This window comes from Brevibacillus sp. HB1.1 (genome assembly GCF_013332445.1).
Classification (GTDB): domain Bacteria; phylum Bacillota; class Bacilli; order Brevibacillales; family Brevibacillaceae; genus Brevibacillus; species Brevibacillus porteri.
Genome location: NZ_JABMIV010000012.1, coordinates 57,672 through 115,342 on the forward strand (window position 1 = coordinate 57,672; position 57,671 = coordinate 115,342).

The 57,671-nt window shown below is 49.2% G+C and carries 56 protein-coding genes, 1 pseudogene and 1 riboswitch (2 of these 58 cut by a window edge); of the genes and pseudogenes, 36 read left to right on the top strand and 21 right to left on the bottom strand.

Features of this window, described 5'->3' with window-relative positions:
• The 3 genes from HPY27_RS24940 to HPY27_RS24950 form a co-directional block, all read left to right on the top strand.
• Nucleotides 1-2,651, top strand: the 3' portion of a protein-coding gene (locus HPY27_RS24940) for a calcium-translocating P-type ATPase, SERCA-type (protein ID WP_017247194.1). Its footprint begins 154 nt before the window's first position; 2,651 of the gene's 2,805 nt are visible here — the last part of the coding sequence; its start codon lies off the left edge, out of view; the stop codon is at nt 2,649-2,651.
• A gap of 30 nt (nt 2,652-2,681) precedes the next feature.
• The gene (gene yunB / locus HPY27_RS24945; protein WP_017247195.1) at nt 2,682-3,383 is read left to right on the top strand and encodes a sporulation protein YunB; all 702 of its coding nucleotides are present in this window, start codon (nt 2,682-2,684) and stop codon (nt 3,381-3,383) included.
• 126 nt (nt 3,384-3,509) lie between these two features.
• A complete protein-coding gene (locus HPY27_RS24950; protein WP_017247196.1) occupies nt 3,510-4,484 on the top strand; it encodes a copper amine oxidase N-terminal domain-containing protein in 975 nt (324 codons plus the stop codon).
• A 47-nt stretch (nt 4,485-4,531) separates the two neighbouring features.
• Here the strand turns inward: HPY27_RS24950 and HPY27_RS24955 are convergent, their stop codons facing one another.
• Entirely contained in the window at nt 4,532-5,047 is a 516-nt protein-coding gene (locus HPY27_RS24955) for a GNAT family N-acetyltransferase (RefSeq protein ID WP_017247197.1), read from the bottom strand.
• A 161-nt stretch (nt 5,048-5,208) separates the two neighbouring features.
• Here HPY27_RS24955 and HPY27_RS24960 point away from each other — a divergent pair, with 161 nt between their 5' ends.
• The 5 genes from HPY27_RS24960 (at nt 5,209) to HPY27_RS24980 (ending at nt 9,484) form a co-directional block, all read left to right on the top strand.
• Complete coding sequence (locus HPY27_RS24960) at nt 5,209-6,279, top strand: PAS domain-containing sensor histidine kinase (protein WP_026042944.1); 1,071 nt, start codon at nt 5,209-5,211, stop codon at nt 6,277-6,279.
• Entirely contained in the window at nt 6,254-6,910 is a 657-nt protein-coding gene (locus tag HPY27_RS24965; RefSeq protein WP_069851973.1) for a response regulator transcription factor, read from the top strand. The genes HPY27_RS24960 and HPY27_RS24965 overlap by 26 nt, the downstream gene beginning before the upstream one ends.
• A 226-nt stretch (nt 6,911-7,136) precedes the next feature.
• Entirely contained in the window at nt 7,137-7,304 is a 168-nt protein-coding gene (locus tag HPY27_RS24970) for a hypothetical protein (protein ID WP_017247199.1), read from the top strand.
• A 23-nt stretch (nt 7,305-7,327) separates the two neighbouring features.
• Nucleotides 7,328-7,795 carry a cytochrome c oxidase subunit II gene (locus HPY27_RS24975; protein ID WP_017247200.1) on the top strand — a complete coding sequence of 156 codons (468 nt, stop codon included), beginning with the start codon at nt 7,328-7,330 and terminating at the stop codon, nt 7,793-7,795.
• 15 nt (nt 7,796-7,810) lie between these two features.
• Nucleotides 7,811-9,484: a b(o/a)3-type cytochrome-c oxidase subunit 1 gene (locus HPY27_RS24980; protein ID WP_174226250.1), complete on the top strand. Its 1,674-nt coding sequence runs from the start codon at nt 7,811-7,813 to the stop codon at nt 9,482-9,484.
• 222 nt (nt 9,485-9,706) lie between these two features.
• On the opposite strand, the gene HPY27_RS24985 is transcribed toward HPY27_RS24980, so the two are convergent.
• Complete coding sequence (locus HPY27_RS24985) at nt 9,707-10,462, bottom strand: SDR family NAD(P)-dependent oxidoreductase (RefSeq protein ID WP_174226251.1); 756 nt, start codon at nt 10,460-10,462, stop codon at nt 9,707-9,709.
• Between the two features lie 127 nt (nt 10,463-10,589).
• Here HPY27_RS24985 and HPY27_RS24990 point away from each other — a divergent pair, with 127 nt between their 5' ends.
• The gene (locus HPY27_RS24990; RefSeq protein ID WP_017247204.1) at nt 10,590-11,222 is read left to right on the top strand and encodes a nitroreductase family protein; all 633 of its coding nucleotides are present in this window, start codon (nt 10,590-10,592) and stop codon (nt 11,220-11,222) included.
• Nucleotides 11,223-11,334: 112 nt separating this feature from the next.
• On the opposite strand, the gene HPY27_RS24995 is transcribed toward HPY27_RS24990, so the two are convergent.
• Genes HPY27_RS24995 through HPY27_RS25005 form a run of 3 tightly spaced genes read right to left on the bottom strand, consistent with a single transcriptional unit; the run spans nt 11,335 to nt 14,825 of the window.
• A complete protein-coding gene (locus HPY27_RS24995) occupies nt 11,335-12,729 on the bottom strand; it encodes an ATP-binding protein (protein ID WP_026042945.1) in 1,395 nt (464 codons plus the stop codon).
• Nucleotides 12,716-13,423 (bottom strand): response regulator transcription factor, encoded by a 708-nt coding sequence (locus HPY27_RS25000; RefSeq protein WP_017247206.1) that lies wholly within the window; start codon nt 13,421-13,423, stop codon nt 12,716-12,718. Before HPY27_RS25000 ends, HPY27_RS24995 begins: the two co-directional genes overlap by 14 nt.
• 37 nt (nt 13,424-13,460) lie before the next feature.
• Nucleotides 13,461-14,825 carry a VCBS repeat-containing protein gene (locus tag HPY27_RS25005; protein WP_026042946.1) on the bottom strand — a complete coding sequence of 455 codons (1,365 nt, stop codon included), beginning with the start codon at nt 14,823-14,825 and terminating at the stop codon, nt 13,461-13,463.
• 254 nt (nt 14,826-15,079) lie between these two features.
• Here HPY27_RS25005 and HPY27_RS25010 point away from each other — a divergent pair, with 254 nt between their 5' ends.
• The 6 genes from HPY27_RS25010 (at nt 15,080) to HPY27_RS25035 (ending at nt 21,516) form a co-directional block, all read left to right on the top strand.
• Complete coding sequence (locus tag HPY27_RS25010; protein WP_017247208.1) at nt 15,080-16,036, top strand: hypothetical protein; 957 nt, start codon at nt 15,080-15,082, stop codon at nt 16,034-16,036.
• Between the two features lie 248 nt (nt 16,037-16,284).
• Nucleotides 16,285-17,499 carry a GTP-binding protein gene (locus HPY27_RS25015; protein ID WP_174226252.1) on the top strand — a complete coding sequence of 405 codons (1,215 nt, stop codon included), beginning with the start codon at nt 16,285-16,287 and terminating at the stop codon, nt 17,497-17,499.
• Between the two features lie 24 nt (nt 17,500-17,523).
• Entirely contained in the window at nt 17,524-17,673 is a 150-nt protein-coding gene (gene rpmG / locus HPY27_RS25020; RefSeq protein ID WP_007726139.1) for a 50S ribosomal protein L33, read from the top strand.
• Nucleotides 17,674-17,810: 137 nt separating this feature from the next.
• Entirely contained in the window at nt 17,811-18,938 is a 1,128-nt protein-coding gene (locus HPY27_RS25025) for a glycosyltransferase family 4 protein (protein WP_173624122.1), read from the top strand.
• Between the two features lie 2 nt (nt 18,939-18,940).
• Complete coding sequence (locus HPY27_RS25030; protein WP_017247211.1) at nt 18,941-19,939, top strand: phosphotransferase; 999 nt, start codon at nt 18,941-18,943, stop codon at nt 19,937-19,939.
• Between the two features lie 17 nt (nt 19,940-19,956).
• Nucleotides 19,957-21,516, top strand: coding sequence for a glycosyltransferase family 4 protein (locus tag HPY27_RS25035; RefSeq protein ID WP_173624121.1), 1,560 nt, complete (start codon nt 19,957-19,959; stop codon nt 21,514-21,516).
• Between the two features lie 27 nt (nt 21,517-21,543).
• Here the strand turns inward: HPY27_RS25035 and HPY27_RS25040 are convergent, their stop codons facing one another.
• Nucleotides 21,544-22,677 (bottom strand): glycerate kinase, encoded by a 1,134-nt coding sequence (locus tag HPY27_RS25040; RefSeq protein ID WP_174226253.1) that lies wholly within the window; start codon nt 22,675-22,677, stop codon nt 21,544-21,546.
• Between the two features lie 91 nt (nt 22,678-22,768).
• Nucleotides 22,769-23,932 carry a cation:proton antiporter gene (locus tag HPY27_RS25045; RefSeq protein ID WP_017247214.1) on the bottom strand — a complete coding sequence of 388 codons (1,164 nt, stop codon included), beginning with the start codon at nt 23,930-23,932 and terminating at the stop codon, nt 22,769-22,771.
• Between the two features lie 230 nt (nt 23,933-24,162).
• Between HPY27_RS25045 and HPY27_RS25050 the strand changes: the two genes are divergently transcribed.
• Nucleotides 24,163-24,507, top strand: a complete 345-nt coding sequence (locus tag HPY27_RS25050) for a cupin domain-containing protein (protein ID WP_174226254.1) — start codon at nt 24,163-24,165, stop codon at nt 24,505-24,507.
• Between the two features lie 50 nt (nt 24,508-24,557).
• Here HPY27_RS25050 and HPY27_RS30415 read toward each other — a convergent pair whose 3' ends face one another.
• The 3 genes from HPY27_RS30415 to HPY27_RS25060 form a co-directional block, all read right to left on the bottom strand.
• Nucleotides 24,558-24,692: a hypothetical protein gene (locus tag HPY27_RS30415; protein ID WP_017247216.1), complete on the bottom strand. Its 135-nt coding sequence runs from the start codon at nt 24,690-24,692 to the stop codon at nt 24,558-24,560.
• A gap of 26 nt (nt 24,693-24,718) precedes the next feature.
• On the bottom strand, nt 24,719-25,009 hold the full coding sequence (locus HPY27_RS25055; protein WP_017247217.1) for a hypothetical protein: 291 nt from the start codon (nt 25,007-25,009) through the stop codon (nt 24,719-24,721).
• Between the two features lie 98 nt (nt 25,010-25,107).
• Nucleotides 25,108-25,521 carry an Lrp/AsnC family transcriptional regulator gene (locus HPY27_RS25060; RefSeq protein WP_174226255.1) on the bottom strand — a complete coding sequence of 138 codons (414 nt, stop codon included), beginning with the start codon at nt 25,519-25,521 and terminating at the stop codon, nt 25,108-25,110.
• A gap of 118 nt (nt 25,522-25,639) precedes the next feature.
• Here HPY27_RS25060 and HPY27_RS25065 point away from each other — a divergent pair, with 118 nt between their 5' ends.
• The 9 genes and pseudogenes from HPY27_RS25065 to HPY27_RS25100 all read left to right on the top strand — a co-directional run bounded on the left by HPY27_RS25065 (nt 25,640) and on the right by HPY27_RS25100 (nt 32,401).
• Entirely contained in the window at nt 25,640-26,398 is a 759-nt protein-coding gene (locus tag HPY27_RS25065; protein ID WP_017247219.1) for an MBL fold metallo-hydrolase, read from the top strand.
• Nucleotides 26,399-26,549: 151 nt separating this feature from the next.
• Nucleotides 26,550-27,143 (top strand): winged helix-turn-helix domain-containing protein, encoded by a 594-nt coding sequence (locus HPY27_RS25070; protein ID WP_017247220.1) that lies wholly within the window; start codon nt 26,550-26,552, stop codon nt 27,141-27,143.
• A complete protein-coding gene (locus tag HPY27_RS25075; RefSeq protein WP_069851996.1) occupies nt 27,140-27,397 on the top strand; it encodes a hypothetical protein in 258 nt (85 codons plus the stop codon). The genes HPY27_RS25070 and HPY27_RS25075 overlap by 4 nt, the downstream gene beginning before the upstream one ends.
• Before the next feature lie 35 nt (nt 27,398-27,432).
• Nucleotides 27,433-28,014, top strand: coding sequence for an ATP-dependent Clp endopeptidase proteolytic subunit ClpP (gene clpP / locus HPY27_RS25080; RefSeq protein WP_017247222.1), 582 nt, complete (start codon nt 27,433-27,435; stop codon nt 28,012-28,014).
• 16 nt (nt 28,015-28,030) lie between these two features.
• Nucleotides 28,031-29,044 carry an NAD-dependent epimerase/dehydratase family protein gene (locus HPY27_RS25085; protein ID WP_017247223.1) on the top strand — a complete coding sequence of 338 codons (1,014 nt, stop codon included), beginning with the start codon at nt 28,031-28,033 and terminating at the stop codon, nt 29,042-29,044.
• Nucleotides 29,045-29,184: 140 nt separating this feature from the next.
• A complete protein-coding gene (locus HPY27_RS30685) occupies nt 29,185-30,870 on the top strand; it encodes a methyl-accepting chemotaxis protein (protein ID WP_173624115.1) in 1,686 nt (561 codons plus the stop codon).
• Between the two features lie 291 nt (nt 30,871-31,161).
• Nucleotides 31,162-31,357, top strand: a pseudogene (locus tag HPY27_RS30245) (IS200/IS605 family element RNA-guided endonuclease TnpB); the annotation flags it as partial.
• A gap of 157 nt (nt 31,358-31,514) precedes the next feature.
• Nucleotides 31,515-31,877 carry a cupin domain-containing protein gene (locus HPY27_RS25095; protein WP_017247225.1) on the top strand — a complete coding sequence of 121 codons (363 nt, stop codon included), beginning with the start codon at nt 31,515-31,517 and terminating at the stop codon, nt 31,875-31,877.
• Nucleotides 31,878-31,966: 89 nt separating this feature from the next.
• Nucleotides 31,967-32,401: a metal-dependent hydrolase gene (locus tag HPY27_RS25100; RefSeq protein ID WP_017247226.1), complete on the top strand. Its 435-nt coding sequence runs from the start codon at nt 31,967-31,969 to the stop codon at nt 32,399-32,401.
• Nucleotides 32,402-32,535: 134 nt separating this feature from the next.
• On the opposite strand, the gene HPY27_RS25105 is transcribed toward HPY27_RS25100, so the two are convergent.
• Complete coding sequence (locus HPY27_RS25105) at nt 32,536-34,185, bottom strand: hypothetical protein (RefSeq protein WP_371814370.1); 1,650 nt, start codon at nt 34,183-34,185, stop codon at nt 32,536-32,538.
• Nucleotides 34,186-34,395: 210 nt separating this feature from the next.
• Between HPY27_RS25105 and HPY27_RS25110 the strand changes: the two genes are divergently transcribed.
• From HPY27_RS25110 to HPY27_RS25150, 9 genes are all read left to right on the top strand, one after another.
• Nucleotides 34,396-35,310 carry a LysR family transcriptional regulator gene (locus tag HPY27_RS25110; RefSeq protein ID WP_026042949.1) on the top strand — a complete coding sequence of 305 codons (915 nt, stop codon included), beginning with the start codon at nt 34,396-34,398 and terminating at the stop codon, nt 35,308-35,310.
• 97 nt (nt 35,311-35,407) lie between these two features.
• Nucleotides 35,408-36,496 (top strand): DUF418 domain-containing protein, encoded by a 1,089-nt coding sequence (locus HPY27_RS25115; RefSeq protein WP_254612988.1) that lies wholly within the window; start codon nt 35,408-35,410, stop codon nt 36,494-36,496.
• Between the two features lie 99 nt (nt 36,497-36,595).
• On the top strand, nt 36,596-37,699 hold the full coding sequence (locus HPY27_RS25120) for a citrate synthase/methylcitrate synthase (protein WP_017247230.1): 1,104 nt from the start codon (nt 36,596-36,598) through the stop codon (nt 37,697-37,699).
• A gap of 654 nt (nt 37,700-38,353) precedes the next feature.
• Nucleotides 38,354-39,382, top strand: coding sequence for an NADH:flavin oxidoreductase/NADH oxidase (locus HPY27_RS25125; RefSeq protein ID WP_174226256.1), 1,029 nt, complete (start codon nt 38,354-38,356; stop codon nt 39,380-39,382).
• A 147-nt stretch (nt 39,383-39,529) separates the two neighbouring features.
• Nucleotides 39,530-40,120, top strand: a complete 591-nt coding sequence (locus HPY27_RS25130; RefSeq protein ID WP_026042950.1) for a TetR/AcrR family transcriptional regulator — start codon at nt 39,530-39,532, stop codon at nt 40,118-40,120.
• A gap of 73 nt (nt 40,121-40,193) precedes the next feature.
• A complete protein-coding gene (locus HPY27_RS25135) occupies nt 40,194-41,573 on the top strand; it encodes an MFS transporter (protein ID WP_174226257.1) in 1,380 nt (459 codons plus the stop codon).
• 70 nt (nt 41,574-41,643) lie between these two features.
• Nucleotides 41,644-43,029 carry a MocR-like pyridoxine biosynthesis transcription factor PdxR gene (gene pdxR / locus HPY27_RS25140; protein ID WP_174226258.1) on the top strand — a complete coding sequence of 462 codons (1,386 nt, stop codon included), beginning with the start codon at nt 41,644-41,646 and terminating at the stop codon, nt 43,027-43,029.
• Between the two features lie 103 nt (nt 43,030-43,132).
• Nucleotides 43,133-43,891 (top strand): HAD-IIB family hydrolase, encoded by a 759-nt coding sequence (locus HPY27_RS25145; RefSeq protein WP_173624110.1) that lies wholly within the window; start codon nt 43,133-43,135, stop codon nt 43,889-43,891.
• A 415-nt stretch (nt 43,892-44,306) separates the two neighbouring features.
• The gene (locus tag HPY27_RS25150; protein ID WP_026042951.1) at nt 44,307-44,999 is read left to right on the top strand and encodes a M24 family metallopeptidase; all 693 of its coding nucleotides are present in this window, start codon (nt 44,307-44,309) and stop codon (nt 44,997-44,999) included.
• A 68-nt stretch (nt 45,000-45,067) separates the two neighbouring features.
• On the opposite strand, the gene HPY27_RS25155 is transcribed toward HPY27_RS25150, so the two are convergent.
• The 10 genes from HPY27_RS25155 to HPY27_RS25200 form a co-directional block, all read right to left on the bottom strand.
• On the bottom strand, nt 45,068-45,883 hold the full coding sequence (locus HPY27_RS25155; RefSeq protein ID WP_174226259.1) for an ABC transporter permease: 816 nt from the start codon (nt 45,881-45,883) through the stop codon (nt 45,068-45,070).
• Nucleotides 45,880-46,866: an ABC transporter ATP-binding protein gene (locus tag HPY27_RS25160; protein WP_017247238.1), complete on the bottom strand. Its 987-nt coding sequence runs from the start codon at nt 46,864-46,866 to the stop codon at nt 45,880-45,882. The genes HPY27_RS25155 and HPY27_RS25160 overlap by 4 nt, the downstream gene beginning before the upstream one ends.
• 17 nt (nt 46,867-46,883) lie before the next feature.
• Entirely contained in the window at nt 46,884-47,693 is an 810-nt protein-coding gene (locus HPY27_RS25165; protein WP_174226260.1) for an ABC transporter permease, read from the bottom strand.
• Between the two features lies 1 nt (nt 47,694).
• Entirely contained in the window at nt 47,695-48,792 is a 1,098-nt protein-coding gene (locus HPY27_RS25170) for an ArsR/SmtB family transcription factor (RefSeq protein WP_017247240.1), read from the bottom strand.
• 152 nt (nt 48,793-48,944) lie between these two features.
• Nucleotides 48,945-50,273: a DUF4129 domain-containing protein gene (locus tag HPY27_RS25175; RefSeq protein WP_174226261.1), complete on the bottom strand. Its 1,329-nt coding sequence runs from the start codon at nt 50,271-50,273 to the stop codon at nt 48,945-48,947.
• Entirely contained in the window at nt 50,270-51,460 is a 1,191-nt protein-coding gene (locus tag HPY27_RS25180) for a DUF58 domain-containing protein (protein ID WP_174226262.1), read from the bottom strand. Before HPY27_RS25180 ends, HPY27_RS25175 begins: the two co-directional genes overlap by 4 nt.
• A 4-nt stretch (nt 51,461-51,464) precedes the next feature.
• A complete protein-coding gene (locus HPY27_RS25185; protein ID WP_017247243.1) occupies nt 51,465-52,403 on the bottom strand; it encodes an AAA family ATPase in 939 nt (312 codons plus the stop codon).
• Nucleotides 52,404-52,451: 48 nt separating this feature from the next.
• A complete protein-coding gene (locus tag HPY27_RS25190; protein WP_174226263.1) occupies nt 52,452-53,678 on the bottom strand; it encodes an MFS transporter in 1,227 nt (408 codons plus the stop codon).
• Nucleotides 53,675-54,724 (bottom strand): ArsR/SmtB family transcription factor, encoded by a 1,050-nt coding sequence (locus HPY27_RS25195; protein ID WP_017247245.1) that lies wholly within the window; start codon nt 54,722-54,724, stop codon nt 53,675-53,677. The genes HPY27_RS25190 and HPY27_RS25195 overlap by 4 nt, the downstream gene beginning before the upstream one ends.
• Before the next feature lie 156 nt (nt 54,725-54,880).
• Nucleotides 54,881-56,185: a homocysteine synthase gene (locus tag HPY27_RS25200; protein ID WP_174226264.1), complete on the bottom strand. Its 1,305-nt coding sequence runs from the start codon at nt 56,183-56,185 to the stop codon at nt 54,881-54,883.
• Between the two features lie 89 nt (nt 56,186-56,274).
• Nucleotides 56,275-56,381: riboswitch (SAM riboswitch) on the bottom strand.
• Nucleotides 56,382-56,693: 312 nt separating this feature from the next.
• On the opposite strand from HPY27_RS25200, the gene HPY27_RS25205 reads away from it, so the two are divergent.
• Nucleotides 56,694-57,005 (top strand): rhodanese-like domain-containing protein, encoded by a 312-nt coding sequence (locus HPY27_RS25205; RefSeq protein ID WP_173624102.1) that lies wholly within the window; start codon nt 56,694-56,696, stop codon nt 57,003-57,005.
• 81 nt (nt 57,006-57,086) lie between these two features.
• A protein-coding gene (locus HPY27_RS25210; protein WP_238144610.1) for an SCO family protein crosses the window boundary here: on the top strand, nt 57,087-57,671 show its 5' portion. The gene runs 42 nt beyond the window's last position; the window shows 585 of its 627 coding nt (coding positions 1-585); its start codon is at nt 57,087-57,089; its stop codon lies beyond the right edge, outside the window.

Consider the following 57,671-nt stretch of genomic DNA (forward strand, 5'->3'; position numbering starts at 1 on the left):
AGCCTCTCTACTCGGTCTTTGTTGATCAGTTCAAGGATTTTATGGTACTCATCCTGTTCATCGCAACACTGATCTCATACTTCCTCGGAGAGTACCTGGATGCGATTGCGATTATCGCGATCATCCTCATTAACGGTATCCTCGGTTTTATTCAGGAGGCCAAGGCTGAGCGATCCTTGCAAGCGCTGAAGGAGCTGGCATCCCCGATGGCGCGCGTTATCCGGGGCGGGCATATTTCCATGATACCGGCTTCGCGGCTGGTACCTGGTGATCTGGTGCAATTGGAGGCCGGGGATCGTGTTCCCGCAGATTTGCGTTTGCTTTCGGCCAATCGGCTAGAGGTGGAGGAGTCTGCGTTGACAGGGGAGTCTGTCCCCGTCGGTAAAAACGTGAAAAGACTGGAGACAGCCCAGGCATCTACTGTACCGCTTGGCGACCAAAAAAACCTCGCGTTCATGGGCACGATGGTGACCGGAGGAACAGGGAGCGGCCTCGTTGTAGCGACAGGGATGAGCACGGAAATTGGGAAAATCGCGCACTTGATGAATACAGCGGAAGAAGCAGAAACCCCTTTGCAGCTACGATTGGAGCAAATGGGCAAAATTCTGGTGGTCGTTGCACTGCTGTTGACCATTGTGGTCATCGCTGCTGGTGTCTGGCATGGTCATGAGCTATTTACGATGTTCCTCGCCGGGGTGAGTCTCGCAGTGGCGGCGATTCCGGAAGGCTTGCCGGCGATTGTGACTGTCGCGCTAGCGCTTGGCGTCCAGCGTATGATCCGGCGCAATGCGATCGTACGCAAGCTCCCATCAGTCGAGACATTGGGCTGCGCCTCTGTCATTTGCTCTGATAAAACAGGCACCCTGACTCAAAATAAAATGACCGTTACGCAAGTGTGGCACAGCGATTCCACGTATGAAGTGAGCGGTAGCGGCTACGCACCAGAGGGAGCCTTTCACTATCTAGGGAAGATGGTATCTCCCGCCCGTGACGGAGCGCTCTCGCAAATGATCCGAATCGCAGACCGATGCAACAACGCCCGATTGACATGCGAGGAGCAAAGCACGCGCAATTTGCTTGGAATGGGCAAGACGTCACGCTTTTGGCAAGTCGTAGGCGACCCGACAGAAGGTGCTCTCAAGGTGCTTTCCGCGAAGGCATTGGGCGGCAATACAGAGCGTAGCAACCAGAAGAATCAGGGACAGCGTGTGGAGGAGCTCCCCTTTGATTCTGACCGCAAAATGATGTCGGTCGTTGAAAAGGGGACGGACGGTGTGTATTCCCTGCTGACCAAAGGCGCAGCGGAGGCATTGCTGGCGAGATCGACACACGTTTTGTGGAAGGGAGAGCTCATTCCACTCTCTGCGACGCTTCGCCACCAAGTACTGGAGCAAACGGAAAGGATGGCAGGCAAAGCGCTGCGTGTACTGGGCTTCGCGTATAAGACACTGCAAGGCTATCGCCCGGGACAGCCGATCGGCACCCTGGAAAACAATCTCGTCTTTGTCGGATTGGCCGGGATGATCGATCCACCACGTGAAGAGGTGCGTCCAGCGATCAATCTGTGCCATCAAGCAGGAATCAAGACGGTCATGATTACAGGCGACCACAAGGTAACAGCAGAGGCAATCGCCCGGCAGATTGGCTTGATGCGTGGCTACGGAGAGGTGCTGGAGGGACGTGAACTGGACAACATGTCAGATGAGCAGCTCGCAGAGTATGCGGAGCGAGTGACTGTCTATGCCCGTGTATCCCCTGAGCACAAGCTGCGGATCGTCCGTGCCCTGCAAAGCCAAGGCCATGTTGTTGCCATGACCGGAGATGGTGTCAATGATGCTCCTGCGATCAAGACCTCAGACATTGGGATCGCGATGGGGATTACCGGTACAGATGTGACGAAGGAAGCGGCCGACCTCGTGCTCCGCGACGATAACTTCGCCACGATTGTCGCCGCCGTCGAGGAAGGGCGTAACATCTATGACAACATTCGAAAATTCATCCGTTATTTGCTGGCGTCCAACGTAGGCGAAATTCTCGTTATGTTTTTTGCAATGCTCCTCGGGCTTCCTTTACCTTTGGTTCCGATCCAGATCTTGTGGGTCAATCTCGTGACAGATGGTTTACCGGCCATGGCGCTGGGCGTCGATCAGGCGGAGAAAGATACGATGTATCAGAAGCCGCGCAACAAGGCAGAGAACATATTCAGCCGGGGGTTGGGCTGGAAAATTATTAGCCGTGGCTTCCTCATCGGGGCCATGACGCTCTTGGCCTTCTGGCTGACTCTCAAAGAGAATCCGAATGACTTGGTGCATGCCCAAACTGTCGCTTTCGTCACGTTGGTTATGGCGCAGCTGATTCACGTTTTCGATTGCCGGAGTCAATACAGCGTTTTTCACCGCAATGTATTTGAAAACAAATATCTCGTCTGGGCCGTACTTTCGTCGATCGTGCTCGTGATCGGTGTCGTATACATGGAGACACTCCAGCCGATCTTCAAAACAACGGATCTGAATCTGCGGGATTGGGCATTAATTTTAGTCGCGGCGGGAGTTCCTACGTTTGTCGCGGGAATCGGTGGGGTGCTTACCAGCGGCAGACAGCGCACAAGCAAAGAGAAACGCCCAGCTATGCGTACGGTTCGTCCTGACTAACCGAGCCGCCAAAGGGGAGAGGAAGCCATTGTGCGCTTGAGAAGGGGAGGATGGAAAAGACGTAGAAGGAAAATTTTCGCTGGGATCCTGCTGATCATGGTGGTATTGATCGTTTTGTTTATCGTTGTGGAACGCAGGGTAGAGCCGACGTTGATGTTGATTGCCCAGGCCAAGGCAGAGCAGGTCGCCAAGCTCGCTATTACCGATGCAGTCACCAAACGCATGTCCCAGCAGGGTCTCGACGTCAACGAAGTTGTCATTATGGAGAAAGACGAGAATGGCAGCATCAAAGCGGTGAATTTTAATTTCAAAGAGTACTCCCGGATTGTGGGAGAAACGACAGCCCGTATTCAAAATCGCTTGAAGGAATTCGAGCAGGAGCACGTCCGCACAACCATACCACTAGGCTTGGCTACCAAAAACGTCTTTCTGGAGCACTTTGGGCCTGATATCCCGGTGTCGTTCGTTCCGATTGGAGCCGTCAAAACGAAGCTGGAAACAGGCCTGAAGCAAGCCGGGATCAACATGGTGCTGGTGACTGTCTACATTCACGTCGAGGTCGATTTGCGGGTCATAATCCCGTTTGCGACCAAGCAACAGACGGTCACCACACAAATCCCGGTCTCCGAAGCCCTGATCGTCGGCAAGGTACCGACTTATTTGTACGATAACCCGTCAGGCAAGCCCGATGTGCCGATGCCACGAAACAACCAAATCCCAAGCCAGCCGTGATGTTTTTCGCTTATACGCGAACGATTTACACATCTATGAAAAATTTATTGAAACGTTTCTGAAATGGTGCCGTCCAATGAATAGAGACACACAAAAACAAGCAAGAACATTGGAGGCGTAAACAACATGAAAACAATCCGTACAGGCATGATGACAATCGCGGCACTGGCCGTTTTGGGAACTAGCGTGGTATCTGCAACCTCCGAACCAGTAAAAGAACTTTCCGTTAACATTAACGGTCAAGCAATCGCACAAGATGCGATCTTCGATAAAGGTCAACAAACCGTACTGGTTCCACTTCGTCCCGTTGCTGAAGCCCTTGGCTTCAAAGTAAGCTGGAACGACAAGGAAAAAGCAGCAGAAGTGCAAAGAGGCGCGATCACCAGCTACGCAAAAGAAGGAGAGGATCGCTATCCTTTCGCAAAAATGTACAAAACATTGGGAGCGGAGCCGCGTGTACTGAATGGCAGTACATATGTGCCAGTTAAATTCGTAGACGAAATCCTACAAGCAGAAGTGAATGTAACCGATGATGCAGTAACTGTAGTGGAAGACGAAATCGCTCCTATGCGTACAGGTACCATTACTAACATCAGCAAATCCGACAAAGGCTACTCGGTTACACTGAACATTTACGAGTCTGGCATCATCCTGCACCTGACGGAAGATACGAAAATCACGGATGAAGCAGGTAAAGTACTGAAGCCAGAAGACTTGAAGCTGGGTATGGCTGTAGATGCTACTACCGAAAAATTCATGGCGATGAGCATGCCGCCACAAACGAGTGTGCTCAGCATCACGGTAAAGGGCGGCCTGGAGACTCAGGACATCCTGGCAACAGCGGGAAAAGTAGCGAGCATCTCTGCTGATAAAGATGGCAACTACAAAATGCTCGTAGAGGGTCGCGGTATTACCGAAACCTCCCAAGAAAAAATCAACCTGAACATTACCGAGAAAACGGTTATCATCAATGCACGAGACAACAAAGTACTCTCGCCTGCAGATCTGAAAGAAGATATGCAAGTAGTTGCCTTCTACGGCCCAATGATGACAAAGAGCCTGCCGCCTATCGGCACTGCTGAAAAAATCGTAGTAGAATAAGAGAAAGAACGGGATGGCATTTGCTATCCCGTTTTTTGCGTTCATGACTAGATCGGGTATTTCATACAGATGACGCGACCGAGTTTTTCCGTCTCTCTTTCCTCGTAGACAACAAAACCGTATCTCTCGTAAAAAGGTACGACCCGGCTATTCTTCTCCAAAACGGCCAGATGCAGAGAGGTGTAGCCGTTTTCCCGGTACCAGGCGATTAACGTATTCAGGAATTCTTTAGCGTAACCATGGTTTTGGTAAGCATTGTGCAGCATGATGAGACCTAGCCAAGGGTGGCCATCTCGCGGATTACACAAAATGAACTGGGCGATCCCGATGATCTCGGTACCATGGACTTCTCTTATCGAAAAGCTGTAGGAGTCCGCAAACGCCAGATTATCTTGATGGTCATCTGCTATTGTCTGTAAAGTGACGACCCGTTGTCCAAAGGCAAACTCCATATAATCGGGGTTTGAATTGTACACCGTCAGCAGCTCGGGGAAATCGTGTTCCGTGACGGGCTGAAACACCAATCGAGCGCTATGGGCTGGGAAGGGAGTAGTGCTTGGCATGTCAAAAGCTCCTTTCAGTATATTTTATATTCATCTAATTAGATGATATTCTAATTTAATAAAATGTCAATTCGAATGATGATAAGGGAATTCCCTGATACACTTTCTTTTATGGAAACTTTACAATAACGATAGAATGATTGTCTCAAAAGGAGGAGCGCATGGGTACGTCGAGTGAAGTGCTCTCCCTGATGCAGTCCATCTTTGCCAACGCTAGCGATGCGATCCTGGTAATGGATCATGAGGGACGAATCGTAAAGGCCAATGCTGCGTTGGAGCAGATGACGGGCTGGACAGAAGAAGAGCTGATTCGAGATAAACATATTTGCGAGCTGTGTCTCGGAATGGCAACGTGTATGGAAGAAACGAGCTGCACGGATTGCTTTTTTAAGCGCGTGCAAATGCCTTCATTCGAGATGAGGCTTCGAACGAAATCGGGTGTGGATTACCCTGTCGCTGCCAGCTCTGCGAGACTAGAGGATGAATCGCAGGGGAAGCTGGTCATGATTTTGCGTGATATGTCTGCGCAACAGCGAGTGGAAAAAGAGCGCTACCAGTACAAGCTGACGAATTTTGCAATCCAAGCACAAGAAGAAGAACGAAAGCGCATCGCCCGGGAGCTGCATGATGGCGTAGGGCAGGCGCTTTATAGTATTTTAGTGGGACTAAACGTAGTCAGACAACGAGAATTGAGCGAGCCGGTTATGCAGCATGTCACGGAATTGGTGAATATGACTTCCAAGGCGATGGAGGAAGTGAAGCGCATGGCGCTGGAGCTGCGTCCGTCTGCACTGGATGATCTCGGTTTACTCCCTGCATTACGTTCGTTGATGAAACGGGTGGAAAAGACGTTTCACATCCAGGTGGAGCTGCATGTTCAGGGGGAGAAACGCAGATACTCCGCTGCGATGGAAACAGCGTTATACCGGATTGTACAGGAAGCCATGACTAATACAGCAAAATACGCAAAGGCGAGCCATCTGGGAATCATGTTCGAGAATAGGGAGAAGGAAATTGTCGTCACGATTGTGGATGACGGCGTAGGGTTTGAAGTAGAGAAAACATTGAACATCGGCAAAGGTCTCGGTGTGTTTGGCATGAAGGAGCGTGCCCAGCTGCTTGGTGGTACCGTTGATATTCGCTCCGCACCCGAGGAAGGAACGACGGTGATCGTCCGAATTCCGGTGCCGAAGGAGGGGGTAGGGAATGACCATTCGCGTCTTGATCGCTGATGATCATGCGATTGTACGCTCTGGGCTGGGGATGCTGATCAACGCCCAGGAGGACATGGAAGTCGTCGGTTATGCAGCTGACGGAAAAGAGGCATGTGAAAAAGCATGGGAAGTCCGGCCCGACGTCGTTTTGATGGACTTGAGCATGCCGCCTGGGGAAAACGGCTTGACGGCAACTGCCAGACTGAAGGAAACGGCACCCGACATTCAGGTGCTCGTGCTTACGATGCATGATGACGAGGAATACCTGTTTCGGGTACTCCAAGCTGGTGCTGCTGGCTATATTTTAAAAAGCGCCCCTGACCTCGATTTGATTACGGCGATCCGTTCGGTCAATCAAGGCATGGCCTATTTGTATCCATCTGCGACGAAATCTCTGATCGAGGAATTTCTGCAAATGGTCAAGAACGGTGAGGAGCAGGCCAAGTACGACATCCTGACTGATCGGGAAAAAGAAGTGCTGGTCTTGATTGCCAAGGGCTTTAGTAACAAGGAAATTGCGGAGCAGCTCACTGTTTCCGTCAAGACGGTAGAATCGCATAAAGCGCATATTATGGAAAAGCTCCACTTGCGTACACGCCCTGATTTGGTGCGGTATGCGATTAAGAAGGGCTGGCTTGATTTTGAGTAGAGTACGATCTCTTGTATTTAGTAAACCAAAGACGATCCCAATAAGGGGTCGTCTTTTTTTGTGTCGAACCTGTGACCAAAAACGGTCATAAAACGGTCGAAATCAGGGGTTTCCCGGAACATTTTAGGGGATTTCCCCGAATTACTTCAAAGGGGTCCCAGCGGTAAAATGAAGGCGTGAATACTACACCGCGCCCATGAGGCACGTAGGAAAGGAGAAGAGCGCGATGGAGACGCAAGTTGACAAGGCGGAGAAAGGCAAGAAATCTAAATCCAGCAAGCTGCAAACGAACCAGGAAGACTTGAAGGGAACGTTTGTCGCGGTTCTGATCGTCGGAGGTATTATTCTAGTCGGTTGGTTAGGTGTATTCGGGCTTTTCCTGGATAGGGCGTAATTAGGAAGTAAAGGAGGGTACTTATGCATTTGCATCGATATGAAAAAATCTGGTTGATGCTTGGCGCAGGTGGTTTGGCCTTATTTATTGTATTGTTGTGCGTCAATGCGTTTGCCATGGGGATGGCTCCGCCAAGTAATATGGAAATGATTGATCCGGAGAAGGTTACGGAGACGCCTCCTTTTGATAAACCAGGCTTGAAACAGGTAGGAGACAACGAATACGACGCTTACATGACAGCATTTGCGTTCGGCTTCGCTCCGAACAAGATGGAAATACCAGTTGGCGCAACGGTGAATTTCCACGTCACGAGTCCAGACGTTATTCACGGATTCCAGATTCCAGAGACCAACATTAACTTCATGGTTCTGCCTGGACACATCAGCTCGGCGACACACACGTTTGACGAGCCAGGTGAGTATTTGATCCTTTGTAACGAATACTGTGGCGCAGGTCATCAGGTAATGGCGACCACGATTATTGTGAAATAAAGGTAGGTGAATCCTATGGTAATCGCACGGAAGATCGACGATACACTCCCCCATGTTCCGGTTCAGCGTTCTGCGGCAACACTTAGTTTGGCCTATGTGTGGGTAGCTTATATTGCATTCGGATTGGCAGCTGTGGCAGGGATGGTACAGGGCATGGTTCGCGGTGGAATCATGGAACTGCCGAGCTGGACAAATTACTATCAAATTTTGACCGCCCACGGCGTATTGATGGCACTTATTTTTACCACGTACTTCATCGTCGGATTTATTTTCTCAGGAGTCGCCCGCACAACAGGTGGTTCCTTGCACGGAGCCGCTCTAAAATTTGGATGGGCCGGCTGGATTCTCATGACGATAGGGACGTTGATGGCTGTTGTCACTATTCTGCTGAATGAAGCCTCTGTCCTTTATACGTTTTACGCACCACTGAAAGCATCTCCGTACTTTTACATTGGTTCTGCCTTGCTCGTAGTAGGTAGCTGGCTAGCGGGATTCGGGGTTTTTGCCAGCTATCGTAAATGGAAACGTGAAAATAAAGGGAAAATGTCCCCGTTGTTCGTCTTCATGGGTGTGACTACCTATGTCTTGTGGATTACAGCGACAATTCCTGTAGCGGTTGAGGTTCTGTTCCAACTTATCCCGTGGTCACTCGGGCTGGTTCCAACGATTAACGTCATGCTCAGCCGTACGCTGTTCTGGTTTTTCGGTCATCCACTCGTTTATTTTTGGCTACTACCTGCTTATATGGCGTGGTATGTATGCTTACCAAGAATCATTGGCGGTCATGTCTTCAGTGATTCGCTCAGTCGACTTGCCTTTCTCAGCTTGCTCTTGTTCTCCATCCCAGTCGGGTTCCACCATCAATTGATGGAGCCAGGAATTTCGCCAGCATGGAAAATGATACACGTGACATTGACGCTGATCGTCGTTATCCCGTCGTTGATGACAGCCTTCTCGATGTTTGCGGTTTTTGAAACGACCGGACGTAAAAAAGGTGGTGTTGGTCTTTTCGGATGGTTGAAAAAACTGCCGTGGACAGATGTACGCTTCTTCGCTCCATTTGTTGGGATGCTGTTCTTCATTCCTGGCGGAGCTGGGGGAATTATTAACGCAAGTAACCAGATTAACGCGGTCGTACACAATACGATTTGGGTTACGGGTCACTTCCACATCACCGTAGGAGCTGCGGTGGCGCTCACTTTCTTCGGCGTCAGCTTTTGGCTGATACCTGCATTGACTGGACGTCAGTTGACCAAGACTGCGAATCGCATGGGAATGGTACAAACGGTATTCTGGGCAGTAGGAATGTTCCTGATGTCGCTCGCCATGCACGCAATGGGCTTGCAAGGGGCTCCGCGCCGCACAGATTACACGACGTATATGGACCACCCGTTAGCTTTGGGCTGGATGGATTATCAACGTGTAATGGCGTTTGGTGGCGGACTGCTGTTCGTATCCGCGATTCTCTTGATCGCCATCTTGCTGTATCTGACTTTCTACGCACCAAAAGGGAATACAGAATATCCGATTGCCGAGACAGAGACAACGCAAGAGGTTCCAAAAATTTTGGAGCGTTGGCCTGTATGGATCGGACTCGTTGCCTTCCTGATAATTCTCGCCTACGGTTATCCGATTTTGGAACAAATTCAGCACCAGGCACCAGGCTCGCCGCCTTTTGTGACTTGGTAAGACGATACGTACGAAAAAGCCGCTCATTCCGTTTGGAAGCGAGCGGCCCTTCTTTTTTAAAAAAGCTCTAGCGCTGCCAATTCGGTAAAGGCAAGAATCAGATACCCGATTGCCAAAAGCCATAGGGCGAGAATTCTGAGGTCTTCCTCTTCAAATGGCATACAACTCCTCCTTTTTCTCTTGTTAGCACAACATATTCAAGAGGGAGGACATTGGTTTAGCTTATGGCTCATATATCATCTTGCGGGTCATTCCGCCATCTACAATCAGCTCAGTACCCGTAATGAAATCGTTGTCCTTTTGCGTCAAAAATAGGCACGCACGGGCAATATCATCGGGTGTACCTACGCGACCTGCCGGATGCTGGGCATGATCCCCGGGGCGAAGAGCGGCATAATCGCGATGTTCAATCCAGCCGGGAGAGATCGCATTGACACGAATTCCATCGGGGCCGAGTGAGACACCAAGCGCATGGGTTAAGGATAATATGCCTCCTTTGGAAGCCGCGTATGCCTCTGAATGTGGCTCGGACATGTGCGCCCGCGTCGAACAAAGATTAAGGATAGCGCCTCCACCATGGCGACGCATGATTTTGGCTGCTTCTCTCGATGCGAGAAAGACACTCCGCAAATTCGTGTTCAAGATATGGTCCCACGCTTCGACGGTCAGTTCATAGGGGGATTCCCATACGGACAAGCCCGCGTTGTTGATCAAAACATCGAGGCGTCCCCAGCGTTCATCGACGGTTCTCATCAATTGTTCGATCTGCGCTGGCACGCTGACGTCAATGTGCTCGAAGTGGGCTGTGCCTTTCACTGCTTCTGTCGTGTTGATTAGCGAGGCCGTTTCTTCTCCCGCTGCGCGATTGTAATCGGCGATGACGACATGTGCACCTTCGGCAGCATACATGGTGGCAATAGCCCGTCCAATGCCTTGGCCACCGCCAGTGACGATGACAATGTTATCCGTGTATTTCATCGAGAGTGCCTCCAAACAATAGAGTATGAAGCGAAATGAAAAAAGTAATTGCAAAATGTTCGTAACGATAATAAAGTAAGTAGTATCTTTTTAACAGCGTACTATACAGTATGGAGGAGATTCAACCATGAATACAGAACTGAAAATTACCGCTGAACAGGTAATGGAAGCCCGTCACAGCGTGCGTAAATACGATCCGAATGAAAAAATTCCACAAGGCGAGCTGAACGAAATCCTGCGTCTTGCAGCAAGTGCGCCATCGTCCTGGAATTTGCAGCATTGGCGTTTTCTTGTCGTGACTGATCCGGCTATCAAAGAAAAACTGCTCCCAATCGCATACAATCAGCAGCAGGTAGTGGATGCTTATGCTACCATCATCATTCTCGGCGATCTGGAGGCTTATAAGTCTGCTCGCCCTGTTTATGATGAAGCATTGGCAAAAGGATACGTTACAGAGCAAGTGCGTGAGACTATGATCGCGCAAATCGAAGGGGCTTACAATAACAACCCAGAAATCGCGCGTGATGAAGCAATCCGTAATTCATCCTATGCAGCGATGCAGCTCATGCTGGCGGCAAAAGCAAAAGGGTACGACACGTGCCCAATGGGTGGCTACAACCGCGATGCGCTCATTAAAGAGCTGAACATCCCATCCCGCTATTTGCCAACACTCATGCTGACTTTGGGGAAAGCAAGCGTGCAAGCTTATTCAACTTCCCGTTTTGGCCTGGACGAACTGGTCATTCAAAACAGCTTCTAATATCGATATCGTGTTCCAACAGCAAAAAACTCATCCACGCCTCATATTCAATGCGGCAAGGGTGAGTTTTTTTGTCAAATCTTCTCCAGGAGAGCTATTCGCTCTTCCTGCCTTATTGATTCGCCAACAAAGGTAAATCCACCATAATCGATGTTCCTTGACCAAGGGCGCTGCTGACCGAAAACCGCCCGGCATGGAGTTGAATGATCTCTTTGCAGATCGCCAATCCCAGACCACTACCGGAGAGCTTGGAGCGTCCCTTGAAAAACTTTTCTGTGACATGCGGCAGGTCTTCCGGGTTAATGCCTTCACCAGTATCCGTGACGGTGACAAGGAGCCTATCGCCTGACAAGGAAGCTGCGATGACGATCGAGCCATTTTGTGGCGTGAATTTCAATGCGTTGTCCAATAGATTCACAAAAACTTGCTTCAGCCGATTCGGGTCTCCCAAAACCATGAGTGGGGTAGGGGGAGTCTCTAGCTTCAACTCGATTTGTTTCGCATTGGCACGTACTGAAAATTGAAGATGCAAATCATTGAGAAGCTCTCGGACATCCATGCGTTCGCGGGACAATTTCATCTCACCGGATTGAAACTTCGAGAAATCGAGCAATTCCTCGACGAGCCCGATCAAACGATCTGTCTCCTTGGAGATAACTTCCAGACCGAGCATCGTCTCTTCAGGCTCCTCCAAACCGCCCGAAATGAGCGTTTCGCCCCATCCTTTAATCGACGTAAGTGGGGTACGCAACTCATGGGAGACAGAGGAGATGAAGTCATTTTTCAGCTTTTCGTTTTTCCCGATCTCCGCTGCCATGTAATTGAAAGTGTCCGCGAGGGTTCCTACCTCATCATCGAATCGTTTTGGCGCGCGGACAGCGAAATTTCCTTCCGCCATTTGTTTAGCCGCATTCGTTAAATCTTCGATAGGGTCGACGATTCGTTTTGCCATGAGTAGGCTGAGCGCAAAAGCGAGGACGACTACGCTTGTCCCAACGCCTGCCCCGTACAAGGCAATGCGATTGACTGCTTGATAGAGCGGTTCAGCGGAGATCGTGTATCGCAGAACGCCTACAAATTCTCCGCTGTACGTTAGTGGATTGGACACCGCGATGACACGCTCCCGCGACTGTGGACTTTTCCCGATGTAGAGACCACTTTGTCCCTTGATGGCATCCATGACGTCAGGGGTATTGATGATCTCGCTGGTCTGAAAGCCGTAGGAGTTGAGAATGACTTTTCCTCCTGGGTCCAAGACCTCAATTTTGGCGTATTCCTGATTCGAAACATTTTCCAAGATGTAGCGTGCTTTGTCTTTTAACCGATAGCCAGTGGCGTACTTGTTAATAAAATTGGTGAAGGTCGTGCTGCGGGTCACTAATGCTTCGGTCGCAGTCCCGATGTAATACGTATGAACGGCCCAGTAAAACAGTCCTTCCAAGAGCAGTACGATTAAAAGGAGGATCAGGCCGAAATGAAGAACCAGCCTACTCTTAATGCCTTTCATCGGGGACGTCCTTTCGCCACAGGTAGCCATACCCCCAGACTGTCTCCAAGAAAGCTGGATGAGCTGGATCGTCCTCAATTTTTTGCCGGATTCTGCGGATATTCACATCCACGATTTTTAAGTCCCCGACAAAAAATTGACCCCAAACTGCTGTCAAAATCTCGTCGCGACTGATGGCTTTGTTCGCATTTTCAGCGAGTAGTTTGATGATGGCAAATTCTTTTGGCGTGAGGTCAATTTCTTGTTCCACCCGAATCAGCTTGCGTTCATCGAGCAACAGCGTGAAGGGGGCAATGTTAATTTCATTTTTGTCCTCAGCCTCAGGAATGGGTGTCAATCTGCGGTGCAACGCTTTGACACGGGCTAGCAGTTCCGCAGGGCTAAATGGCTTGGAGACGTAATCGTCTGCTCCGAATTCGAGACCCATGACTTTGTCCAGCTCCTGGCTTTTAGCTGTCAGCATAATGATCCCGAGACGCGGATATTTTTTGCGCAGCTGCCCGCATACTTCGAAGCCATCAATGCCGGGGAGCATGACGTCGAGAATGGCAATGACGATGTCCGATTGTTGATCTGCGAGATCAAGTGCCTCTTCTCCGGTGCCAGCCTCGATTACCTCATAGCCCTCGCGTTTGAGATTAATGCGCACAAAATCTCGGATGGATTTCTCGTCTTCCAGTAATAGAACCTTCATAGGGCAAATCTCCTTGATAAGGATTTACTATTTCACTTTATTCCCGGCTCGTTATCGGTTTGTAGAGCTGACGAACTTCCTCTGCGGTAAGCTGCATCGATCGATATTCCGCGAGGGCAGCCTTTCCAAGGGTAGGTGTCGTTTGCGGTAAAATGGCGATTAAGACTTGTTTTCCCTCTTCCTTCAGCAAAATGTAGGGAACTTGTTTTTGCTTCAAACCGTTTTCAAATTTCACCCATTCGTTTTGGGGGATGCTTTGCAGCGTTAGTAATTCTGCCTTATTTTTTCCATTCGCTCCGTAATAAAGGAATCGGACGAGAAACGGATTCGTATCATGGTTGATGGAGATGGTGTATTTTTCGCCCCATTTTGCCGGAATCTTGAGGTCAAAACCTTGTGTGTAATTTTGATAATGATCCTCGATGTGTTTCAAGCCCGTTTTCCCGTCCCATTGGAAGTAGGAGGAGACCCAAGGGATTTCTGCCATGGCCAAATCCTCTGTCCCAGCGGGTTGTATTTTCGTGCCGATCTCGATGATGCCGTCACCGTTGATATCTTCACTTTCCAAAGAATATGGCTTGAAGGTCAGATCCATCTCTCCTTCTATTTTTGCCAAAGGGTTGGAGAGTTGTCCATTGTCCCAGAGGAGTAGTTCAGTAGAAGCAGAGTGAGCACCTAATCCAGCATCAATAAATAGTCCGTTTCGGGTTGGCGATGCTTTTCCGATGATAGCCTGATAATAACCATTTACATATCCGTCTAGGGCTAACTCAGTCTTTTTAGCGATTGTACCGCTCGCCGCCCCATACAGCTCGGCTTTGGATGTGAAGTTATTTTTATCGAGAACAACGAGAGCGAGATCCGCGTGATCATCTCCTGTCAAATCACCTACTGCCATAATGGAATAGGGCTGCTTCATCAATTCCTGAGTCATATTATTCGCTAGCGAATAAACGGAGAGTTCCTTGTTCAAATCTTCGCCGCCACCCATTCCAATCAGCATATCCGGAACTTTGTCACCTGTGAGATCTTGAAAGGAGACGTAATCCAATTCGCTGCCGACACCAGTAAAGGAGGAGAGCTTTTCCCAGTTTCCTTGCTTTTGGGTAAGCACAAGCACACCGATTTCGTAGTCGGTTTTTTCTGTTTTGTAAAAAGCGACGACCTCCGCAATCCCATCTCCGTTTAGATCCTGTAGGGAGACGGCACTAGCTTCTGCGGGATGTAGAGGAACAGATAATTGTGACCCAGCCGGCAAAAATTGCATGACGGCCTGATTGATCGATTTTTGATCGCCGTCTGCTGACGGGGCGCGCATCAATTCATTGGGTGTATCTGTGAGTCCGCAACCGCTAACAAGCGAGGCGCAGAGTGCTGTCGTTACGAGCCAAGCCTTTTTCATTTCAAATGTTCCTTTCTGTTGCTGCATCCATTTGACTATATTGTAGCTTGCCCATCCAGCAAAATTGTTGCAAAACGGTAAAAAAACCCGTTTTCGAGCTTTTCATGAACGAACGAACGTGCTCTTAGCTTCCTTATACAGGAAAAAAGTGCGAAAGAACAGGGAGTATATTACTAGCAACAAATGACCTAACAATTTCGTTTAAAAATGTAGGATCGGAGTTGGATGTTATCTATACGAAGGAGGAGAATAGGATGAAAGCATGGCACAAAACGATGGCGGCAGTTCTTTGCAGCGGCGCAGTTCTCATGGCTTCGGGCGTTGGGGCTGACCCGGTTCAAGCGAGTGGAATCCAATCGCAAGCGTACGCGCCAGTAGTTTTATTGCAACCAGAGCAAAATATCCCGTTCAGCATACAATTTATCGATGGATTTGTGGCAAAAGTAACGAATGCAAAAACGAAAGCGACGAGTACAGTAGATATATCGGACAATAAGGCTACGTACGTGAGGCAAGGGATTTATCATGCCAATGGAAAGCTGCAAAAGGCAACCGATGGATATACGCAAAAGCTGGTGGAGTTGGTGCCATTCCGGGATACGAAAGGCAACCTGCGTTATATAGGCAAGCAAACCTTGTGGGGGCTGAATACGGAGGATCGCTTGGCAGTGGCGACCAGTGTGTGGAACATCGTCAATAAACAGCCGCAGCTTTTACAGGTATCGGTTCAAAAAGCAGACTGGGACAATATGCCGTCGCCAGATGTGACGATCAATAGCGGCTTCAATTTGGGCAACGATAGTACCTTTGTCCTTGATTCGAAGTATGCAGATGTGACCGGAGACAATATTAAGGATCACATTTTGCTCGTAGGCGATAAGATGGGCGTATCGATGAATCAGACGGCCCATAACCTGCGTGTCGTGGTTCGCGGAGGGAAGGATAATCACCAGACGTTTATCTCTGTAGGAAAACGAGACAGCGGTGTTCTTCCGAAGCTCGCCATCACGAATGGCAATGACGATCAGGTAAAAGACATCCTCGTCACGATGCCGACTGCGACAGGTCATGTATACAGTCAGCTTACATGGAAAGAAAATAGCCTGCAGCCAGTCGTCGAGCAGGGGAAATTAAATGATCGTGAGGCGTACCAGCCAGTTATTGGGGTTTATGGGGAAGCGATTGGGATGAATAAGGCGAAAAAACAATAATGGAGTAGGTGTGGAGGAAATCAGTCAGAGTGAAATCTGGCTGATTTTTTTTAATACAAATTTGTAGGCATTAGCCATTTTGCAGGCGTATTCGTGAAAAGTCATTCCGAAAGGAGAAATAAGGTTATTCTCCGGTATTTAAATCGTAATTATTACGATTTGTATTGACTTCGGATAATTTGATGCGCTATGATAACAAACAAATCGTAATAATTACGCTTTGAGTAAAATAAAAAGGAGAACCCAGCATGAACATGAACGAAACGAAAATCCCCGTCACAGTCCTGAGCGGGTACTTGGGAGCGGGCAAAACGACGCTACTGAACCATGTCCTGAACAATCGGGACGGGCTACGAGTCGCCGTGATCGTTAACGACTTGAGCGAAGTAAACGTAGACGCCTCTCTGATCCTCTCGGGCAGTGGTCTTTCACGCGTGGACGAAAAGGTAGTGGAGCTCTCGAATGGCTGCATTTGCTGCACCTTGCGAGAGGATTTGCTGACAGAGGTAGAGCGTCTGGCTTTGGAAGGACGGTATGACTACATATTGATTGAATCGACGGGAGTAGGCGAGCCGGTTCCTGTCGCCCAGACTTTCACATACGTTGACGAAGAAAATGGCATCAATTTATCGTCGCTGTGCCGCTTGGACACGATGGTGACCGTAGTGGATGCATACCGCTTCTGGCATGACTTTTCGTCTGGCGAAAACCTTTTGGACAGAGGGCAGGCAGTTGGCGAAGAGGATACCCGTGAGGTGGCGGATCTTTTAATCGACCAGATTGAATTCTGTGATGTGTTGATCCTGAACAAATGCGATCGTGTCGCTCCAGACGATTTAATACAGCTGGAAGCCGTTCTGCGCAAGCTACAGCCAAATGCCCGCTTCATCCGCGCTGTTCGTGGGCAGGTAGACCCGCAAGAAATTTTGAATACCAACCTGTTCGACTTCGAGGCTGCCAGTCAATCAGCGGGATGGATTGCTGAGCTGCAAAAGGAAGAGCATACACCTGAGACGGACGAGTACGGAATTTCCTCCTTCGTTTATCGCAGTCGCAGGCCGTTTCATCCAGCCCGTTTAGAAAAGTGGTTGGAGGAGTGGCCTGAGGAGGTCGTGCGTGCCAAAGGCTTTTTCTGGTTGGCGACACGAAATGACGTGGCGATGTCACTCAGCCAGGCGGGGCCATCCATTGAAATCGGAACGGCTGGCTATTGGACAGCAGCGTTATCGGCAGAAGAGCAAAAAGTCATTCTGGTAGAAGAGCCAGACTGGCAGCAAACATGGCATCCCGTACATGGGGATCGAACTATTGAGCTCGTCTTTATCGGGATCGATCTGAACCAGGAGCAAATCGTGAAGCAGCTCGATGCATGTCTCCTGAACGATGAGGAATACGAGGCGGACTGGAGTAAGCTGCCCGACCCACTCCCGACAGCAGATGCTGTAATCGAGACGACATTGTAACCAAAAAAGAGGAGGCTGACATCCATGCGCGTGAACGTTACCCTGCAATGCACTGAAACCGGAGACCGCAACTATATCACATCCAAAAACAAGCGGAATCATCCCGAACGATTAGAACTGAAAAAATACTCCCCGCGTCTAAAACGCTATACCCTTCATAGGGAAACTAAGTGATTTCAAAAAATGTCTGAAGACCATAGGCACCCTGCCCAACACCTTCTTATCAACCGGACATAAAATATATTTGTGTCATGATGAATTCTTCCCGGATGCGCGATGCGATAAAAGCGAGTATACGAGGAGGGTACTATTTGGAGAACGAAAACAAGCTGAAAGTGTTGGTCATGACGAATGAGTATCTGCCCAAAATAATCGGAGGGCTAGGGATCGTCGCTACTCACTTGTCTAGAGAGTTGAGTAGGAATGATGTGGAGGTAACGGTTCTATGCACCGGAAAATCCAATCGATTGACGATATCAAAGCCGAACGAAAATTTGTGCATTCTTCGATTTCCAAAAGCTCCTCGTTACTTTAATCGCACAAAACAATCTTTCAAAGCGAAATCCGTCTTGTACGCGATGTCCAAAGTGGGATTCGTCAAACCTGATATCATTCATGTGCATAGTACGGAATTTGCGGATACTTCCAAAATAGCCAAAGCCCGGTTTCATGTGCCAGTTGTCTATTCATGCCACTCTCTAGCCTCTCAAGGTATCTATTCGCCGTTTGGGAAAAACCAGACAAAATTGATTCGGAGTGCAAGTCAAATCATTGTGCCGAGCAGGTGGCAAATAGGTGCAACAAGGAGACGTTATCCTCATACTACTATCCATAAATTTTCTGTTATCCCGCACGGTGTGAAACCGATAACCAAGCAGTCAAAATCTGCCCCGACTAAATTGCTGTACGTAGGTAGACTGATTCCTTCCAAAGGGATCGATGCCTTAATAAAAGCCATTGGCCTCCTGTCACGAGAACATAAACGGGTACATTTGACCATTGTAGGAAGCGGAAATGCCAGCTATCAAAGAAAACTCAAAGCCCTTACAAGACGAGTTGGCGTTACAAAGAGAATTCGCTGGGTCAAACAGAGCAAATACGGAGCCGTGCAACAGATGTACGCTTCTTACGGTGCCGTTATTGTTCCAAGTAAAAAAGAATCGTTTTGCTTGGTTGCATTGGAAGCGATGGCAAATGGTGTACCACTTATTTCGACCTTGTCGGGAGGATTAAAGGAATTTGTAAACGATCAAAATGCCCAAATTATTTCCACAGTCAATAGCACCAGGATAGCTCGAGCCGTTAAAGCATTTTGGAATAATCCGGACCTAGCGGAAAATAGAGTACGCAATGCCCAGTCAACTGCCGCACGATATAAATGGTCTTCGATTGCACTTCAATATCAATCATTGTTTACAAACCTGAACAAGGCGGAATGACAATGAGCAAACAAGCCATTACCGGTATAGCCAAACAGTTTGGGGTTCGGGTACGCCAACAAAAGAAAATTCGAGGAGGAATCTATCGGATTGTAACGCCAGGGGGCCGGACGTTCAGCTTAAAGCGGATGCCAAAAGGAGTGGCTCGAATACGGTGGGTTGACCGGATGCTGATACGGGTCCGGCAGGAAGGATCGCTTTTGGCGTGGCGCAACCCTAAGATGCCAGAGGGCCGCAATACCTATCAACTCTCGAGAAAAGGAGAGGTTTTTGTACTAACTCCCTGGATTTTGGGGAGGAAACCCTCGCCGCGCAATTTAGCGGATATGAGGGGATGCGGTGCTGCGTTGGCACGTTTTCATGAGGCTGGACGTACAGCTCTAATTGGGAATTTTGCTTACAGTCAGATTGGGACATGGTACGCCACTTTAGGTAACAGGCACCGATATATACAAAACAAGATGGCAAAAGCGAAGAGAAATGGCTTTAGCCTGCCTATTAACCGTTTTCTCAAACAGCACCGGGCGGAAATCATGCGTTACTCGAGACAAGCGGAAGCATTATTGAATAGCAGCGAATATAACAATTGCCGTCGCAATCCGCGTAAACATGGAGTCCTATGTCATGGTGATGGGGGACCGAGCAATTTTATTCTCAATGATGAAGGTACCTACTTGATCGACTTTGAAACCTTGCATGTCGATCTGCGAGCCTATGATTTATATCGCATCATTTATAATTCATGCAAAGATTATCAATGGGATTTTTCCATTGCCAAAGCTATTCTGGATGGTTATCGTCAGGTTACCACACTAAACAAAAGCGAATATAAACTGATTGGTGCCTGGCTGCGATTTCCGTTCTCGACATTTTTAGTACTGTCCCCATTCAAAAGAATCCCGTTTACCATGAAGCGGTTACGATGGGCACTTGATTCAGAGAGGAGAATCGGCCCTTTTTTGCAGGAACTTGATGAGTACGCTGCCAGTCATAGCTCTTAAACAGGAGAGTGTTCGGTATGAAAATCGTCATCATCGCCCCCGAGCAAATCCCCGTCCCCCCCATTCTTGGGGGGTCCGTCGAGATTACAATTCTGGCGATTGCCAAGGAATTGAGTAAATGGCATTCGGTCTCGATTATCAGTAGAGCGCATCCTCGTTATCCGAAGTATTCTTTTATAGATGGGGTGCACATTTATCGCGTTCCTACCGGCAGTCCTGCGAAATATTTGACCCATGTGAAAAAAATCCTAATAAAACGCCGATTTGACGTTTTGCAAATTGATAACCGTCCGGAGTTCGTCAGGCAGATTAAATCGATGTTTCCGAATGCGACTGTGTCCTTGTATCTTCACTCGCTGACTTTTGTCAATTCTCCCCATACCAGCCGGGCAGAGACCTTGGCCGGATTACGAAAAGCGGACTTGATTATCACCAACAGTTCATCGCTTGAAAGTCGGCTTTCTGCTCGTTTTCCTAGCATGTCGAGAAAAATCCGGGTTGCATGGCTTGGAGTCGATACATCTCGCTTTTCCCCTATTCAAAAAACCTCTCATCCCCGTGCCTTCACCTTATTGTTCGCGGGCAGGCTTATTCCACGTAAAGGCATTCCCGTATTGCTTCAAGCAGCTAAGCTTGTGAAAAGGCAGATAGCCCAGCCTGTCAAAGTAATGATTGCAGGAGGATCACCAACAAGTAAATATGCAAGGCAATTGCAGTCGCTCTCTCGTAAATTTGGCGTACATGCCGAATTTCTAGGTACGGTCCCCCATCGTAGTATCCACCGCGTTTTTAGAAAAGCCGATCTGTTTATTTGTCCTTCGCAAAAACATGAATCGTTCGGCCTTGTTAACGTCGAAGCGATGTCCTCCGGATTGCCAGTCGTAGCCTCGAAAAACGGGGGCATAAAAGAAATCATTGAGCATGGCCGTTCTGGATTGCTGATCAAACAATATAAAAATCCGCAAGCCTTCGCCGATGCGATTTGTTTGCTGATCATGAATAAGCCCCTGTATTTGAAAATGAAGCAAGAAGCTCGTCAAATTGCCTTGGAAAAGTTTAGTTGGAGTGCCACAGCTGCTAGACTTAACCAGATTTACGAGTCTGAAAAAGCTTTACAACAGGATGAGCTCCAAAAAGGCAACCACAACAATACCTTCCACAAGTTTGACCAATTTCTGGACACGATACGCGGTAGTCAAGTTCATGGTGGAGAAGTGGGATACAACCCCGAAATACGTGGCGTTAACATGACTGACGACCATTGCAACGTTGCCGATAGCCCTGGCCATCAAGATTTGCCAGATCAGCACGGTACCCAGCCTGGCGTTCAACCCGAGCGACGGCAAGAGGGGCCTGACAATGGGGAAGGTAATGAAGAGAGCGGCAGTCGATCTGGGTTGAGCTGTTTTAGCACCCGAGATTTCCAAAATCTTGCCGATCTGCGTACCGAAAATGATGACGAGTCCGATGGGAGTGACGATCCCGCCGAAGTCACTTTCGAATTCTTCTCCGATATTGGATATCAAAGGCTTGTCGATGCACTCATATACGGTCAACAAAATGCTGATGAGGAGTAGTAGCACAATAATAAAGGAAGTGGCAGATCAGGATTTCAGGCTATAAATCCGCATAACTTGTTCGGCTGTCTGCTCCAAGAGCGAGGCAGCTTCGCGCATTGATTGATCCAGCGTCATCGGTTTGTTGGTGATGCTGACAACGGCAGAAACGCCTTTTTCATAAAGGGCGTCGATGCCAGTTCCAATGGAACCAGCGAGGACGATGACGGGAATGCCGTATCGTTTTGCGACTTGGGCAACTCCACATGGCGTCTTTCCTTGGGCCGTCTGGAAGTCGACTTGTCCCTCACCTGTGATCACCAGAGTGGCTTTGTCCATGGCTTCCGCGAGTCCGGTCGTCTCGATCACAATCTCAATCCCAGAACGCAGCTGGCCATTCAGAAAAGCAAGAAGGGCACCAGCGACACCGCCCGCAGCACCTGTCCCAGGCAAATCGTGAATGGCGATGCCGCGGGTCTCTTCGATCAAGTCAGCGAAATGGCGCAAATGATCATCTAATTGCAGGACCATTTCCGGTGTGGCTCCTTTTTGCGGGCCGAAAACGTGAGAAGCGCCATTGGGTCCAACAAAAGGATTGGTGACATCACACGCAATGACGAACTGACAGTCAGTCAGCCGCATATCAACCTGACTCGTATCAATACGGCTCAGTCGTGATAATTCACCACCTCCAAAAGAGAGGGGCTGATCGTCTTGATCGAGTAGCAAAAATCCGAGAGCCTGGAGCATGCCAGCGCCTCCGTCATTGGTAGAGCTGCCACCCAGTCCCAGGATGAACTTGCGGCAGCCTTGATCCAGTCCGGCCGTAATCAATTGACCAAAGCCATAGGTCGTCGTGACAAGCGGGTTGCGAGCTGCAGCAGAAATTAAGTAAAGACCAGAGGCAGCAGCCATTTCGATCACACAGGTTACACCGTCACCCAAAATGCCGAATTCAGCAGAAATGTCCTGTCCGAGCGGGTTGTTTACGGTGGCGGTCAGTATTCTTCCGTCTGTGGCATCGACCAGGCATTGCATGGTACCTTCGCCGCCGTCAGCCATCGGTTTCACGAGGAGTTCACTTTGCGGGAGTACGCGTCGAATACCTGAGCGAATGGCTTCGCCTACTTGTTTGGCAGTCAGGCTACCTTTAAAGGAGTCCGGAGCGATTACAATTTTCATGCCAGTGTTCCTCCTATCAGTAAAGAGGGTATTTTTTCCATCATAAAAAAGACTGTCCCCCGCGTCTAGACGAGAAACAGTCTTGATTGTGTTAGGCGTTCTTTTTCAATGCTATTTCTTCTGGCTGTGCCGTTTTCGAGAAGAACCATTTCATCATCGGTGGAGTGACGATGGTCGTCAAGAGTACGACGACAATCAGGACGGCAAACATGTCTTGTGTGAGCAAATTGCTCTCCAGACCAATTGCGGCGATAATGAGTGCCACTTCCCCACGGGATACCATCGCTGCACCAATGGCCATCGAGTTTTTCCATGGGAAGCCTGTGATTTTTGCACCAAAAGCACCACCGATGAGCTTGGAAACAATCGCGATGACGCTCAGGAGCACAATCAGTCCGAGATTGTCCCAGATACCAGAGAACTGTGCCGTTACCCCGATCGAGGTGAAGAATACTGGCACGAAAACCGCGTAGCTGATGGTCTCGACCTTGTGCGTCACTTCTTGCTTGTAATTGGTCAAGCTGATGGCAACACCGGCGATGTAGGAACCGATGATGGCGGCAACCCCTGTATATTCAGCAAAATATGCGAACAGGAAACAGATGATAAGCGCTGCGGAAATGACTGATTCTGTGACCTGCAACGGAGCAAATTTTTTCAAAATCCAAGGGACAACCTTCCAAGAGAGAACGATAACGATGGCAAAAAACGCGACCTTTTTCAAAACCACCATGCCGAGATTTACGTCGCCGCCAGCAAAGCTCATCAAGAAAGCGAGTGCCAAGATAACCAAAACGTCATCAATAACAGCGGCTCCCATGATCGTTGCACCTTCTCTTGATTTTAGCTTGCCCAATTCCTTCAACGTTTGTACGGAAATACTCACGCTGGTAGCAGAGAGCAATAGGCCCAGGAAGATCGCTTCGATGTTGGAGAGACCAATCGCAATCCCGGCACCATAACCGAGTGCAAGCGGCATGACAATCCCTGCGACGCCTACGCTGGTTGAAGACTTGGCGGTGCGTTTGAACTCATCAATATCAGTCTCTAAGCCCGCGATAAACATGAGCAGGATAACCCCGATTTGGCTAATTTCCTTGAGGATTTCTGTGTCTGTGACCAGCCCGAGAACCGTAGGACCTAAAACGATACCGATGAGCAGTTTCCCCAAAACGGATGGCTGTCCCAGCCGCACGCTGATGTCACCAGCGATTTTGGAGGCGATCAAAATGACAGCCAGCTGAAAAATAAGCATGTGGTTTCCCCCTTTTTACGAAATAAAAAAGAGCCCGCGATCACAGCTTTCTTTTTGTCGGCTAAAAAAGACAAAAAGAACCCTATGATGACAGGCTCCTCCAGTAACGAATCAAATATTCACTTACAATACACGAATATTTTAACATACTGGGCCGAAAAAGTAAACACTTGGTGACAAATGCTCCTCAGCGTGTGAAGATAGAGCAAAAAACCGGAGGAGGAGCAGGCATGGCGAAAATCAGCAAAGAGAATGCAGAGCATTATCATTGGGGCGATCAATGCGATGGCTGGCATCTGGTCAAAGGCCAAGAGCTCAGCGTCATTCATGAGCGGATGCCCGGAAATACCGCAGAAGTGCGCCATTATCACGAGCGGTCGCGTCAGTTTTTCTTCGTACTGTCAGGACAGGCTATGCTGGAAGTGGATGGCGTGCGTCATGTGTTTGGCAGGCAGGAAGGCGTAGAAGTGCCACCGGGAGTCAAACACCAGATGAAAAACGAGGGAGCAGAGGATGTAGAGTTTCTTGTGATCTCGCAGCCGACAACAAGAGGAGACCGTATCCAGACAGATTAAAGAAAGCCTGACCGTCAAAAGAAGCGGTCAGGCTTTTATATGCGTCAAGCTTATTTGAAATTGGTGAAATCGGACATTTGTGCGAAGATATCTGCCAATGCGTGCATTCCTTCGAATGTTTGATAAGCGAAAATAGGCAGACCCACAACAAACAACAAAACTTCTCCGATATATTTGGCGATCATATGATCAACCTCCTTTTGGATGTTTGTTACGCTACGCGATCCAAAACGAAGGAACCATATGTATCCATTTCGCCGTCTGTATGCTGTATGCGCCTGAATAAGCGAAGGCGCTGCGGTTGCCTTGCCGCCATTGGATAAGTCTCCACCAACAACGTGTTAATGGAAGGTCGGTACGTATCCGTGACGTTCTGATGTAGAGCCCGGTTTTGCAGGTAGCACTGTCTGAGACAATAAGCAGAAGTGAAGCATCCTACAAAAAGCGCGACCAAGGCGAAGAAATCTTCCAGCGAAAACAGCAGCAATAGCATATCTTCCATGGCGATTCTCCTCCTTTCGTATTCATCATTCTACTCTTGTTCACAATATCGAGCAACCCCGAAAATTCATGAGAGCGGATACATTGCCAAACTGCCAACTATTTCAATTTGTTAATCGATAGGTTGACACGGTAGTTCCCAAAAGGAAGCAGGGCATCTAAAAAATGATTGAGGGCCTCTTGATCTGGCACATGTACCATCATGGTATAGCAGCCTTCTCCGCTAATGCGATGGGCTTCGACGATCTCGCTGCGGCTTTTGATAAAACGAGTGAAGAGTGAATGATCGGTAGTGGTCATGAACATGGTGACCAGAGCAGTGAGGACTGGGGCGATTTTGGCTTCATCAATGAGCGCTGTATAGCCTTGAATAATGCCCTGCTCCTCCATTCGTCTAATGCGGTTTCCGACGGCTTGACCACTTAGATGGACCTGTTCGCCGATGTCCTTCCACTGCAATCGGCTGTTTTTGCGTAGTAAGGCAAGGATGGAGAGATCGGTTTGATCGAGCATGTGTATCTCCTTTCACGGCGAAAGTCGGTAGCCAGCAATCGTTTCGCGGCAACCGTTCACGGCCTTATACAATAAACGTACATCCATTATATCGATAACGAGGAAAGGAAGAAATGACATGGAGATTCAGCTTGTAAGACATGCTACCTTGCGCGTGAAATATACAGGGCTGACATTTTTGATCGATCCAATGTTTAGCTCTAAAGGCGAAATGCCAGCAGTACCCAATACGCCGAATCAGCGCCCGAATCCAGGAGTAGAATTGCCCCTATCCGTGGAGGAGGTACTCGCTGGAGTGGACGCCCTCTTGGTGACGCATACCCATTTCGATCATCTGGATGAAGCGGCCATACGCCTTCTCCCGAAGCATTTGCCTGTATTTTGCCAGCCACCTGATCGAGACAAGCTGGTGCAGCATGGCTTCGAGGAAGTCATTGCCATCGAAGAGGAATATACATGGCAAGGAGTTCACCTGCATCGGACAAGTGGTCAACACGGAACAGGGGAAATTGGGCAGCAGATGGGGCCAGTATCTGGCTTCGTTCTGGAGCGAGCTGGTGAGCCGACGCTGTATGTGGCGGGTGATACGATTTGGTGTGAGGAAGTGGAGCAGGCTGTTGCAGCGTATCGTCCTGACGTGATCGTCGTTTTCGCAGGTGCGGCCCGTTTTTTGACGGGAGATCCGATCACGATGACGAAGGAGGATATCGTCCATGTCGCAGATACTGCGCCTGACAGCCGTATTCTTGTTGCCCACATGGAGACATGGAACCATTGCTTGCTCAGCCGTCAGGAATTGAATGAATGTTTGCAGGAAAAACAGCTATCTGGTCGCGTACATGTTCCGCAGGATGGCGAAACCATCTCTTTTCAATGAGCGAACTGAATATAGATGAAAACCAAAAGCTCCGCAGGTCATAGCGGGGCTTTTGACGTTGTCGAAAAAAAGGCTTATCCATCATTTGACAAACAAAAACGAACGTAATAAACTATTTTTACGTAAATGATTAATGTCATGAGGTGTTGTTGTGGCGCACGAACAACTGGAAACATATGTAGTCGAGAAGCCGGAACAGGCGATGGCCTTATTGAACCCGCTCCGTGCCGAGATATTAAGCCGTTTGGCAGAGCCTGCTTCAGCAGCAGAAGTCGCACGTGGTATCAATGAAATCCCGCAGCGTGTCAATTATCACTTGAAGGCCTTGGAAAAGGTCGGATTGGTCAGACGGGTAGGAAGTCGACAAGTTCGCAATCTTGTCGAGGTACTTTATTTGGCGATTGCGCGGACGTATGTGCTCTCGGAAGGACTGAACTGGGGCAACGATACCATTCAGCAAATGAAGGATCAAGGATCGTTGTCTCATCTGGTCCAGACAGCAGAACGGATCAAGCGGGATGCCATGCTCTTGCTGGAGCGTTCCGATCAAGAGGTGGAGGTTCCAAGTGCCTCACTGAACGCGAGTATTCAGCTTGCCAGTGCGGAACAGCGCAGTGCTTTTGTAGAGGAGTACGTCCAGCTGGTGAATCAGCTTGTGGCAAAGTATCAGCCAAAAGAAAAGGGACAAGAGACGTATCAGGTCGTTCTCGCGGTTTATCCAAAACAAGGAGGAGACGAGGCATGAAGGCACAAGTGACAGAGTCTAACAAGTCCAAACCCGTAGTCATTTGGGAAAATCGTATCCAGCCACAAGCTGATCAGGTTATTGTCATGCCAGCCCGAAGCGGAAATGGGGTTGCGGTCGAAAGAGAAGCAGCTGTTCAGACATGGTCAGTAGGTCCGGCGAGTAATCCCGCAGTGGTGACGCAGGTTTCATCTGGATTTAACAAAAAATCAGTCGCAATGCCACAAGCAACCAGCATGCGTATGGCCGCGTAAAAACTCAAGCGTAAACAAGCGAAGGAGGGTTTTTCATGAATCTCATTCCGGTAGTAGTCGAGCAAACGAGTTATGGAGAGAGGTCTTATGACATTTACTCCCGGTTGTTAAAGGATCGCATCATTTTTCTCGGCAGTGCCATCGATGATCAGGTAGCCAATGCAGTGGTAGCTCAGCTGCTGTTCCTGGCAGCAGAAGACCCGAAAAAAGACATTCACCTTTATATCAATTCGCCAGGAGGCTCTGTCACAGCAGGGATGGCGATTATCGATACCATGAAATTCGTAGCACCTGAGGTGTCCACGATCTGCACGGGGATGGCAGCGTCTATGGGCGCGATGCTTCTCGTAGCAGGAGCGCCGGGCAAACGGTATGCGCTGCCTAATGCAGAAGTCATGCTCCACCAGCCGTGGGGAGGCAGTCAAGGACAGGCGAGTGATATCAAGATCGCAGCAGACCGTATCATGCGACATCGCAACATGCTGTATACGATCATCGCGGAGCGCACGGGAAAGACAGTCGAGCAAATCGAAAAAGATGCAGACCGCGACTATTTCCTCACCGCCGCAGAGGCGCTCGAATACGGATTGATTGATAAAGTGATCGAAAAATTGTAGAGCTGGAGGTGCCGGGGTGAAGATCCTATTTTTGGGGGGAACGCGTTTTATCGGTCCACATGCAGTGAAGCGCTTGGCAGAAGCAGGTCATGAGGTTGCTGTATGTAATAGGGGGCTTTCCCTCGGCGCAGCCTCTCTACCACAAGGTGTCGTCTCTATTACGGGAGATCGTGCCCGCCTGGGTGAATACCGGGAGACTTTTCGCTCCTTTGCACCTGATGTCGTTATTGATCTATTTCCGTACACAGAAGCAGATGCCCGCCTGCTGATAGAAACGTTTCAGGATATAGCAGGTCGTGTCGTAGCGATCAGCAGCTGTGACGTGTATCAGGCGTTCGGACGGGTGAATAAGATCGAGTCCGGTCCGATTACGACTGAGCCGCTTACGGAGCAGTCTCCACTTTGCGAGAAGCGCTATCCGTTCCGAGGGGCCAGACCAGATCGCGAATACTATGACAAGGTACTCGTGGAGGGAGCCGTGATGGGGCAACAGAGTCTACCGGGCACGATTTTGCGCCTGCCGATGGTGTATGGCCCGCATGATTACCAGCATCGCGTCTATCCGTACCTTCAGCAGATGCGTGATGGACGTCCGTTTATTTTGCTCGAAGAAAGCTTTGCTTCTTGGCGTTGGGCACGCAGCTACGTAGAAGACATCGCGCATGCCATTTGTCTGGTGGCTACCGACGATCGAGCAAAAAATCAGATTTACCATGTAGCAGAAGAGCAATGCTTGTCGATGCGAGCGTGGATTGAACGAATCGGCAGCGTTTACGGTTGGAATGGCAAAGTGATTACAGCGCCTTCTACTGAGTTGCCAAATGAGTGGGTTCCGCAGATCGAATCGAAGCAGCATGTTCAGCTGGATTCAGCAAAAATCAGGCGAGAGCTAGGGTATACGGAACAAGCCACCGCAGAGGAGTCTATGCGACGTACGATTGCATGGGGGCTTGACCATCCACCTGAAAACATGTTGCAAGAAAACAACTATATAATAGAGGATAAACTGCTCGCGAAGCTCGGTGTCTAGTATGTAGCAGGGAGTTTCGTGCATAGTCTGTTTGAACCGTCAGGATGGTATCTGGCGGTTTTTTGTTTGCACATCAAAGTGTTTGAAGGAAGGAGGAGCTGGGTATGAACAAGAGTAGCAAATGACGGGAGGCTCACCTTGTGAAAATCAGAACAAAAATCATCCTGGCTTTTGGTATCATATTGGCAGTCATGTTCGGTTCAGGTACGTATATGTACGTGCAAATGCTAGCAATGAAGGCATCCTATACAAAAATTATCGAAGAGGAAGAATTATTGACAGACCTGCGAGAAATGCAGTTTATCATGACGGGTCGAAATAATGACGAACGAGCCTATTTGTTAACGGGCGATGAAGAATTTCGGACGGAATTGAAGGAAAAGGCAGCAAAGGTGGACAGCCTGTTTGCCAAAATGAACAGTTCTCTTGAGTCTTCTCACCATCTTGAAGAAATGGGGGAGGCAAAGAGACTATATAATTCCTATCTGGAGTCAAGCGATAAAGTGGTAGAGGCACTGGATAAAGGATTACGTGAAGAAGCCATCTCTCATCATTTCGGTCAGGAACGGCAAGCGAGAAAAGAAATGGATTCGGTTGTGAGTGGATTGGTTGAAGAGGTGCGTAATGAAATCAAGGTAGATCAACAGGAGCTGGCGGAGAACGAAGGAATTTCGGCCATGATTCAGTTGTTTTTTAATATAGTGGGAATTCTCGTTGCGATTGTGGTTGGGGGTCTTCTGATTCGCTCGATTGTGGCACCGCTGCATCGGGTAAACAAACAGCTCCATGATATCGCTGACGGAAAAGGAGATTTGACGCAAGAGTTGACCGTCTTTTCAAAAGATGAGATTGGACAGTTGGCAGGCTCATTCAACCGGATGCTAGCCAATTTACGAGAGCTGATTTCTCAGGTTCGCGAGCATGCCCAGCAGGTTGCAGCCGCAGCTGAACAACTGACAGCGAGCTCGAAGCAAACGAGCCAAGCTACGGAACAGATCGCCATCACGATCCAGGAAATGACGGAAGGAACGGACAGGCAATCCCAAAACGTAGAGGAGAGTCAGCAGGAAGTCGAAGAAATTTCAGCAGGAATTGAAAAAATTGCAGCACGTGCGCAAAGCGTGTCTGCTGCGGCTGCAAGTACCTCAGAGCTGGCGACAGAAGGGGATCGAACCATCCAGTTGTCGGTTTCCCAGATGGACGGGATCGGAGAAACTATGGAGCATTTGACTACACTGGTAGGTGGTTTAGGAAAACGCTCCCAACAAATCGGCCAAATCGTCGAAGTCATTACGCAAATTTCAGGTCAAACGAATCTCTTGGCATTGAATGCCGCTATCGAAGCGGCGAGGGCGGGTGAGCATGGTAGGGGCTTTGCTGTCGTGGCTGATGAAGTGCGAAAGCTAGCGGAGCAGGCATCTGCATCAGCACAAGAAATTTCCCAGCTGGTAGCGTCGATCCAGATGGAGACGAACGAAGCAGTCCTCACGATGGAAAAAGGTTCTCAAGAAGTATCAGATGGGATGGGTGGCGTCGCAAGAGCAGGAGAAGCGTTCTCTCAAATTCGCGATGCAGTTGTAGGCGTGACGAATGAAATTCAAGAAGTATCGACTGCTGCACATACCCTGACAGAAAGTACAGGCAAGGTCGGACAATCGATGCAGATGATCGCCACTGTAGCGCAATCGGCAGTCTCTCTCTCGGTGGGAGTCTCGTCTGCTACAGAAGAACAGCTGGCTTCCATGGAGGAAATTCACGCCTCGGCTGCATCGCTGGCGAGCCTCGCCGATGATTTGGAAAAACTGATAGGCCATTTCAAGGTATAAAGCTTCACCACAAGATACACCCCTTAGAATCGAGAGAAAGATTCTGAGGGGTGTTTTTCGTTTACGCTAATTTCCACACGATTCCTGCTCTCGACCCTGCTTTGTCAACAGGCGTATAGAATCGCATATGGTGAATCATAACAGCCGAGAATACGCCCACTGCTAAGCCTTGCCTAGCTTGGCGAAAGTGGGGGATAAATCTGCCCCGAGAGGTAAGTGCTTTGTTGCTTTTTTAGTTAAATTTCTCAATATTTTTGTAGAACATACGTTCCTGTTATGATAAACTCCTTCTGTGGGGTTCAACTGCCACTGTTAAAAAAGGAACTGCCCTGTCCAAGAGATAGATAGCACCGTCCTTCAATCCTCCCTCCAAAACCTCGCAGATGCATTCACCCGATTTTTCAAAAAACAAAATGAAGCACCGCGTTTCAAAAGTAAGAAGAATAAAATCCAGACTTGTACGACGAAGCATGCGAATGCAAACATTACGAAGGAATCCGACTGGGGATATTTCTGCTTACCATTTTGGTCTTGTCGACTACCAAAATATATGGTTTCGGCAGTAATCGTGGGAGATGAGTCTGTCACAGCGCCTCTAGTTGCGCTATGATAAGGCTTACATGTCAAAAAGCGGAGGCGAAAGTGTGAAACGATTCCGATTTGATCAGCAAGTAGGCAAAACGATTGATCGCTATAATTCCGTCCATGCGACGATTTCTCGTGTCTTGCGCACACCTGATTCAGTTTCGATTGGGTGTATCCATTTGGAGGCAGGCGGGATTGTTGGCTATCATCCGGCACCTTGTCCTCAACTCTTCCTTGTCGTGAGTGGAGAAGGCTGGGTACGTGGAGAAGGTACAGAGCGTATCCCGATCCAGAGTGGTCAGGCGGCATTTTGGATCATAGGAGAAGGGCACGAATCAGGCAGTGAAACCGGAATGACGGCAATCGTGATCGAAGGAGATGGACTCGATCCGGAGAGCTTTATGTCCTTGTTGGAGACGTAGCATCCGTATGTATGAAGGTATTGGTTTGCCATTCCACCAACCGTACATAAGCTCATTAGACTATCTTAGAAAGACGGTGTGAAAGGCGAATGAATTGGAAAACACATATGGCACTTGGTGCCATCGCAGGCTACTGCGCCTATCCTTCATGGAAGGGCAGCGTCATTGGCGCGACAATGGCACTCGTACCTGATATCGATCAGGCAAATAGCAAGCTCGGAAACTTGATGGGACCTGTATCCAAAATGCTGCAAAAAGGATTCGGTCATCGAACAGTGACACACTCATGGGTAATATTGTTCCTTCCATTTCTGCTATTCGGTGATTCTCCGGCCGCAATGGCAGCTCTGTGGGGGATATTGTCCCATCTGATCAGCGATATGCTGGTGGGCCGCATTCAGTTATTGTGGCCGTTACGAGTGGGATGGCTCGGTATTCGGGTGTCCAAATCGATGTATCGGACTGTGGATCGAATCGTGTTTTATGTAGCGATTGTGTATATCGTGATCAGAGGTTATCAGTAAGAAGAATGGACATTGAAAAAGGACTTCCCTTCAGGAGGTCCTTTTTCATTAGAACAAAAAAGCTGACACCGGTTTAGGACCGATGCCAGCTTGCCAGTAATGATTATGAGCAGATTCTTCTTATCACGAAACAACTAAGGCATCATGAACTGTTGCACGAGTTCAGCGTTTTCAGTCATGAATTTTTCTGCGTTTTGCATGACCTCTTGTTGTGCTTCCATCATTTGTTGGTCAGTCACAGTAGCGAAGTTGATGGAGTTGTCAGCAGTCATAGCTGGAATTTCCAGTGCTTTGCCGAATTCTGCTTTGGACTTCAGCTTGAAGCTAAAGCCTTTTGGCATATCTGGAGTAGGGTTCGAGAAGTTCACTTTTACCGTGCCATCAGAATCTACACCATTGTCCGTCTTCGTCTCGTTCACGGTAACATTACCGGTCAGAGCAACAGGGTTGGAGGAATATTCGTCTGCTGCTACGAGTGCAAAGTCATACTTTCCGGTTTTTTTCTTGTCTTGCTTGGTTGTCTCGAAAGTAGTCGAGAAGTCCAGAATTGGCTGGTCGGTTTCTTTCGCCAGGATGCTGAACTTGCCCTTTGTCTTGTCTTTTTCTTCTGTCGCTCTGTAGGTGAAGGACATTTCGCCACTTTGCAGATCAGACAGGTTGTGCAGGGAGTAACGGTAGTACGTTTCTGCACCTTTATCGTAGGAAACACTGCTGTAGACCAGCTGATCTTTTTTCTCTTTGTCATCGAACAAGAGCTTGCGGGACAAGATTTGATGGTCGCCGTCCACGAGCACGACCATTCTCAATTGATCGGTTGATTTCGTGTCGGTGTCTTGTGTGTCCTTGATGATGTCATCAAAGGCTTGCTCGTAATTTTTCTTGAATTCTTCTTTGCTAATTTCTTCTACTTTGTAGCCGCTGTCGAGCATCAGTGTAGCCACATTGTGGTAGCGACTGTAGATCAGGTCAAACAACTTTTGGTCAGCTTTTGCCTTCTCTGCGATTTGCTTCGCCAGAGCTGCGCCTTCTGCATCATTAAAAGTAATCGTGATCTCACGTGCATCTTCCTTGAGTCCTTCTTCGGAGAAAGGAACACCTTTTTTGATGCTTACCTGGCTGTCTTTGATGCTGTCAGCATACAGCACGGCATACGGAGTCATGACTGTTTTGAGTTCATCTTGATTAAAATTGATCGCTTCATACAAATCGCTATAGCTTACAATGCGTTTTGGCAGTTCTTCGCCCATCTTTACCTTAAGAGCATCGCGATCTTTCAGGTCCATATAAGCGTATTTCGAGTAAAACTCTGGGAGCTTGAAGCCCATCACGGAATCATTCATGAAGTACTCAAGAGTAGCCAGCTTTTTATCTTGAAGGTGAACTTCCAGGTTACCTGATTGCTGATTTTTCTGTTCATCGATGTTGCTTTGCATCACGAGCTTCGCTTTGCCCAGCATGTCGAGAATTTTTTGTGCTTCCGGGTCTGGGATCGTTGCATCTAGGGCAATTTCACTCACCTCAGCAGTGGAGTGAACTGGTTTTTCCAGGTATGGCTTCATGTAGTCTTGGTATTCCCCGTAAGCTTTGGATACGTCGCTTGAAAACTTCATCATGCTCTCTGCTTCCGCTTGCAGGTAAATCGTTTTAGCGCTCTTAAACAAATCGTATTTGGCATAGGCGGTACCTAATCCACCCAACACAACGACAGCCGCTGCCCCCGCGATCAACCATACTTTTTTCTTGCTTTTGCGCGGTGGGTTCACGTTTGTTGCAGTTTCCATCATTTCTCTCCCCTTTTTGCTCTCTCTTTGGTGAGTACGATGTGCGTAATGATTTTGCGCACTCGATTTTGTATTGTACCATAAGGAGGATGAAGGGGAAGGATTTCCAGTAAAATTCTTCAAAAAAGAGGAAGAAAGACCCAAATGGTTGCATTCTTCCTTCTTTTGTATGCATATAGAACAAAGAAAAAGCGACAGCAGGGGGGAGATCACGTGGATTTTCGCGTGCTGCAAACGTTTATGGTGGCGGCCACGACAGAAAATTTTCACCAGACAGCAGAAGCGTTGTTCATTGCGCAGCCTACTGTCAGCCAGCATATACGACAATTGGAAAAGGAATTGGGGATCAAGCTGTTTGAACGGGTTGGCAAACGCGTTCGGTTAACGGCTGCGGGCAAACGCTACCTGCCACATGCAAAAGGACTCCTTCAACAGTGGCATAACAGTATGGAGGATTTGCAGGCTTGGAGACAGGGCTATCGGGAAAAGCTGCAACTGGCTGTTTCACCGATTATTGCCCGTGCTCGTTTTTCTCATTTGCTGCACCGTTACACCAAGCTGTATCCCGATGTAGATATCTCGATTAAAATTGTCGACTCCGTGGAAATTGGCCCGCTGGTTCAAAATGGACAAGCTGATCTGGGCTTAACCCGGATGGTGCCGGGAGAATTCCAGTTGTCTACTTATCTTTTGTACGAAGATCCTGTCGTTTTTGCAGTCCCTCACAGTGGCGGAGATATGGAGGCGCCCTTGCCTGATTGGGAGCAAGAGGTGCAAGCGAACCGTCTGCTGACCCACAATCACCCGGGTTATTGGGATGAGGTGCTGTTGCTTTTGCGTCAGAGGGGGCTTTCTTTGCGTACAATGGCTGTTTCGCAGGTAGACATTACAAAGCGATTCATCGAGGATGGATTGGGCGTTTCCTTTTTGCCTCGGACGGCTGTCGATCGGGATTTGTTTGAAAACCGTTTTATTGAACTGCCTACACCTGGCCTTGTTTTGCCGAAGGTTGCTTCCTATTTGCTGGTGCCCAAAGCAGGGATTAGCGAGCCAGCGCAGCATTTTATAGATATCTTGCAGTCTTTGTATCCACCGATGCCACTTGTTCAGTCGGGGGGACGGACATAAAAGATAACAAGCCTGTAAGGTAGATGTAAGGTGAATCGATAGTTTTGACCAGTATATGTAACCTATACTGAACCCTGCTAGATGACAGCAGGGGGGAATGACGAATATGCAGGCTGAACCAATCGCACAGAAGGATCGGATTTATTCTATTGATATTGTAAGAGGATTGGCTTTGTTCGGGATTTTGCTGGTGAACTTGCCGGGCTTTATCATGTATTCGGAAGACGTTCGTATGCCAATAGAGGCAGGGATCGATGCATGGATTCGCTTAAGCTATGATTTATTCATTCAGACGAAATTTTTCGGGATCTTTTCGTTTCTATTTGGCTTAGGTTTTTACATTTTTATGTCACGGGCTGAACAGCGTGGACAAAAAGTATTTCGTCTCTTCAGCAGACGGTTGTTCGCGATGTTTTTCATTGGTGTGATTCACGTTATTTTGTGGTTTGGCGATATTTTGACGGTGTACGCATTGCTTGGCTTTTTACTGATGCCTTTTTATCGAAGAAAGTCTTCTACGATTCTAGCATGGGCAGCTAGTCTGGGCGGAGTGTACATGCTCACTCAAGGTGTGGCGCTCGTACAGTCGCTCAATGGTCAAGAAGTCTATCCGTTTATCGCATCATTACAGTCGACAATGATACCGATTTTCGTGATGTTCCTGTTTGGTTTGTATGCGGGAAAACGCGGTTTGATTGCTCAAATTCGCGAGCATAAGCCGTTGTTGAAACGAATCGCTGCTACTACTCTTGTAATCAGTCTTCCGATCGCAGCAGGGATTGTTTGGGCTAGCGGTGTCGGCTTTGGTCCAAAGCTTGAACAGGCGAATAAAATATTGGTTGATCTGGGTACGCTGCCTATGGCGATGTGTTTGATAGCCAGCTTGTTTCTGCTGTTGGATCGTGAGCCGGTACGGAAGGTTCTCCAGCCATTTGCCTACACGGGACAAATGGGGTTAACGACTTATTTGGGTCAGACCGTCATCATGACCATTCTGATTCCTTTGTTCGGTATTACGGCAATGCCGCTTTCTTCTTGGTTTTTGCTTGCGCTGCCGATCTATGCGTTTCAATTACTCGTAAGCTGGCTGTGGCTGAAGCGTTTTAATCGAGGGCCGATGGAAAAGCTATGGCGCTTCCTGACGTACGGACGTAAAAAGAAGTCAATTCCAGCTCCTGCTAACTAATTGTAAAACGTGATCAAAACTACGGTTTTCTTCTATTTCCCTTCACGATTATGAATCGATTATACTGAAGAGAAAAGAGACGAAAATGGAGTGGTGATGATGACAAAACAACATCCTTTGGCTATCGGCTTGGATGGTATCGCCGTAGCAGAAACAGACCTTAGTTTGGTGGATGGGATTAATGGACTGCTGGTGTATCGCGGTCATTGGGCGCGTGATTTGGCTATCCACCACACATTTGAGGAAGTGGCACACCTGCTCTGGTTCGGACATTTGCCTAGCGAGCAGGAGTTGACTGATTTAAAAGATAAGCTCAAAGCAAACCGTGAGCTGCCGGAGCACGTAAAGGGAATCCTGAAGCTGATCCCGGCAGATGTAGATATGATGAGTGTACTGCGTACAGGTGTTTCGGCGCTGGGCAGTTCCTCGCATGGCTTCCCGCCGACCATCGATGAGGTGATTGCGCTGGCTGCCAAGATGCCGACAATCGTTGCGTATCGCTTCGCTTGTCTGGAGGGCCGCGAGCCGTTGGCACCGAATCCGGAGCTGGATCATACAGCGAACTATCTGTATATGCTCAAGGGGGAAAAGCCGAAAGCGGCACACGTACGTGCACTGGATGCGTACCTGATTTTGACGCAGGAGCATGGCATGAATGCATCCACATTCTCCGGTCGTGTTGTCAGCTCGACCGAATCCGATCTGATTTCTTCCATTACGGCAGCAATCGGCACCTTGAAAGGTCCTTTGCACGGCGGAGCGCCATCTGAAGTGACGGAGATGATCGAGGCTATCGGCACGAAGGAAAATGCAGAGCCGTGGCTGCGCAACAAGCTGGAGAGCGGCGGACGCTTGATGGGCTTCGGACACCGCGTCTATAAAACGGTTGATCCGCGAGCAACGGCTCTGCGCGTTGTTGCATCCGAGCTGTCGTCCAACGATCCGTGGTTCGATCTGGCAACACACGTAGAGAAAGTAGGCTTGCAACTGCTGGAAGAGTACAAACCAGGCCGCAAGCTGAATACAAACGTAGAGTTTTTTGCCGCAGCTGTGATGCGTGCGGTGGGCTTGGACGACAATTTGTTTACACCAACATTTGCCGTGAGCCGTGTAGTTGGTTGGAGTGCGCACATTCTGGAGCAGGCAGGCAAAAACCGCATTATTCGCCCGCAATCCAATTACATTGGCACGATGCCAGAATAATCGAGACGTGAATCATGAAAGCTATCCGTTATGCGGGTAGCTTTTTTTCGTGTTATGGATGTGGCTGCGGTGGGGAGAAGAATATTTCCAGTCTAGGCTCCAGGCTCCGTCCCACTGGGGGATTAGACTGCCCGCTCCGAAGGGATTTGCGGGGAAACGCAAAAGTGGTAGCCGCTTCGTAGCTCGGGCACGTTGCGTTTCTGTTGCCCGCAAATCCCTTCTCCGCTCGGTAGGACTCCACAAGTCGCTACGTCTGGAAATATTCTTCTCTGGCGTTACTGATGAGGTTCTTCCATCTCTTTTAAGTCATTAAAAAATCGGATCACACGGAAAGCTCGTAGAGGAAACAGAAGAAATAAGCGAAGATCTTTGGTACACCGACCGAGACGGAATGCAAAAAGCGAAACATGCTTTTAAGCGTCCACCTCTGAAAAACATCCTGAACGAACTACTTTGGACGCGGTTTCGCTTTTTGCATGGAGGCGGGCAGTGAATCCCTCAGCGGGTGGGACAAGAATCTGAGCGTTTTCTCCTGTTTCCTCCCCACCACAACAGCCGGACAAAGCATGATATCGTCTTCACAAAGTGCAACTTGGGATTGCAGAAGATGCTTACTTTTGGCATGATAATAAAAAAAAGTAAGGAGTGGAGCAAATGGCGTTGTTGTCTACCCCGTTTCAGTTTAAAGGACTTAGCTTGAAAAATCGGATTGTCATGCCGCCGATGTGCCAATACTCTGTGGATGCACACGATGGAACACCAACGGACTGGCATTTTGTTCATTACGTTTCTCGTGCAGTAGGCGGAACAGGTCTGATTATCGTGGAAATGACCGATGTCGAGCCTGATGGCAGAATTTCCAACGGCGATTTGGGCTTATGGTCTGACGAACAGATTCCGGCGTATGGACGAATCGTCTCCGAGGTTCATAAGTATGGGGCCAAAATTGGCATTCAGATTGCTCATGCGGGCCGCAAAGCGGAAGACGCAGAAGTGCCTGTATCGGCGTCTGCGATTGCTTTCCCAGGGGCGCGCTACAAAACACCACGGGCGTTGACGACAGAAGAAGTCAAGCAAATGGTCGTCAAGTTCCAGGACTCAGCGAAACGTGCAGTGGAAGCCGGGTTTGACACCATTGAAATCCACGGTGCGCACGGATACTTGATACATCAGTTCCACTCCCCTTTGACAAATCAGCGAGACGATGAGTACGGGCGGGATAAAGCGCTGTTTGGCGTGGAAATTATTCAGGCGATCAAAGAGGTCATGCCAGCTGACATGCCGCTGATCATGCGCGTTTCTGCCGTAGAGTACGTGGATGGTGGATATGGGCTGGATTACAGCACAGAGCTGTGCCGCCGTTACAAGGAAGCAGGCGTGGATATTTTCCATCTATCCAGCGGCGGGGAAGGACCGATTGGTTCAGCAGGCCGTCCAGGTGTTCATCCTGGCTATCAAGTACCATTGGCACGCGCAATTAAGCAGGCACTGGATGTACCAGTTATTGCAGTCGGCAATCTCGATGATCCAAAAGTGGCGGAAGCATCAATTGGCAATGGCGATACGGATTTGGTAGCAGTCGGACGCGGCATGCTGCGTGATCCTTATTGGGCACTGCATGCGATTCATGAGCTGTCGGCGGATGAGTTGCAGCCACCGAAGCAATATTCAAGAGCGTTTTAATCGAGTAAAAGAGCAAGGGGCTTTCCTTTCGACTGAATGAGTCGGAGGAGAGCCCTTTTTTACCGTGAGTCCTTGACACTTTTTGACAGTCCGTTTACTATGAATGTCAGTCAGTACTGACAATCACTTCCGGGAATGAGGATCGCAATGAGCAGCAGCAAAAGTCTTACAAGCAGCGAAAAACTGATGATAGCCGCAATCGATCTCATCGCGGAAAGAGGCTACAACGGCGTAACCACGCAAGAAATTGCCACTGTGGCAGGATTGAGCGAGAAGACGTTGTTTCGCCACTTCGGCAGCAAGCGGAATTTGCTTGAGTGCGCCTTTGACCGTTTTCATTACACGGAAGGGCTGACACAGCTTTTCGCGGAGAAGCTTGTGTGGGATTTGCGCGAGGATTTGCTTTTAATCAGCCGAACATATCACGAAATGATGAACCGCAATCGGAAAATGATTTTGATTAGTATTAAGGATGAGGCCCATTTGCCTGGATTCCGCGAGCGGACCCAAAAGCACCCGCGACAGTTGATGGTACTGTTTACAGATTACTTCAAAGAGATGGGCAAAAAGGGCAAGATGATCCAAACGAATCCGGAGGCACAGGCGACTGCCTTCATGGTCATGAATTTCGGGGCGTTTTTGAACGATCTGGATGGCACTAGCAATTTTTCAGGGGTATCTCTGGAGGCATTTATCGAAGAGAGTGTAGAGGTTTTCGCTAGGGGTTTGACTCCCTAGTTTTTTTACCACCACAATGTCAGTCAGTACTGACAGTCAAGTTACGAATAAAAAGCGAAGGGAAAGATGCGGCATGGAAGCGACAAAAACGCAGCAAAACAGGGACATATTAATCCGGATTTTGATGTTTACCTTAGTCATTTCCTCCATGAGTGCTTTGGTGTTTAACATTGCACTCCCCGAAATTAGCAAGGAGTTTGGATTGAGCATAGCGCAGGTGAGCTGGCTATCGACCGCATATGGATTGTTATACGCGATCGGAACCGTGACGTATGGCAAGCTGGCAGATCGATACAAGCTCAAGAATTTGTTGACGTTTGGACTCTTGGTGTTTACGGCGGGTTCGTTTTTCGGTTTGGTCTCCGATTCCTTTGCGATGGCTCTTTTCGGTAGATGCTTGCAGGCAGTAGGGGCGGCTGTCATTCCGGCTACTGCGATGCTCATTCCTTTGCGATACTTCCCGCCTGAGCGCAGGGGTTCTGTTTTAGGTAGAACGGCAGTAGGATTGGCTCTTGGCGGTGCACTCGGTCCTGTGGTCGCGGCGTTAATCGTCAGCTTTGCCCATTGGCGCTGGCTGTTTTCCATACCGCTCCTGATCTTGCTTACACTGCCGTTCTACCGCAAATATTTGGAGGATGAGGAGACAGCGGCTGGTGGGAAGTTTGATTGGGTGGGCGGCTCGCTACTTGCGATCAGCGGGACGTCATTGCTTTTGGGAGTAACGAATGGATCTTGGTGGTCTGCATTGGGCAGTTTGGTTACTTTGCTCCTGTTCGTTGTACGAATTCGTTCGGTAGCTGATCCATTTGTCCAGCCGAAGGTTTTTGCCAACAAGCAGTATACAATCGGGATTCTGATGGCATTTCTCATCAATGGAATGGGGATATCGCTTTATTATCTCAGTCCGCTGCTCTTGGCTCAGGTGCAGCAGCTATCGACGAGCTGGATCGGCTTTGTGATGGTTCCCGCGGCTATCGCTTCGGCATTGCTTGGTCGCGTGGGAGGAAGGCTCGCGGACAGGCGGGGGAATGTTTTTCTGTATTTCGTTGCATCTAGCTTACTGATTGGCTGCTTTGGCTTGCTGTCTACTTTCACAAGCACCTCGGTTATCGGCATTGCGCTCTTCTTGATCCTAGGCAATGTGGGGCAGTCTTTTATGCAAATCTCGATGGCGAACTCGATCTCGAGGACGTTGACGAAGGAGCAGGCGGGAGTAGGCATGGGAATCTTTTCGATGCTGAGCTTCATTTCCATGGGGATCGCGTCTGCGGTATACAGCAAGGTTATCGATCTTGGCGCGACTACCAATTGGAACCCGGTAAATCCGTATACGAGCGGCTTCATTTACAGCAATATATATTTGATGATGTCCCTGATGCACGTGTGTCTTATGGTCTTCTACTACTTTCAGTTCGGTAGGGCCAAGAGACAGAGCCTTCTGGCGGATAGCTGACCCTTTGTTCATTCAGGCTTCATACAATATGTGGTAGACTAAAACAAAAAAGGAAGGGGGTTCCTGTTCGTTGCGAGAGCTTTCTTCCATTCGTTTTACAGAGGGAGAACCACTGTTCATCCAAATCTATCACTTTATCAAAGACGAAATATTGCGTAACCAAATCACGCATGAGGAGTTTCTCCCCTCAATCAGAAGCTGTGCCCAATCACTTGCTGTCAGCAAAAACACGGTGGAAGTTGCCTATCAGCTACTAGTATCGGAAGGGTACATCAGCAGCATTCCGAAAAAAGGGTATCAGGTGACGTACAAAGCAGGACCTCCTTCTGGGCAGTACGCAGCGGAACGAGAAGACTCTCGTATACCGTCGATTCACTATGACTTTCGCTATGGCAACATCGAGCTCGGAGCCTTCCCTTTTCATCCATGGAATAAGCTGCGCAACAAGCTCATCTCCTACCATCAGCGCACGTATATGGTGGAGGGGCTGGCTCAAGGCGAATACGTATTGCGAAAGGAACTCTCGAAATTGCTGCATGAAACGAGAGGAGTCCTCGCCACGCCGGAGCAGATCATTATTGGAGCCACCCCACAACAGTTGGTATCGATTGTCGTCCAGCTTCTGGACAGAGCGAAGCATGTGATTGGCGTAGAAAATCCGGGCTATGATGGTGCGAGAAATACGTTTCTCAACGGTGGATACCGTGTACACGGCATTTCCTTGGAGGCAGACGGTGTTTCCATAGATGAGCTGAAGAGAAGCGGGGCAAGCATCATGTACGTGAGTCCTTCTCAGCAATTCATCAACAAAATGACGATGCCTTTGGAGAAAAGAAACCAATTGACCCTGTGGGCGCAATCCTTATCGCATTCTTATCTGGTAGAGGATGACTACGAATGGGAGTTCAAATATCAAGAGAGCTACATCCCTTCGATCCAGAGCCTGTCTCCCCAAAAGGTTGTTTACATTGGGCGGCTCTCCAAAGCATTGCTGCCGCTCGTAAACGTCAGCTACGTCGTCCTTCCTTACGAGCTGTTATCGCGTTTTCACCAGCGCGTGCCTGAATACGATCAGCCTGTTTCCCGCTTGGACCAGTTGACGCTAGCGACGTATTTGTCCGATGGCTATTGGCATAGACACTTGCAGCACATGCGAAAAAACTATATGGAAAAGCGAGAGGCGTTTCTTCAGGCAGTCGCTCGTTACATGGACGGACGTGTGGAAATAGAAGGGAAGGATACGGGGCTGCATGTATTTTTGACCGTAAAAAGTCAGCGTACGGAAGCGGAACTCATGGAGCGTGCCTATCAAAAAGGCGTAAAAGTCTACGGAACTGCCCGATACTGGCTGCATGATACAAGGGAGCATCCGACGGTATTGCTAGGATACGGAGCATTGACCCCCGACGATATTCAGAAGGGCATTCGCTTGTTGGCTAGCGCCTGGTTTGAGTAACAGATCATCTTTCTGTCCCACTCATCTTGAACGATCTGTCCCTTTGGCCCCAGACGGCTATCCATTACGATGGACAGGACAGCGATTAGAAAGGGTGGGAAAAATGAAGTTCATTTTTGATCTGGACGGGACGATCTGCTTCAAGGGTCAACCGATCTCAACAAACATTTTGGATAGCCTGCTTGCACTCGAACAAGCGGGACATACGGTGGGTTTCGCCTCCGCAAGACCGTGTCGTGACATGCTGCCTGTCCTCGATGAGCGGTTTGCCAACCATCTCCTCATTGGCGCGAATGGAGCGATGACGCATCACCAAGGAAGCTTGCAGGGCTGCGTGCCGATCCCGGATCGTTTGGCACATGAAATCATCAGCATTCTCGATGATTATCGCGCGCAGTATTTCATCGATGACTCGTGGAATTACGCACATAATTGTGTGTCGACCCATCCTTTTTTGAGCTATATCGATCCCAATCGGACAGCCAGCCGCGTGGACGTAGATCAACTGAATGCCGTGCTGAAAATCCTGATTTTATCGTGTGACCGTTATGAAGAATTGATGGCGAGAATCAAGGAACTTGATGTTACGCTGCATTTTCATTCGGCAGAAGGCATTCTCGACCTCACTTATCGGGGAGTGAATAAATGGGCGGCCCTGAATCGGTTCGATGTGGCAGGGGAGCCGTTCATCTGCTTTGGCAATGACATGAATGATTTGCCGCTATTTGAAAAAGCGCATTATTCCGTATTGATTGGCGAGTATGAACCGCTGCTTTCACTGGCAAAAGAAAAAATCACCATGGATGATCATGTGGAGCAATCTATTATCGCAAAATTGCGAGAGCTGGGCGCGAACAACTGAATGATGAAAAACGTCCGAATGGTGGAGATCCGGACGCTTGTTTCCATCAACGATTATTGGATCATCTCAGCACAACACCAACCGCATACACTTTGCAGCCGATCAGGATCTTCCCAGCAACAGGCTCTGCATCTCATGCTTCTTTCTCTGGGAGGATTTTGTCTAGAATAAGGATCACGATCAGGATGACGAGGAGTAGAATACTGCACCAAACGACCATTTACTTTCTTGAATCCTTTGTTGCGGGATTTATTCCTTCTCAATGATGATCACTCCTTTTGATGGGATACGTTAGGGTATGCTCAAAAATTTCTATGGAATAGACATGCATCCCCAATTACAAAAAATGGGATCAATCACTTGTTCTTCTAAATCCATCTGCGGGTTGCTACATTTTCTAGGAGGCTATGACATGATGAATCCATCATTGGAAAAGAGACATCAGGCACTGCGCGAAGCAGAGACCAAAGCGGAGTTTTTATTTGCCACAATCGAAGAGAAGGGCATTATTCGCAGCGGCGTGACGGAAAAGGATATCAACAAGGAGATTTACGAGCTGGCCTTTCAATTGTTCGGGATCAAGAAATACTGGCATAAGCGAATTGTGCGAGCGGGAAGAAACACGCTGTTTCCGTACCGAGAAAATCCACCGAACTTGACTGTCACTCCCGAAGATATTGTCTTTCTCGATTTCGGGCCCATTTTTGAGGACTGGGAGGCTGATCTCGGGCGGACGTATGTGCTTGGAAATGATCCGGTAAAACAAAAGCTGCGCGACGATATTGAAAAAGCGTGGGACGAGGGCAAGGCTTACTTTTTGTCCAAGCCGGATATTACGAGCAGCGAGCTGTTTGCCTACATGTGCGAGCGCGCCAAAGCATACGGCTGGGAGTACGGTGGTCCGCACGCAGGGCATCTCATCGGCGAATTCCCGCATGAAATAATTCAAGGGGAGGATATCGTCAACTATATTCACCCTGACAATTACAAGCCAATGAGAGAGCCGGATCATAACGGACGCCCGCGCGATTGGATCCTGGAGGTTCATTTTATTGATCGGGAACGAGAAATTGGGGGATTTGTAGAGAAGCTGTTGACGGTGGAGTAAGAGGGAAATAAGAAAACGCCTTTTCCAATTAGGAAAGGGCGTTCTTTATTTACCTATTCTTTGCCTTACTAATACATCACCATGTTCCCGGTCTTTTTCATATGCTTCTCCGCTTGCTTCAACAACACGACGGTCGCTGTCACGAGCACCAGCAAGACGGTGGCTAGCAGTCCCATACTCGGCAGCAGTGTTTGCAACGATGCTCCCTCCATCAGCAGCTCACGAATCAACTGAAGTGCGTAGGTCAGGGGAAAGCAAAAGGAAATGACCTTGGCCCAAACCGGAAAGGCCACCGGGGGTAGGCGGACACCGGAAAAGATCAGCATCGGCTCATCCAGCACGGTGTACAAAAAGCTCGAATCGCGTGAAAACAGAAAGAGTACACAGAGAAAGCCGCCCCAGACGATGGCCGATACCAGCAAAATGAGGAAGGCGAGTGGAGGTGCCCACCAGCCGCTCAGCTGAATGCCATCGACAAAAAACAAGGCTAGCAGGACAAAGCAAAAGAACAGCCAGACTCCTTCGATCAGTGAGGAAAGCGAACGCCCGTATAGAAAAGCGAGCCGGTTGACCGGGCTGATGAAGATCATTTCCATGGTTCCTGCTTGTCGTTCAAAGCTCATTTGCCATGACGACTGTACCAGGCACCAATAGAAGATATAGCCTAAATAGCCAGTCAACAGGAACAACGGCAACTGCTCGTAGCTGATGAACCGGGCTAGAGGGGAATCAGCTCCCATCCGAAACGGGGCAAACGAATAATATGCGGTTACAAAATTGATAACGGGCCAGACCAAGAGCGAGAAGTAGATCATTTTGCTGTGAAACGAATGGCGATGCTCCTTGATGATTTCGGCCAAAAGCAGACTGCCTAGCTGTTTCATGCCCCCCTCCGATCTGCCATGTGCAGGATGACGTCCTCCAGAGATGGCTGTTGCGTGGAGAGACGCAAGACAGGGGATTGGTGGGCAGCCAAGAGGGAAAGTAATGGCGTCGTCATATCCGTTTTGCCTCGTAACGTCACTTCCCAGGTCTGCTCGTCTGTTTCCGCTATTTCCCGTGAGCCGCCATAATCCAGAGCCAGCTGGCGCAGATCGTAATCGAGCGAGTCGGAGAGAGAGGGGATCACTACCTGTAAGGCTGTATCTAGATGGAGCGATTTGGTCAGGTGCTCCGGTGTATCATGCGCCACGAGCCTTCCTTTATCGATGATGTATACCTCGTCGCAAAGCTCTTCTACCTCATGAATGTAGTGGCTGGTCAGCAGAATGGCTTTTCCATGTTGAGAAGCGAGCTCACTCACATGCTTGCGAAGCTGCCGGGCAATGGGGGCGTCCAAGCCGAGAGTCGGTTCGTCAAGGAACAGGTAGTGCGGATCATTGATCAGGCCCCGGGCGATTTGTAGTCGCTGCTTCATGCCTTTGGAATAACGCTCGACTGGGGTGTTGGCCGCCTCATACAGACCAACCTGCAAGAGCAATGAATCGATCCGATCGCGCAAGGCCTGCCCTTGCAAACCGTACAGACTACCGAAGTATTGCAGGTTTTCCCGCCCTGTCAGCCGCCAGTACAGCATGCGCTCGCCTCCTGCGATCATGTTGACCTTGGCTTTGACGAACCGATCGTCCTTTACCGCGTCGTACCCGTCTACCGTGATTGTGCCGCTGGTTGGGGTGAGCAGCGTGGAGCACATCTTGATCGTTGTTGTTTTTCCTGCCCCATTAATACCTAACAATCCAATGATTTTGCCGGGTACCATGCGAAAGGACAGATCAGCGACTGCCTCGACCTCTGTCCATTGCTGGCGAAACCAGCCTTTTTTCTCCTTCACCCGGTATACCTTCCGTACATTCTCTGCAATCAGCATGATCGTTGTCCTCCTTGTTATCCAAAAATCGATTCCATGACGCGTTTTTCCATCTTACGAATGCCCCACACCCCGATGACGAGATAGACGAGGGACAGGGCTGCCATATGAAACAGCTGTGGTGAAACAGCATGCAGCGGCGCTCCTTGAATCACACATTGCCGAAAAGCATCCAGCGCAGGCGCGAGCGGCATGATGAGACCGAGCGGTTGCAGCCATTCAGGTAAATATGGAATCGGAAACGTGACTCCACTGACAAAGGCCATCACGGCAAACAGCGTGTTTTGTGTGATGTACGTATCGCGGAACCAAAGCATGAGACTACCCAATACGAGCGCTTGGCAAAAGAAAGCCCCTGTAGACAATATCCAGACAAGAACGGCGCTCCATACGTTCGTATGAGAGAGCTTGAGTCCAAACAACGCCCCTACAAGCAAAATCACCGAAAATTCGAACAAAGTACGCATGAGTTGTTGGGCGACATTCCCCAAAAAGTACCCCCTGCGCAAGGAAGGGGTGAGCAAAACAGCCTCCAAGGTCCCTTCCCGAAGCTCCGTAATGAGTGAGCGGCTGACATTCATCAAGGTCGAGACGGCAAACGCATAAAAAGCTCCGCCGAGGATGGCGTACGACAAGTAATCGGACGAGCCGGTGAGATGTGCGAAATTCTTGTCCAACTGTCCGGCAAAAACATAGTGATAGGCGAAGAAGGCGAACAGCACCGTATACACCCCGGAAAAAATGTGGCCGATGACAAACGACCACGGATAGGCACGAATCATCACGCGGGTATTGCGGATAAAGGTAGCTTTGGCGACATGAAACACGTTATTTCCTCCGTTCTGGGGGATGTGATGAAGTAGGTGGAGCGAGAATTCCGGGAACAGGCATATCGATGAACTCATGCAGATCGACGGCGAGTTGTTCCAGCCGTGATGCAATCGCGCGGTAAAACACATACCGTCCCCGCCGTTCACTCCAGATAAACCCTGTGTCTACCAACAGATTCAAGTGCTTGTTGACGGCAGGCTCACTGATGTTGTGCAGGTCAGCCAACTGCTGCGTGCAGTAAGGATGAGCCAATAACGATTTGAGAATCGCTGTCCGCGTCGGGTCACTGAACACCTTCATTTTGCTGATAAAGTCAGCGGGAATCACTGAGGTAGCTCTGGTGCCGGGAACGTCAACGGTTAAGCACACGGAGATATGGTCGTCGTAAATGCCTAGCAACAAATGCGGCGAGACAAACGTTGAGACACGCAAATGGATACGAGCCAGCTCCGAATAGCCAAATGTGTACGTTTTTGCCTTGTGAAATTGCAAGAAGTCTTCGTGCACCTTCAAGCGCGGGTGTACCTGCGACAAAAACGAAATCGGATCAAGCTTGATCTGCTCTTGTGCTTCATGTACGGCGCGGATGAGCCACGGTTCAATCCGCCGTTCTTCTGCCTGGAAAAAAGGCAGGTAGTCGTAGCAAAACTCTAGAAAACTGCGCTTGGTCGAGAGTGGATGGCGCAAAAGCTCCCGATGCTCCGGTTTCAGCTCATCAAAAATCTCGTCTGTACGTCCTTGCATCCAAGTGTGAAGTTGTCTGGGATGATAGACGGGACCGATCATGAGTTGGGCAAACTCGCCAGCATCCATCGCCTGTACACGCTCCAATGCGGCCTCAACAGAATGCTCAAAGCACTCCTCCCAAGGTGCTAGGAAGTCCATAGCATCGAGAAACTGATTGGACATGGAACTAAAATAGTGGAGCTTTTTCAAGAGCGGGGCAGGTAAAGCAGTGAGCAATTCCTCCGCCCAATGCAAGCGGGAGGTGTGATGCTCCGGCTTGGCAAGCACATGGAGACTTAAGAAAAACTCATAGCCAGGTATGTATGCGACATGAAGATGCTTACGCAGCCAGTCAGGTAAATCTTGCACCGAGCATCCTCCTTTCTTATTCAATTAACCATTTGGTGAATTGAATTTGGGAGTGGGCAAAATTGAAGAAATTATGCCGGAGGGACATCCCGCTGTCAAGAGAAAAAGAAAACAACCACGGCTAACGGGTAGCACGTGGTTGTGGGACAGTATTACGTCTCAGAGAAACGAGAGCCGAGCGTCTGCACGGCTTGCTGCATCGCTGTCAAATCGGCTTCGGGAAGCGACTTTTCCTGATAGCGATATTGCTGATAGTAACGTGTGATGCGAGCGACTGCATCCAGCTGACCTGCATCTAGCAAGGACTTTTCGCGCAGCCGATTGAAAAACTCTTGGGGTGTCTCGTGCAGCTCGATTGGCATGCCTTGCTTCTCCATGAGGACGAGAAATTGATAGTAGGCGTACCTGGTGGGGTCATCCTCTGGACCAACAGGCTGTTTGAACCATTTGGCAGAGCCATCTTCTGTGCTTTCTTCACTGGAAGAGGGAGGAACAGTGGTCAATACGGTATTTTGTACAGCCGCCACTTCTTTTTCCAGCGTAATCGTCCCCTTGAAGCGCTTTTTCCATATGTACCTGCCGAGCAGGATCACACAGGCGAGGATGAAGGCAATGATTAAGTATGGCTGTAGAACAGAAAAGAGTGGTTCTCCGAGCTGTATTTGCACACTGGGGTTATCTGGTTTTTGTCCTGTATTTTCCGTTAATAACTGAATCGCTGCTTGTTTTTGGCTCGCCCTCTCGTACAAGCGTTCAAACAATTCCACAATGAAAATAAGCACAGGCTCAAAGAGCGTATACAGACCATCGCTGACAGGTCCTTTAATCCAACTCCAGATCCAATAGATGAGACCAAGTAAGATAGAACCGACAGCCAAATAACCTGCGATCAAAAGAAAACGAGTGCCAAGCACTTGACTGCCGAGTAGCATGCTAATGCGAACAGGCAGCCTCGTAGAAAGTGATCCTTCCCGCAGTACAAACGCCCCAATCGCCACCAAAATATAGCTGAGAGTAATGAGGACAAGCATGGAAAAAGAGGCTGCGAGCGAATAGGAACCCGGGTCAACGATGGAGGTGTAAAGTACCGCTAACACAAGCTGTATCAGGCCCGCCATCAGTGCCAGAACAAATCTGCGTTGCAGACTGTCATGTCGATACCCTTCCGATGCAGCACTTTGTACTCTCCAAAAATAAACAGCAGCCAGTATAAGCGCGATGAGCCAGGAATCGTAGAGGTAGAAGCTGCTCATTCCTATGACAAACACAATGGGATATAGCAACAGATGGAGCATCAAGCGACCGCCACCACCATGGTACAACCAGCTCCCAGCCATGAGCAGTGGCGCTGCGACTAGGCAAAACGAGAGAAGTTGACCAAAGCCTGCTGTCATATACCCAAACAAGATCAGGAAAACACCCGTCAGCATGGCCTCCAGCCAAAACGCGAGCGTCCAGCGCCCCATCAAGGAGAGTGTCATCCCATCATCACGCTCCTTTTTTTCAAACGAGCATGCTCAAAACGCTGGATGATGACAGGGTCAGAAGAAACATCCAGTACCGCAACCTGATGACCGCGTTGAACAAGGCGCTCCGCGGAGGCTTGTAAGGATTGGTCCATTCTTGGTGTCACAATGAGAATGGCTTCCTTTCCATGGGCTTCCTCTAACCGGCGAAGAACAGTCGTCAGTGGCGTTGTCACAAAATGATGCATTTGCGCCAGTTGACTCATGACGTGCAGGTGGTGCGTCTTGCCACTTCCCGCAGGCAAATGAAAATGCTCACGTCCTCGTTGCTTCACGGTGAGGTACAGCTCGTATCCGACTGATTTTCTCCTGCACTGGCCAGCTAAAGCCGCAAGACAGGAGATCGTCCGTTCATTGGTGGTATCGTTATACTTTTGCATCATCGGTTCATAGGAGGGCAGGATATGCCCGACGATTCGCCAGTTCGGATGGGCTGTATACTCGAAAAGGCGTGTTTCCAGTGAGCCTGTTTTGGCGGTTGCCTTCCAATGGATGTGCTTGAAACGGTCGCCTGGCATATACGACCGAACGCCACGCTGAAAAGTGACATCGTCTAGTTGGCGCTGACGAGAAATCCGATTCCCATCTGGTTCCGTTTCAGCAAGCACGACAGGAGAAAGAGCAAGAGGCAACGGATAGACCAGCAAGGAAAAGGAAATCGACAATGTCATAGCGGTAGGCTCCTCGCCCAATAACGGCAATGTCTCGGATTGCACATCCGTCAGCCAGACGGTGCCTCGCTTGTTCGGGATGAGAATCAAGGTGCGTGTAGCACTTTGTCGCATCGGCAGATCAAAGCGCAGGCGAACGCTCGTCCGATGATTGAGGAGTCGCACCTCGTCTGCGCCTTCCACCGAGACATGCTCTGGCAATGTGAAGCGAAGCCAGGTAGCAGGCAAAGGCAGCCACGAACGATTGTGCAAGCGAACTGTAATGTGCACGGGGGTCCCTGACAGGACGCGCGTTTGATCACTGGACCATTCGAGTGATACACATTTGGACATGGATTTGACCCACCAGTCTTGTGCAGCGGGGAGAAAAAAGAAAAAGCCCCCAAACAGAAAGAAAAACCAGTGGCCGGAAAAAACGGCGAAGAGCAGCAAGACAAAACCGATTACGTGAAAGGTTTGCTTGGTGATCATAGCGCTACACGCTTTCTTCGACGGGAGCGGGGACGCTGGTCAAAATTTGCTCCACGACTTCCTGCTCCGTCACATGCAGCTCTGCTTCCATGGAGAGGCGAATGCGGTGAGCTGCCAGACTGGGGAACACCACTTTCACATCATCCGGCAAGACATAAGTACGACCAGAAACGAACGCGTAAGCCTGGGCGGATCGCAACAGGGCGAGCATGGCGCGCGGACTGATGCCCACCTCAACCGAACGATGCTGGCGAGTCGCTTCCGTCAGATCGATGATATAGTCTTCTACCGGTTGACTGACATGAACGGTCGTGACCTCGCGTTGCAGAGCCGCAATTTGCTCGACAGTGATGACCGGCTCGACGGCCTCTAATGGGGAGCCACTGCGGAATCTCCGCAAAATTTCTTTGGCATCCTCTCGCGTTCCGTAGCCAAGAGACAGCTTGAAAAGGAAGCGGTCCAACTGTGCTTCTGGCAATGGATAGGTCCCTTCCGATTCAATCGGATTTTGGGTCGCAATGACCAGCATGGTCGATGGAAGTGGCAAGGTGACGCCTTCGATCGTGACCTGGCGTTCCTCCATGCATTCCAGCAAGCCGGATTGAGTCCTGGGAGTGGCTCGGTTTATTTCATCTGCGAGCAAGACATCTGCAAAAACAGGTCCCTTGCGCAGTTCGAATTCACTTGTTCGCTGATTGAATACGTGTAGACCGACGACATCAGATGGCAGTAGATCCGCAGTAAATTGCAGGCGGTTGTAAGAGCCGCCAATCGCTTGCGCCAATGTTTTGGCAAGCACGGTTTTTCCCATTCCGGGCAAGTCCTCCAGCAATACGTGACCACGGGCGAGCAAGGCCGTTACCAATAGGCGGATCTGACTTTCCTTGCCCACGATAACGCTGCTGATAACATGCTGAAGGTTATCCAATGTCGGATGAGTCATGAAAATTCTCCTTTTCCCATTCAAAATTTAGGAGGCATACGGTTTTTATTATATAGGGAATATCCTGTTATTTACAAATTTTCGAAATAATATTCCCCCCAGCGCGGCGAGCACGATGACGGCACCTACAAAGATGTAAAGAGGGCGAATCCCTACCTGATCGCTTAGCTGTCCGCCAAGCCAAATACCGACGGGCATCGTCGCACGCACGATGAGCAGGCGGACAGACAGTACACGCCCCATCAACTCGGAAGGAACGTGAAGCTGATACAAGCTCGTGCTATGTACTTGGAAAAAAGGAGCAAACAGACCAGCCAGTAGTTCGATGGTGATGGCAAGCCAGATGTCATGGGTAAAGCCTATCGCAACAAAGCTTAAGCCACCTAATACCAGTGAGCCCAACATGATCAGGGGCTGACCAAGGCTGTTACGGAAGCGTGGCACGAGCAAGGAGCCGAAGAAATATCCCAACGGATAACCAGCCAAAAACAAGCCTACATGAAACGAGGTGCCTTGTAGCTCGCCGACTACAAAAGGCAGGTTTAGTACGAGTGTGACTCCGACAGCAAATTGGACGAGAGCTGAGTACAGGCCAAGCCAGAGTAGAAGGGGCTTCTGCCAAAAGATCGCTAGACCAGCCTTAAACATGACAAACCACGATTGCTTCTTGCTGGCGGTATCCGCTGGGGCGATTGGACAAAGAACCAGAAAGAAACCGCTGAGCGCATAGCTGATCGCGACCAATGCGAGTACTGACTCGCCGCCGATACTGGCTACGAGAATCCCAGCCAAAGGAGGACCTGTAATCAAGGCAATGCGCAGGACACTTTCCAAATAGGCATTGGCTTGGAGGAGCTGCTCTCTTTTGACCAGAACAGGGAGGAGCGATTGGCTGGCTGGCACATATAGCGGTTGAACGAGACCGTTGATCAAGGCAGTGAAATACAACGGCCAGAGCGATTCTGTCCCGGAAGTAATGACCACAAAGGACAAACAAAACGCAGCAGCTCGCATCCATTGAGAAAAAAGCATGACACGCTTCTTGTCGAATCGGTCGATGTACGGTCCGGCTACCAACTGAATAGCGAGCGACGGTATGAAATACAGCAGCCACATCTGTCCGACCGCACCTTGTGAGCCTGTTGCCTGATAGATTAACCAGCTATTGGCGAGGGTACCGAGTGAGGCCCCGAGTTCGGAAATGAGCTGACCAAAAAGAATCCAACGATAAGAACGCTGCTGCCAGACAGAGGCTTGTACCGCAGTTTGGTTCATGGGGCGCTCCTGTCCAGGAATTCATCCCATATCAGGGGGAGCTTGTCCAGAGTATGACGGCGGAGTCTGTAACGGGAGCCGACTGTTTCAACGAGATGGGCAGACCGCAGCATGGACAGGTGATGGTGCACTGTCGATTTTGCCATAGAGAGTTGCTCTGTTATTTCTTGCAGACTCAGGTCCTTTTCCGCGAGCATTTTGACCATGCGCAGCCTGTGCTCATCTCCGAGTGCTTTTAAGGCTTGCACCAGTGAAGGGGGTGGCTGATTTGGATCTACAGCATCGTGCAAATTTTCGTCGGCAACAGAGTAATAAAAAATTTTCGTCCCGACAGCATCGGCCTGTACGGTCCACGGGCGATAGATCGCTTGTGGGATCAGCAGCACGCGTGTCACGGCAGGCTCAGGGAGGTAGCTCGATCCTGTCGCATACTCCACCAAGGCTTCCGGGGTGAGCTTCCCTAGCTTGTTTTGCTTTTGCGACCAATCCCGTTCTAGCATACGAACGATTTCTTCCTCATGCGGCTTGATGTGGGTGCCATACCAGCCTTCCATCAATCGGAGAATATGACTCCGCAGCTCTTCTGCATCAACGGAAGTAATATGTCCGATATACGATTCAAAAAAGAGGTGCGCGCGGCACGCTTCCTGTAAAGCGGCGCAATCCTCTTTGCTTCCTTGTGCAGCCTTCCAACGTGCTTCTTGCATATTCTCACCTAGATAAGGGAGGGCCTCGTATCGGAGCTGTTCTGTTGAGAGCTCTCTGACATACGAGAGAAATGAATCCAGATCAGCGAAAGGGCAAAGATCGAGCAGTTGCAAAAGCGTCTTCCACGTGTTGTGCTCCTTCGCATAGTCGACCTCTTGCCGTACAGAAGGCGATAGCTCGTCCAACAGTTGACGCCAGTAGGCAGGAGGGTGTTCCATCGTGTGATGCAATTGATCGTAGGTAGCGGCAGCGATTCCCAAGGCAGCTTCGAATAAAGGAGAATACGAGATCTCCACGCGATACGTTGTCCGTTCACTTCCGATGTTCAAAACTTTCACGTCTATTCATCCTTCCAAAATTTGTACATCATTATGTATTTTATAAATAACGAATGTAAAATTCAATATTTTTCGAACGTGAATAAAAAATAAAAAAGAAGAATCATAAATCTCTATCCAGAGAGATCATGATTCTTCTTTCTTTTGAAGGTACGGTTAACCTACCGTGGATAATTGCAACGCACGCTGCAATGCCTGCTCCAGATCAGAAATGATATCGTCGATCGATTCTGTACCGACGGAGAGGCGAATAAGTCCGGGGGTCACTCCGGCTGCTGCCTGCTCTTCTTCTGTCATTTGCTGATGTGTTGTGCTAGCTGGATGAATGATGAGTGACTTGGAGTCCCCGACATTTGCGAGATGGGAGAACAGCTTCACGGACTCGATCAACGTTTTTCCTGCCTCAACGCCACCGCGAATTCCAAAGGTCAGGATCGCGCCAGCACCTTTTGGCAAATATTTTTGTGCCAACTCACGCTGGGAGTCTGACTCGAGTCCTGGATAACTCACCCACTCTACGGCAGAGTGATTGGCGAGGAATTGGGTTACTGCCAAGGCGTTCTGGCTATGCCGTTCGATGCGCAGATGCAGTGTTTCTAATCCTTGCAGGAACAAGAAGGAATTGATCGGGGCGACGGCAGCACCAATATCGCGCTGGAGCTGGACGCGCGCCTTGATAATATAGGCGAGCGGACCGACTGCCTCTGTATAAACAACGCCATGGTAGCTTGGGTCTGGTGTAGTCAGTCCTGGGAATTTCCCGTTGTTCCAGTCAAATTTTCCAGAGTCTACGATAATACCGCCAATTGCTGTTCCGTGGCCGCCGATGAATTTGGTGGTGGAGTGCACGACAATATCGGCCCCGTGCTCAAAAGGACGGCACAAAATCGGAGTCGCGAAGGTGTTGTCCACGATCAAAGGTACGCCATTTTCGTGGGCAATATGGGCGATCGCCTCAATATCAGCGACATCAATGCGTGGATTGCCGATCGTCTCGCAAAACACGGCTTTTGTCTTTTCATTGATATAAGCACGGAAATTTTCCGGATTGGATTGATCAGCAAAATGAACGTTGATACCGAGGCGGGGAAGCGTGTGGGCGAACAGGTTGTAGGTACCGCCATAGAGACTGCTGGAAGCGACGATCTCGTCTCCTGCATGCGCAATATTTAAGATGGCGAATGTAATGGCAGCTTGCCCGGATGCGGTCGCTAATGCACCAACACCACCTTCGAGCAGGGCAACACGCTTCTCAAACACATCCTGGGTCGGATTCATGATGCGTGTATAGATGTTCCCAAACTCTTTTAAGCCAAACAGATTGGCTGCATGCTCCGTATCGCGGAAAACGTAGGAGGTCGTCTGATAGATCGGAACAGCACGTGAGCCTGTTACAGGGTCAACCTCTTGCCCACCGTGTACCGCAAGCGTTTCTGGCTTCCATTGTTGTTGATCGGACATATTCATCTCTCCTTCTACTATGAAATCGACTAATAAAAAAACGGAGCATTCTCCTGAGAAGAAGAAGGCTCCGATCATGCACGGGCTTGTGTTCATCTCTCAGAATCACTGGATTCTGCAGGAATTGGCACCATGCAGCTAGTCTGCTGGTTGCCGGGCTTCGTAGGGCCTGTCCCTCCACCGCTCTTGATGAGAAAAGTTGTTGTCGTAATTGTATGAAAATAAAACCTTGCTGTCAATGTGGAATTTGTAGTTATCAGGGAGGTTTTTGTGTATATATGGATGAAAGGTGTTTCACTCATGCCATTAATTTGTAACGCTTTTGCCTCAAGCTGTTCACATCCCGTGTGGCTACTGCCACAGCGAAATAGGAGATAATGGTAGAAAATAGGGAGCATAGATGCAGGGTAAAGCCAAGTGCTCTTCGCGTTAGAAAAGTAAAAAAGCGTGTGATATCATGGAGGTGGTTACAACTGATCTGATCGTACATATAGGAGGATAAATAGCGATGAGCCATGGAGTAAAGGAAATGACACCACAAGAGCTGTTGGAAAAGCTGGAAGCCAAAGAGGAGCTGCAAATCATTGATGTACGTGAAGTCGATGAGTGGAATGCAGGTCACATTAAAGAGGCGAAGCTGATCCCACTCGGCTTTTTGCCACATCGTATCGATGAGCTGGATAAGAACATTCCGATTGTGATGGTTTGCCGTAGTGGTGCCAGAAGCCATAATGCTACAGCGTATTTGAGTGAACAAGGATATGACGTGGCGAATATGGTTGGCGGCATGCTCGCATGGCCAGGTGAAGTAGAACAGTAAGAAGTGATAGAAACAGTGTGAATGCCTCCCGCGTGTAATCAGGAGGCATCACGCATGGGACAAGCAGGGAGGAAGCAACCCGTGAGTGAAGGAACACAATTGCAGCAGGAATCTGGGATAAAAAAACATTGGTTTCCTGTGTTAGCTGGTATTATCCTTTTGGCTATCGTCGGAGTATTTGGTTATAAGTACATGACACAAGAGAAGATCGAAGTATTGAAGCCCATCGCGGACTTCACCTTAGACAACAGTAACGGAACAACCTATACATTTAATGAAAGTGCTGGTAAGGTACGACTGGTTGAGTTTATGTTTACCAAATGTCCGGATATTTGTCCGGCTACCACGTACAACATGGCCAAGCTGCAAGATCAGTTGAAGGAAAAGGGACTGTTTGGAGACAAAGTAGAGTTTATCTCCATTTCCTTTGACCCTGATAACGATACGCCAGAAGTCTTGCAGGAGTACGCAGCCAAGTTCAAGGCAGATCAGAGTGGCTGGAAGTTCCTGCGCGGTGACGCTCAGGCTGTAGAGAAAGTGACGAAGGATTTTGGTCTGATGGTTATGAAGCAGCCAGATGGTTCTTATGCGCATACGGCTCGCATGTTCCTTGTGGATGGAGATGGAAACATGCGCCGCGCGTACGGGATGGCAGCTGACATGGAC

Bases quoted from the DNA above. Each gene is read 5' to 3' on its own strand.
- HPY27_RS25105 (WP_371814370.1), bottom strand. From the start codon at position 34,185: ATGATGGAAACTGCAACAAACGTGAACCCACCGCGCAAAAGCAAGAAA.
- HPY27_RS25065 (WP_017247219.1), top strand. From the start codon at position 25,640: ATGGAGATTCAGCTTGTAAGACATGCTACCTTGCGCGTGAAATATACA.
- HPY27_RS24990 (WP_017247204.1), top strand. From the start codon at position 10,590: ATGAATACAGAACTGAAAATTACCGCTGAACAGGTAATGGAAGCCCGT.
- HPY27_RS25055 (WP_017247217.1), bottom strand. From the start codon at position 25,009: ATGGAAGATATGCTATTGCTGCTGTTTTCGCTGGAAGATTTCTTCGCC.
- HPY27_RS25000 (WP_017247206.1), bottom strand. From the start codon at position 13,423: ATGAAGGTTCTATTACTGGAAGACGAGAAATCCATCCGAGATTTTGTG.
- HPY27_RS24975 (WP_017247200.1), top strand. From the start codon at position 7,328: ATGCATTTGCATCGATATGAAAAAATCTGGTTGATGCTTGGCGCAGGT.
- HPY27_RS25180 (WP_174226262.1), bottom strand. From the start codon at position 51,460: ATGATCACCAAGCAAACCTTTCACGTAATCGGTTTTGTCTTGCTGCTC.
- clpP (WP_017247222.1), top strand. From the start codon at position 27,433: ATGAATCTCATTCCGGTAGTAGTCGAGCAAACGAGTTATGGAGAGAGG.
- HPY27_RS25030 (WP_017247211.1), top strand. From the start codon at position 18,941: ATGAGCAAACAAGCCATTACCGGTATAGCCAAACAGTTTGGGGTTCGG.
- HPY27_RS25155 (WP_174226259.1), bottom strand. From the start codon at position 45,883: ATGAAACAGCTAGGCAGTCTGCTTTTGGCCGAAATCATCAAGGAGCAT.
- HPY27_RS25060 (WP_174226255.1), bottom strand. From the start codon at position 25,521: ATGCTCGATCAAACCGATCTCTCCATCCTTGCCTTACTACGCAAAAAC.
- HPY27_RS25130 (WP_026042950.1), top strand. From the start codon at position 39,530: ATGAGCAGCAGCAAAAGTCTTACAAGCAGCGAAAAACTGATGATAGCC.
- HPY27_RS24960 (WP_026042944.1), top strand. From the start codon at position 5,209: ATGGGTACGTCGAGTGAAGTGCTCTCCCTGATGCAGTCCATCTTTGCC.
- HPY27_RS25190 (WP_174226263.1), bottom strand. From the start codon at position 53,678: ATGAACCAAACTGCGGTACAAGCCTCTGTCTGGCAGCAGCGTTCTTAT.
- HPY27_RS25145 (WP_173624110.1), top strand. From the start codon at position 43,133: ATGAAGTTCATTTTTGATCTGGACGGGACGATCTGCTTCAAGGGTCAA.
- HPY27_RS25200 (WP_174226264.1), bottom strand. From the start codon at position 56,185: ATGTCCGATCAACAACAATGGAAGCCAGAAACGCTTGCGGTACACGGT.
- HPY27_RS24950 (WP_017247196.1), top strand. From the start codon at position 3,510: ATGAAAACAATCCGTACAGGCATGATGACAATCGCGGCACTGGCCGTT.
- HPY27_RS25035 (WP_173624121.1), top strand. From the start codon at position 19,957: ATGAAAATCGTCATCATCGCCCCCGAGCAAATCCCCGTCCCCCCCATT.
- rpmG (WP_007726139.1), top strand. From the start codon at position 17,524: ATGCGCGTGAACGTTACCCTGCAATGCACTGAAACCGGAGACCGCAAC.
- HPY27_RS25185 (WP_017247243.1), bottom strand. From the start codon at position 52,403: ATGACTCATCCGACATTGGATAACCTTCAGCATGTTATCAGCAGCGTT.
- HPY27_RS25150 (WP_026042951.1), top strand. From the start codon at position 44,307: ATGAATCCATCATTGGAAAAGAGACATCAGGCACTGCGCGAAGCAGAG.
- HPY27_RS25160 (WP_017247238.1), bottom strand. From the start codon at position 46,866: ATGCTGATTGCAGAGAATGTACGGAAGGTATACCGGGTGAAGGAGAAA.
- HPY27_RS25125 (WP_174226256.1), top strand. From the start codon at position 38,354: ATGGCGTTGTTGTCTACCCCGTTTCAGTTTAAAGGACTTAGCTTGAAA.
- HPY27_RS24955 (WP_017247197.1), bottom strand. From the start codon at position 5,047: ATGCCAAGCACTACTCCCTTCCCAGCCCATAGCGCTCGATTGGTGTTT.
- HPY27_RS25005 (WP_026042946.1), bottom strand. From the start codon at position 14,825: ATGAAAAAGGCTTGGCTCGTAACGACAGCACTCTGCGCCTCGCTTGTT.
- HPY27_RS25040 (WP_174226253.1), bottom strand. From the start codon at position 22,677: ATGAAAATTGTAATCGCTCCGGACTCCTTTAAAGGTAGCCTGACTGCC.
- HPY27_RS25120 (WP_017247230.1), top strand. From the start codon at position 36,596: ATGACAAAACAACATCCTTTGGCTATCGGCTTGGATGGTATCGCCGTA.
- HPY27_RS24985 (WP_174226251.1), bottom strand. From the start codon at position 10,462: ATGAAATACACGGATAACATTGTCATCGTCACTGGCGGTGGCCAAGGC.
- HPY27_RS30415 (WP_017247216.1), bottom strand. From the start codon at position 24,692: ATGATCGCCAAATATATCGGAGAAGTTTTGTTGTTTGTTGTGGGTCTG.
- HPY27_RS24980 (WP_174226250.1), top strand. From the start codon at position 7,811: ATGGTAATCGCACGGAAGATCGACGATACACTCCCCCATGTTCCGGTT.
- HPY27_RS25175 (WP_174226261.1), bottom strand. From the start codon at position 50,273: ATGACACTCTCCTTGATGGGGCGCTGGACGCTCGCGTTTTGGCTGGAG.
- HPY27_RS25050 (WP_174226254.1), top strand. From the start codon at position 24,163: ATGGCGAAAATCAGCAAAGAGAATGCAGAGCATTATCATTGGGGCGAT.
- HPY27_RS25205 (WP_173624102.1), top strand. From the start codon at position 56,694: ATGAGCCATGGAGTAAAGGAAATGACACCACAAGAGCTGTTGGAAAAG.
- HPY27_RS25135 (WP_174226257.1), top strand. From the start codon at position 40,194: ATGGAAGCGACAAAAACGCAGCAAAACAGGGACATATTAATCCGGATT.
- HPY27_RS24970 (WP_017247199.1), top strand. From the start codon at position 7,137: ATGGAGACGCAAGTTGACAAGGCGGAGAAAGGCAAGAAATCTAAATCC.
- HPY27_RS25010 (WP_017247208.1), top strand. From the start codon at position 15,080: ATGAAAGCATGGCACAAAACGATGGCGGCAGTTCTTTGCAGCGGCGCA.
- HPY27_RS25015 (WP_174226252.1), top strand. From the start codon at position 16,285: ATGAACATGAACGAAACGAAAATCCCCGTCACAGTCCTGAGCGGGTAC.
- HPY27_RS25045 (WP_017247214.1), bottom strand. From the start codon at position 23,932: ATGCTTATTTTTCAGCTGGCTGTCATTTTGATCGCCTCCAAAATCGCT.
- HPY27_RS24995 (WP_026042945.1), bottom strand. From the start codon at position 12,729: ATGAAAGGCATTAAGAGTAGGCTGGTTCTTCATTTCGGCCTGATCCTC.
- HPY27_RS24965 (WP_069851973.1), top strand. From the start codon at position 6,254: ATGACCATTCGCGTCTTGATCGCTGATGATCATGCGATTGTACGCTCT.
- HPY27_RS25100 (WP_017247226.1), top strand. From the start codon at position 31,967: ATGAATTGGAAAACACATATGGCACTTGGTGCCATCGCAGGCTACTGC.
- HPY27_RS25075 (WP_069851996.1), top strand. From the start codon at position 27,140: ATGAAGGCACAAGTGACAGAGTCTAACAAGTCCAAACCCGTAGTCATT.
- HPY27_RS25115 (WP_254612988.1), top strand. From the start codon at position 35,408: ATGACGAATATGCAGGCTGAACCAATCGCACAGAAGGATCGGATTTAT.